Annotated in this window: 47 protein-coding genes and 4 pseudogenes (1 of these 51 only partly in view); 15 read left to right on the top strand and 36 right to left on the bottom strand. The window is 70.9% G+C overall.

The features are described 5' to 3' along the window. Positions 1–86 precede the first annotated feature (86 nt). Positions 87–769 (bottom strand): annotated as a pseudogene (locus ACIBG6_RS31360) (IS5 family transposase); the annotation flags it as partial. Positions 770–1,052: 283 nt separating this feature from the next. Next, the gene (locus tag ACIBG6_RS31365; protein ID WP_399226099.1) at positions 1,053–1,340 is read right to left on the bottom strand and encodes a hypothetical protein; all 288 of its coding nucleotides are present in this window, start codon (positions 1,338–1,340) and stop codon (positions 1,053–1,055) included. 566 nt (positions 1,341–1,906) lie between these two features. On the opposite strand from ACIBG6_RS31365, the pseudogene ACIBG6_RS31370 reads away from it, so the two are divergent. Next, a pseudogene (locus ACIBG6_RS31370) lies at positions 1,907–2,064 on the top strand (DNA-binding protein); the annotation flags it as partial. Here the strand turns inward: ACIBG6_RS31370 and ACIBG6_RS31375 are convergent. Beyond that, positions 2,054–2,197 (bottom strand): hypothetical protein, encoded by a 144-nt coding sequence (locus ACIBG6_RS31375; protein ID WP_399226369.1) that lies wholly within the window; start codon positions 2,195–2,197, stop codon positions 2,054–2,056. The pseudogene ACIBG6_RS31370 and the gene ACIBG6_RS31375 overlap by 11 nt on opposite strands. Before the next feature lie 71 nt (positions 2,198–2,268). Here ACIBG6_RS31375 and ACIBG6_RS31380 point away from each other — a divergent pair, with 71 nt between their 5' ends. The 5 genes from ACIBG6_RS31380 to ACIBG6_RS31400 all read left to right on the top strand — a co-directional run bounded on the left by ACIBG6_RS31380 (position 2,269) and on the right by ACIBG6_RS31400 (position 7,971). Then, positions 2,269–2,862 (top strand): PadR family transcriptional regulator, encoded by a 594-nt coding sequence (locus ACIBG6_RS31380; protein WP_399226100.1) that lies wholly within the window; start codon positions 2,269–2,271, stop codon positions 2,860–2,862. Further along, entirely contained in the window at positions 2,859–4,625 is a 1,767-nt protein-coding gene (locus tag ACIBG6_RS31385; RefSeq protein WP_399226101.1) for a sulfatase-like hydrolase/transferase, read from the top strand. Before ACIBG6_RS31380 ends, ACIBG6_RS31385 begins: the two co-directional genes overlap by 4 nt. 112 nt (positions 4,626–4,737) lie before the next feature. Continuing rightward, entirely contained in the window at positions 4,738–6,078 is a 1,341-nt protein-coding gene (locus ACIBG6_RS31390) for an MFS transporter (RefSeq protein ID WP_399226102.1), read from the top strand. 161 nt (positions 6,079–6,239) lie between these two features. Beyond that, positions 6,240–7,082, top strand: coding sequence for a formylglycine-generating enzyme family protein (locus ACIBG6_RS31395; protein ID WP_399226104.1), 843 nt, complete (start codon positions 6,240–6,242; stop codon positions 7,080–7,082). A gap of 58 nt (positions 7,083–7,140) precedes the next feature. Further along, positions 7,141–7,971, top strand: coding sequence for an SGNH/GDSL hydrolase family protein (locus ACIBG6_RS31400; RefSeq protein ID WP_399226105.1), 831 nt, complete (start codon positions 7,141–7,143; stop codon positions 7,969–7,971). A gap of 84 nt (positions 7,972–8,055) precedes the next feature. Here the strand turns inward: ACIBG6_RS31400 and ACIBG6_RS31405 are convergent, their stop codons facing one another. From ACIBG6_RS31405 to ACIBG6_RS31425, 5 genes are read right to left on the bottom strand one after another with little or no spacing between them, the layout of a single operon-like run. After that, positions 8,056–9,297, bottom strand: a complete 1,242-nt coding sequence (locus ACIBG6_RS31405; protein WP_399226106.1) for an amidohydrolase — start codon at positions 9,295–9,297, stop codon at positions 8,056–8,058. After that, complete coding sequence (locus tag ACIBG6_RS31410; protein ID WP_399226107.1) at positions 9,294–10,127, bottom strand: ATP-binding cassette domain-containing protein; 834 nt, start codon at positions 10,125–10,127, stop codon at positions 9,294–9,296. The genes ACIBG6_RS31405 and ACIBG6_RS31410 overlap by 4 nt, the downstream gene beginning before the upstream one ends. After that, complete coding sequence (locus tag ACIBG6_RS31415) at positions 10,124–11,998, bottom strand: dipeptide/oligopeptide/nickel ABC transporter permease/ATP-binding protein (RefSeq protein ID WP_399226108.1); 1,875 nt, start codon at positions 11,996–11,998, stop codon at positions 10,124–10,126. Before ACIBG6_RS31415 ends, ACIBG6_RS31410 begins: the two co-directional genes overlap by 4 nt. Then, positions 11,998–12,993: an ABC transporter permease gene (locus ACIBG6_RS31420; RefSeq protein ID WP_399226109.1), complete on the bottom strand. Its 996-nt coding sequence runs from the start codon at positions 12,991–12,993 to the stop codon at positions 11,998–12,000. Before ACIBG6_RS31420 ends, ACIBG6_RS31415 begins: the two co-directional genes overlap by 1 nt. Beyond that, positions 12,993–14,561, bottom strand: coding sequence for an ABC transporter substrate-binding protein (locus ACIBG6_RS31425; RefSeq protein WP_399226110.1), 1,569 nt, complete (start codon positions 14,559–14,561; stop codon positions 12,993–12,995). Before ACIBG6_RS31425 ends, ACIBG6_RS31420 begins: the two co-directional genes overlap by 1 nt. A 124-nt stretch (positions 14,562–14,685) precedes the next feature. Between ACIBG6_RS31425 and ACIBG6_RS31430 the strand changes: the two genes are divergently transcribed. The 4 genes from ACIBG6_RS31430 to ACIBG6_RS31445 all read left to right on the top strand — a co-directional run bounded on the left by ACIBG6_RS31430 (position 14,686) and on the right by ACIBG6_RS31445 (position 20,967). After that, positions 14,686–15,753 (top strand): Lrp/AsnC family transcriptional regulator, encoded by a 1,068-nt coding sequence (locus ACIBG6_RS31430; RefSeq protein ID WP_399226111.1) that lies wholly within the window; start codon positions 14,686–14,688, stop codon positions 15,751–15,753. A 158-nt stretch (positions 15,754–15,911) separates the two neighbouring features. Next, on the top strand, positions 15,912–17,363 hold the full coding sequence (locus ACIBG6_RS31435) for an amidase (RefSeq protein ID WP_399226112.1): 1,452 nt from the start codon (positions 15,912–15,914) through the stop codon (positions 17,361–17,363). Between the two features lie 59 nt (positions 17,364–17,422). Beyond that, positions 17,423–19,348, top strand: coding sequence for an acyl-CoA synthetase (locus tag ACIBG6_RS31440; protein ID WP_399226113.1), 1,926 nt, complete (start codon positions 17,423–17,425; stop codon positions 19,346–19,348). A 167-nt stretch (positions 19,349–19,515) separates the two neighbouring features. Then, positions 19,516–20,967 carry a cellulose binding domain-containing protein gene (locus ACIBG6_RS31445; RefSeq protein WP_399226114.1) on the top strand — a complete coding sequence of 484 codons (1,452 nt, stop codon included), beginning with the start codon at positions 19,516–19,518 and terminating at the stop codon, positions 20,965–20,967. Positions 20,968–21,298: 331 nt separating this feature from the next. Here ACIBG6_RS31445 and ACIBG6_RS31450 read toward each other — a convergent pair whose 3' ends face one another. Then, positions 21,299–22,198: an alpha/beta hydrolase fold domain-containing protein gene (locus ACIBG6_RS31450; protein WP_399226115.1), complete on the bottom strand. Its 900-nt coding sequence runs from the start codon at positions 22,196–22,198 to the stop codon at positions 21,299–21,301. Between the two features lie 148 nt (positions 22,199–22,346). Beyond that, entirely contained in the window at positions 22,347–23,789 is a 1,443-nt protein-coding gene (locus tag ACIBG6_RS31455) for an MFS transporter (protein ID WP_399226116.1), read from the bottom strand. Here ACIBG6_RS31455 and ACIBG6_RS31460 point away from each other — a divergent pair. Beyond that, entirely contained in the window at positions 23,788–23,961 is a 174-nt protein-coding gene (locus ACIBG6_RS31460) for a hypothetical protein (RefSeq protein WP_399226117.1), read from the top strand. The two genes, ACIBG6_RS31455 and ACIBG6_RS31460, sit on opposite strands and share 2 nt — an antisense overlap. Here ACIBG6_RS31460 and ACIBG6_RS31465 read toward each other — a convergent pair. Next, positions 23,953–24,591, bottom strand: a pseudogene (locus ACIBG6_RS31465) (M20 family metallopeptidase); the annotation flags it as partial. The gene ACIBG6_RS31460 and the pseudogene ACIBG6_RS31465 sit on opposite strands and share 9 nt — an antisense overlap. Here ACIBG6_RS31465 and ACIBG6_RS31470 point away from each other — a divergent pair. Then, on the top strand, positions 24,493–25,035 hold the full coding sequence (locus ACIBG6_RS31470) for an FMN-binding negative transcriptional regulator (RefSeq protein ID WP_399226352.1): 543 nt from the start codon (positions 24,493–24,495) through the stop codon (positions 25,033–25,035). The pseudogene ACIBG6_RS31465 and the gene ACIBG6_RS31470 overlap by 99 nt on opposite strands. A 40-nt stretch (positions 25,036–25,075) precedes the next feature. Beyond that, positions 25,076–25,783, top strand: coding sequence for a B3/4 domain-containing protein (locus ACIBG6_RS31475; protein ID WP_399226118.1), 708 nt, complete (start codon positions 25,076–25,078; stop codon positions 25,781–25,783). 123 nt (positions 25,784–25,906) lie between these two features. Here ACIBG6_RS31475 and ACIBG6_RS31480 read toward each other — a convergent pair whose 3' ends face one another. The 6 genes from ACIBG6_RS31480 to ACIBG6_RS31505 form a co-directional block, all read right to left on the bottom strand. Further along, positions 25,907–26,254: a hypothetical protein gene (locus ACIBG6_RS31480; protein ID WP_399226119.1), complete on the bottom strand. Its 348-nt coding sequence runs from the start codon at positions 26,252–26,254 to the stop codon at positions 25,907–25,909. Between the two features lie 229 nt (positions 26,255–26,483). After that, entirely contained in the window at positions 26,484–27,293 is an 810-nt protein-coding gene (locus ACIBG6_RS31485; RefSeq protein WP_399226120.1) for a strictosidine synthase, read from the bottom strand. Between the two features lie 56 nt (positions 27,294–27,349). Beyond that, the gene (locus ACIBG6_RS31490) at positions 27,350–28,216 is read right to left on the bottom strand and encodes an alpha/beta fold hydrolase (RefSeq protein WP_399226121.1); all 867 of its coding nucleotides are present in this window, start codon (positions 28,214–28,216) and stop codon (positions 27,350–27,352) included. Positions 28,217–28,387: 171 nt separating this feature from the next. Next, positions 28,388–29,392 (bottom strand): NADP-dependent oxidoreductase, encoded by a 1,005-nt coding sequence (locus ACIBG6_RS31495; protein ID WP_399226122.1) that lies wholly within the window; start codon positions 29,390–29,392, stop codon positions 28,388–28,390. Positions 29,393–29,526: 134 nt separating this feature from the next. After that, positions 29,527–30,582, bottom strand: a complete 1,056-nt coding sequence (locus ACIBG6_RS31500; RefSeq protein ID WP_399226123.1) for an aldo/keto reductase — start codon at positions 30,580–30,582, stop codon at positions 29,527–29,529. Between the two features lie 60 nt (positions 30,583–30,642). Continuing rightward, positions 30,643–31,335, bottom strand: a complete 693-nt coding sequence (locus ACIBG6_RS31505; protein ID WP_399226124.1) for an SDR family oxidoreductase — start codon at positions 31,333–31,335, stop codon at positions 30,643–30,645. A gap of 119 nt (positions 31,336–31,454) precedes the next feature. Here ACIBG6_RS31505 and ACIBG6_RS31510 point away from each other — a divergent pair, with 119 nt between their 5' ends. Then, positions 31,455–32,024 (top strand): TetR/AcrR family transcriptional regulator, encoded by a 570-nt coding sequence (locus tag ACIBG6_RS31510; RefSeq protein WP_399226126.1) that lies wholly within the window; start codon positions 31,455–31,457, stop codon positions 32,022–32,024. An 872-nt stretch (positions 32,025–32,896) separates the two neighbouring features. Beyond that, positions 32,897–33,082: pseudogene (locus ACIBG6_RS31515) on the top strand (CorA family divalent cation transporter); the annotation flags it as partial. 389 nt (positions 33,083–33,471) lie between these two features. Here ACIBG6_RS31515 and ACIBG6_RS31520 read toward each other — a convergent pair. The 19 genes from ACIBG6_RS31520 to ACIBG6_RS31610 form a co-directional block, all read right to left on the bottom strand. After that, on the bottom strand, positions 33,472–34,185 hold the full coding sequence (locus ACIBG6_RS31520) for an alpha/beta fold hydrolase (protein ID WP_399226127.1): 714 nt from the start codon (positions 34,183–34,185) through the stop codon (positions 33,472–33,474). 176 nt (positions 34,186–34,361) lie between these two features. Further along, positions 34,362–35,162: a helix-turn-helix domain-containing protein gene (locus ACIBG6_RS31525; RefSeq protein WP_399226128.1), complete on the bottom strand. Its 801-nt coding sequence runs from the start codon at positions 35,160–35,162 to the stop codon at positions 34,362–34,364. A gap of 149 nt (positions 35,163–35,311) precedes the next feature. After that, the gene (locus ACIBG6_RS31530; RefSeq protein ID WP_383047082.1) at positions 35,312–36,163 is read right to left on the bottom strand and encodes an alpha/beta fold hydrolase; all 852 of its coding nucleotides are present in this window, start codon (positions 36,161–36,163) and stop codon (positions 35,312–35,314) included. Between the two features lie 138 nt (positions 36,164–36,301). After that, the gene (locus ACIBG6_RS31535) at positions 36,302–37,549 is read right to left on the bottom strand and encodes a PucR family transcriptional regulator (RefSeq protein WP_399226130.1); all 1,248 of its coding nucleotides are present in this window, start codon (positions 37,547–37,549) and stop codon (positions 36,302–36,304) included. A gap of 137 nt (positions 37,550–37,686) precedes the next feature. Continuing rightward, complete coding sequence (locus ACIBG6_RS31540) at positions 37,687–40,551, bottom strand: AAA family ATPase (RefSeq protein ID WP_399226131.1); 2,865 nt, start codon at positions 40,549–40,551, stop codon at positions 37,687–37,689. Positions 40,552–40,611: 60 nt separating this feature from the next. After that, positions 40,612–41,226 (bottom strand): FMN reductase, encoded by a 615-nt coding sequence (locus ACIBG6_RS31545; RefSeq protein ID WP_399226132.1) that lies wholly within the window; start codon positions 41,224–41,226, stop codon positions 40,612–40,614. After that, the gene (locus ACIBG6_RS31550; protein ID WP_399226133.1) at positions 41,223–42,308 is read right to left on the bottom strand and encodes an LLM class flavin-dependent oxidoreductase; all 1,086 of its coding nucleotides are present in this window, start codon (positions 42,306–42,308) and stop codon (positions 41,223–41,225) included. Before ACIBG6_RS31550 ends, ACIBG6_RS31545 begins: the two co-directional genes overlap by 4 nt. 103 nt (positions 42,309–42,411) lie before the next feature. After that, positions 42,412–43,248, bottom strand: a complete 837-nt coding sequence (locus ACIBG6_RS31555; protein WP_399226134.1) for an alpha/beta fold hydrolase — start codon at positions 43,246–43,248, stop codon at positions 42,412–42,414. A 133-nt stretch (positions 43,249–43,381) separates the two neighbouring features. Then, positions 43,382–46,150 (bottom strand): AAA family ATPase, encoded by a 2,769-nt coding sequence (locus tag ACIBG6_RS31560; protein WP_399226135.1) that lies wholly within the window; start codon positions 46,148–46,150, stop codon positions 43,382–43,384. Beyond that, positions 46,147–47,034 carry a carbohydrate ABC transporter permease gene (locus ACIBG6_RS31565; protein WP_399226136.1) on the bottom strand — a complete coding sequence of 296 codons (888 nt, stop codon included), beginning with the start codon at positions 47,032–47,034 and terminating at the stop codon, positions 46,147–46,149. Before ACIBG6_RS31565 ends, ACIBG6_RS31560 begins: the two co-directional genes overlap by 4 nt. Next, positions 47,031–47,996, bottom strand: coding sequence for a carbohydrate ABC transporter permease (locus ACIBG6_RS31570; RefSeq protein ID WP_399226137.1), 966 nt, complete (start codon positions 47,994–47,996; stop codon positions 47,031–47,033). Before ACIBG6_RS31570 ends, ACIBG6_RS31565 begins: the two co-directional genes overlap by 4 nt. Beyond that, positions 47,996–49,327, bottom strand: a complete 1,332-nt coding sequence (locus ACIBG6_RS31575) for an extracellular solute-binding protein (protein WP_328941019.1) — start codon at positions 49,325–49,327, stop codon at positions 47,996–47,998. Before ACIBG6_RS31575 ends, ACIBG6_RS31570 begins: the two co-directional genes overlap by 1 nt. A 103-nt stretch (positions 49,328–49,430) precedes the next feature. Beyond that, positions 49,431–50,156, bottom strand: coding sequence for an alpha/beta fold hydrolase (locus ACIBG6_RS31580; protein ID WP_399226138.1), 726 nt, complete (start codon positions 50,154–50,156; stop codon positions 49,431–49,433). A 47-nt stretch (positions 50,157–50,203) separates the two neighbouring features. After that, a complete protein-coding gene (locus tag ACIBG6_RS31585; RefSeq protein ID WP_055640692.1) occupies positions 50,204–50,524 on the bottom strand; it encodes a GNAT family N-acetyltransferase in 321 nt (106 codons plus the stop codon). A 45-nt stretch (positions 50,525–50,569) separates the two neighbouring features. Beyond that, positions 50,570–51,310 (bottom strand): GPR1/FUN34/YaaH family transporter, encoded by a 741-nt coding sequence (locus ACIBG6_RS31590; protein WP_328941021.1) that lies wholly within the window; start codon positions 51,308–51,310, stop codon positions 50,570–50,572. Between the two features lie 14 nt (positions 51,311–51,324). After that, positions 51,325–53,211, bottom strand: a complete 1,887-nt coding sequence (locus tag ACIBG6_RS31595; RefSeq protein WP_399226139.1) for an amidohydrolase — start codon at positions 53,209–53,211, stop codon at positions 51,325–51,327. Beyond that, positions 53,208–54,161: an alpha/beta hydrolase gene (locus ACIBG6_RS31600; RefSeq protein WP_399226140.1), complete on the bottom strand. Its 954-nt coding sequence runs from the start codon at positions 54,159–54,161 to the stop codon at positions 53,208–53,210. Before ACIBG6_RS31600 ends, ACIBG6_RS31595 begins: the two co-directional genes overlap by 4 nt. A gap of 42 nt (positions 54,162–54,203) precedes the next feature. Next, entirely contained in the window at positions 54,204–55,034 is an 831-nt protein-coding gene (locus ACIBG6_RS31605) for an alpha/beta fold hydrolase (protein ID WP_141299877.1), read from the bottom strand. A gap of 132 nt (positions 55,035–55,166) precedes the next feature. Next, on the bottom strand, positions 55,167–56,532 hold the 3' portion of the coding sequence (locus ACIBG6_RS31610; RefSeq protein WP_399226142.1) for a dihydrolipoyl dehydrogenase family protein. It continues 59 nt past the right edge of the window; 1,366 of the gene's 1,425 nt are visible here — the last part of the coding sequence; its start codon lies beyond the right edge, outside the window — the gene reads right to left on this strand; its stop codon occupies positions 55,167–55,169.

Consider the following 56,532-nt stretch of genomic DNA (forward strand, 5'->3'; position numbering starts at 1 on the left):
CAGGTAAGTCATCCGGCCCAGGAACCTCCTTCCGAGTTCCTCCCGGCTGAGCCGGGGATACAAACAGAGCGCCTCGTGGCGCACTAGGTCCGCTCTACGACCCAGCGCGTCTTGCCCAGTCCGGAGCCGTGCGGGACGCCGCGTCGGGCGATCTTGGGTGTGATGCCGCGGGCCCGGAGGATGCGGCGGTACTTGTCGTAGTCGTAGCCGCGGTCGGCGAAGAGCCGGCCCGGCCGATGACGCGGCCGTCCGCGAAGTCCGCGGATGCGGGGGATCGCGTCCAGCAGCGGCGTCAGCTGGGTGACGTCGTGCCGGTTTCCGCCGGTCAGCGTCACGGCGAGGGGTGTGCCGTGACGGTCGACAATCAGGTGGTGCTTGCTGCCCGGCCGGGCGCGGTCGACCGGCGAAGGTCCGGTGTGAGCCCCCCCTTCAGGGCCCGGATGTGCGAGCCGTCGATCGCACAGTCGTCCATGTCCAGCAGGCCGGCCTTGCGCAGTTCGGCCAGGAGCACTTCGTGCAGTCGGGGCCAGACGCCGGCCTCGGTCCAGTCCCGCAGCCGCCGCCAGGCCGTCACTCCACTGCACCCGGTTCGCTCGGCGGGCACGTCTCTCCAGCTCACGTTCTTGCGCAGCACGTACACGATGCCTCGCAGGGCCGCACGGTCGTCCGCCGGCAGACGCCCCGGATACCGATGACGCCGCGGCGGCCGGGGCGGCAGCAGCGGGACGACACGTTCCCACAGGTCATCAGGCACAAGATCATCCGACACCCACACCACCCTGCCGCCACCAGAACCGATCGCCAACCCCCTACACCGAACTCATTCTGAAGTGAGGTGAGCTCTTTCAGCTTGGTTCCGTGGAGGACAGTTCCACGCCGCTGACTTGCCTGCAGCGCTTCATGGACCTGTCACCCGATCGGTGGCCGTTTTGAAAGAGCTCAGTAAATCGGCGACGAGCGGATCATCAGGCGTTCATGCGGCAGTGCCGGGTGGCGCACTCATCGGTCGCGCCGCCCGGCACCACGTTTGCAGGGACGCGGCACGTGTGGGCTCAGTCGATGACGAACTGTTCGAGATCCGTCTCCGACAGTGAATCTTCGGAGCCCAGACAGGCCGCCTCGGCAACCAGCCGGTCGTACTCCTCCCGCAGCAGCGGGATGCGGTGGTAATCCACGCTCCGCGCGAGGTGGTCCAGGGCGAGCTCCGCCTCGTCGTTGTCGACGAGTTCGAGAACCGACTGCAACGCCCCGGCCGGTCTCGGATCCTCCGCCGTCCGGCGGGCGATCGTCACGACGGTGGCACGCAGAAGGGCATCGGGGGACTCGATGGGCTGGCTCATTCCCCGAGTATGCCCCGAACTCATTCTGAAACGATCAGTAAGGGGCCCTGACCTGGGCTTTCGAGGTTCCACAAAACGCTGGGGAGAATCTGGGGAGATCCGAAGCCGCCAACCGCACCTCACACATGTGCCATCCAGCCCGTCCGTCGCCCAGTGGACCGACCTCGGCACAGCTCACCGACGCCTACCCCACATCACGGTGAGTAACCGTGGGCAGCATCTACCGCATGCCCTCCACCCGACGAAGACGTCGCCATATGGCATGCGAAATGCCGTACTCGTGCCATGCCTGACGACGACACCGACTTCCCTCCCGGCGACGGTCCCAGCAGCGGCATCTCCGCCCCCTCACCGCCGGCACCCTGCACTCGATCCGCGAGCGCGTCGGCAAGCAGGGAGTGTCCGCGTACCTCGGAGAGGGCCGCGCAACGACAGATCGAGCGTGACAACCCGGGCGAGCTGATCGCCGACTTCGACGAAGCCGACGGCCCTGCCGATCCCGAGGCCGTGGCGGCCAAGCCAAGCGCACCTGCAGCCTCCACCGGAGCCGAGACCGGGGCAGCCGCGTGAGTGGCGCGCTCATCCTGGACAGCGAGGGCCTGACCAAGGCCCGTACGACCGCGAGATCCACGAATGGCTCACCACTGCCCTCGACGCCGGCCTTCCCGTGACCACCTCGGCAGCGGTCCTCGTCGAGGTGATCCACCCCCGGATCAACGACGCCCCTCGATCAGTGCGGCGCTGGTGGACGCGTCAAGCATGGCCGTCGCCCCGTCAAAGATCAGTCGGCGCGGGCACGGCAGGCGGCCGATCATGAACGGCGTGATACGGCCTTGATAAGCGCGTGCCGGATCCATTGACGCCTCCTCCGCACAGCGCCTACAACACTGAACACATAGATGACAGTGCACATAGGGGTGGTGGGGCGGTGAAGTTCGAGTACGTGCTGCTCGCGTTGCTTGCCGGGCGTCCTCGGAGCGGCTTCGACCTCGGCCGGTGGGTGGAGACGGAGGGTCAGTTCCTGCGGTCGCGGGCCCACCACAGCCAGATCTACCGGCTGCTGGGACGGATGACGGCCGACGAGTGGGTGGCCTTCGAGGTCGACCCGCGGGAGGGGCGGCCGGATGCGAAGGTCTACCGGCTCACCCCGCGCGGGAAGGAGGTGTTGTGGGAGTGGGTGCGTTCGCCGTACGAGCCGACCAGCCGGTTCCAGGACCCTGACTTCCTGGCCCGGTTCGCCTTCACCGCACCGCTCGACCGGCAGGCCGCGATCACGCTGATCGACACCGAACTCGCCTACCGCCGCGCCCAGATCGCCCGCAACCGCGACCGAGACCGCACCCTGCGGTTCGAGGACCCGCTGCCCGAGCTGGACGCGGATCTGGCCCAGGAGATCTTCGACGACCTGCACGCGCACGGAGCGTCGGCGGTCGACAACTGGGTGGCCTGGTTGGAGGGCATGCGGCACCGCCTCGCACAGCACCGTACGCCGGACCCCGACCGAAGGGACTCTTCCGCATGAAGGCCATCATGGTCATGTTCGACAGCCTCAACCGGCGCATGCTGCCGCCGTACGGATCCGACTGGACCCATACGCCGAACTTCGCGCGCCTCGCCGAACGGGCGGTCACGTACGACAACGCATACGCGGGTTCGCTGCCCTGCATGCCGGCCCGCCGGGAGTTGCACACCGGCCGTCACAACTTCCTGCACCGCAGCTGGGGACCGCTGGAACCGTTCGACGACTCGATGCCCGAACTGCTCTCGCAGAACGGCGTCTACACCCATCTCGCGAGCGACCACCCGCACTACTGGGAGGACGGCGGAGCCACCTACCACGGCCGGTACAACACCTGGGAGTTCTTCCGCGGGCAGGAGGGCGACCCGTGGAAGGGCCACGTCGCCGACCCCGAGATGCCCGAGGGGCTGAAGCGGATGCGTACCCCCGCGCACCGCCAGGACTGGATCAACCGCTCCTACATGGCGACGGAGGACCGGCACCCGCAGACGCTGACCTTCGACGCCGGCCTGGAGTTCGTCCGCACCAACAAGGACGCCGACCGCTGGTTCGTACAGATCGAGACCTTCGACCCGCACGAGCCCTTCTTCTCCCACCAGCGGTACAAGGACCTCTACCCGCACGAGTACGACGGGCCGCACTTCGACTGGCCCGACTACAAGCGGGTGACCGAGACCGACGACCAGGTCGCCCACGCCCGCTACGAGTACGCGGCGCTGCTCTCCATGTGCGACCGCTCCCTCGGCCGCGTCCTGGACACCATGGACGAGCTGGAACTCTGGGACGACACCCTGCTGATCGTCAACACCGACCACGGGTTCCTGCTCGGCGAGAAGGGATGGTGGGCCAAGTGGGTGCAGCCCTGGTACAGCGAGCTCGTCCACCTGCCGCTGTTCGCCTGGGACCCGCGGCATCCAGGGGCGGCGGGCGAGCGGCGTTCGGCGCTCGTGCAGACGATCGACCTGGCGCCCACGATCCTGGAGTACTTCGGCGTCGACCGCCCCGCCGACATGCAGGGCGTACCGCTGCCGGTCGGTGAGGACACGCCCGTGCGCGAGGCGGGACTCTTCGGGGCGCACGGCGGTCACGTCAACGTCACCGACGGACGGTACGTGTACATGCGTGCCCCCGTCTCCCCGGACAACTCCCCGCTGTACGAGCACACCCTGATGCCCACCCACATGCGCGGGCGGTTCGCGCCGGCCGAACTCGTCGACGCCGAGCTCGTCGGCCCGTTCGGCTTCACCAAGGGAGTGCCGACCCTGCGCACCCCTGGACGCAGTCTCCTCAACCCCTTCCTCCACGGCACTCTCCTGTTCGACCTGGAGAGCGACCCCGAGCAGCTGGCCCCACTCGTCGACGACGAGGCCGAGCTGCGGATGGCGAGCCTGCTGGTGGCGCTGATGCGGGAGAGTGAGGCGCCCCCGAGCCAGTACGAGCGGCTCGGGCTGCCCGCCGACGGGCCGGTGACCGAGAAGCACCTGCTGGTGCGCGCCCAGCGGGAACAGGCCGAACGGTCCCTGGAACCGCTGCCGCGGCTCGACGAGTTCCCGGTCGGGCGGGTGTCGGTCCGGACACCGATGCGGACGCTGATGTCCGACCCTGTCACCTCCGTCGTACTGCGCCGGCATCTTCCCAGCCTGTTCGACTCCGAACTGCTCCAGCTCCTGGGGCCCATGCCGTTGATCGACGTCGCGGCGGTGGCGGCCGGGTCCATGCCCCGCGACGCGCTCATGGCGGTCGCCGAGGAACTTGCCGCGCTCTGAGGCATCACCGGAATGGCTGGTGACGGGGTGGCCGCCCCGTCACCAGCCGACACACCCCTTTCCCCGTGCATCTCCAGCGAAGAGACCACACACCTAGAGGAAGCGAGGCGCCATGCCCGAGCTTATCCACGACCTCGGCACGAAAAGACAGACCCCGGCCGCCCCCGTGCCCGGCCGGTGGCGACAGCTGTCGCTCCTGGGCGGCGCCATGGTCGTCGACAACACCGAGGCCGGCGTGATCGGCGGCCTGTTCCCGGTGATCCGGCAGGCCCTCGGGCTGTCGCTCGGCGCCCTGGGCATCCTGACCGCCGCGGGCAAGCTGATCGGCGTGATCACCGCACCCCTGTGGGTGTGGGCCGCCCACCGCTGGTCCCGCAAGACGGTGCTCGTCATCTGCGCGGGCATGTGGGGCGTCTGGGGCGTGGCCGCGGGCTTCGCCCAGACCTTCACCCAGCTCCTGCTGTTCTCCACTCTGCTCGCCGCCGGATACGCCGGGGCGCACCCGATCATCACCACGTTCGTCGGTGACCTGTTCGACAGCTCGTCCCGGGGCCGGGCCGTAGGGATGCTGTTCGGGGCGACGGCGCTCGCCTCCTCGGTCTTCGCCACGCTCAAGGGCCAGCTCGCGGGCTTCGAGGACGGCTGGCGCTGGGGCCTGTGGGCGATCGGCGGCTTCAGCATCCTCTTCGGCCTCGTGCTCTGGCGGTACCTGCGCGACCCCGGCCAGGGCGCCTCCGAGGCACAGCTCGCCGACCTCGACCGCGCCACCCGGGACGCCTCCGGCCTGGTGAACCGACGCCAGGTCGCCTCCCTCCTGAGGATCCCCACCCTGGTGGTCCTCCTGGTGTCCAGGCTCCTCTCCGGACACCTACTCGTCTTCTCCTTCGCCGTGGTCTTCCTCGTCGAGGTCTACGGCTTCACCACCCAGACCGCGTCGGTGATCCTGATGCCCATCGGCATCGGCTACTTCGCCGGAACGGTCCTCGGCGGCATCGCCGCCGACTGGGCCGCCCGCCTCAGCCCGCGCCACGGCCTGCCCGCCGTGCTCCAGACCGCCCAGATCCTCTTCGCCGCCCTCGCTTTCTTCGGCACCCAGTTCCACTACAGCGGCATCGGTCTGTACGCGCTGTTCTTCGGCCTCATGGGCGTGGCCCAGGGCATCAACCCCGGCATCAACCGGCCGATGATCATGGCCGTGGTCCCGCCCGAACTGCGTCCCGCGGCCTTCACCCTCTACATCTCCGTCTTCGAGGCGATCGCCTGGGCCCTGTTCGGACTCGGCGCCGGCTTCGTCGGCGACGCGATCGGGCTGCGCCCCGTCTTCCTGTGGGTCCTGGTCATCCTGATGCTGGTCAACGGGGCATTCCTGACGCTGCTGCACCGCACGTACGCACGTGACTCCGCCCGCATGCAGCACGAGCTCGACCGGCGACGCGAGCAGGCCCTGTCGTGAAGCCGGGGTCCCTCGCACACGAGCAGGGCGACGAGGTGACGGGACGCTCCCCCAGTGCACCCGCTGCCTGCTGTGCGCCCGTACGGTCGCCCGGCCCGTCCTTCGCCCCTTCGCACCTGCTCTCGCCACCACAGTCTCTCCACGACACTTCGGTCGTCGGCATGGTGCTTCTGCCCGGCGGCGAGTTCCTCATGGGCACCGACGACACGGAAGGCTTTCCCGACGACGGCGAGGGGCCGGTCAGGACGGTGCGACTCAAGCCGTTCCTGATCGACACCCGCGCCGTCACCAACGACGCCTTCGCGCGGTACGTCGCCGACACGGGGTACGTCACCGAGGCCGAACGCTTCGGCTGGTCCTACGTGTTCGCCGGATTCCTGCCCGCCGAACTGCGCCGCGCCGCCGCCCGCCCGCCGCGTACGCCGTGGTGGTGCGGGGTGACCGGCGCCGCCTGGAACCGGCCCGAGGGGCCCGGCAGCACACTGGAGGGGCGCGGGGACCATCCCGTCGTCCACGTGTCGTGGAACGACGCGGCCGCCTACGCGGCCTGGGCGGGCAAGCGCCTGCCCACCGAGGCCGAGTGGGAGTACGCCGCCCGCGGCGGACTGGAGCAGAAGCGCTACCCCTGGGGCGACGAGCTCGACCCGGACGACACCTACCGCTGCAACATCTGGCGCGGCACGTTCCCGGCCAAGAACACCGCAGCCGACGGCTTTCGCGGCACGGCCCCGGTCGCTGCCTTCGAGCCGAACGGATACGGCCTGTACAACACGTCGGGCAACGTATGGGAGTGGTGCGCCGACTGGTGGACCACCGACCACCCGGCCCGGCGCCCCCTCGTCGATCCGGCAGGCCCCGCCACCGGAACCGCGAAGGTCATCCGCGGTGGCTCCCACCTGTGCCACCGCTCGTACTGCAACCGCTATCGCGTCGCCGCCCGCACCGCGAACACCCCCGACAGCACCAGCGGCCACGCCGGATTCCGCTGCGCCCGCAGCGCCTGAACCCACGCGCACCCGCATCCGCACCCGCACCCGCACCCGCACCCGCCCGGAGACCAGCATGAGCAAGCGCCGTACACCCGGCATGCCCAGAACTCTCGCCCGCGCCCTCGCCGCCGTCCTCGCCGCGCTGACGACGACGGCCCTCGGCCCCACCGCCACCGGTTCCGCACACACCGCCCCCGCTCAGGGGGTCCACTACGTGGCCCTCGGTGACTCCTACTCCGCCGGCGGCGGCTCCTCCACCACCTACCTCAACGACTGCAACCAGAGCGTCAACTCCTACCCCTACCTCTACGCCCAGCTCACCACCCCCGACAGCTTCGACTTCCGTGCGTGCCGCGCCGCGAAGACCAACGACGTCCTCGACAAGCAGCTCGGCTCGCTGGACGTCACCACCACCCTGGTCAGCATGACCATCGGCGGCAACGACATCAGTCTCGGCACGGTCATGACGACCTGCCTGTTCGGCAGCGACAGCGCCTGCCTCGACGCCGTCGCCACCGCCGAGACCACCGCCCGCACCGAACTCCCCGGCAAACTGGACACCCTCTACGACGCCATCCGCGCCCGTGCCCCGCAGGCCCGCGTCGTGATCCTCGGCTATCCCAGGTTCTACGACCTCGCCGTCCCCGTCTGCGCCGGCATCAGCACCACCAAACGCATCGCGCTCAACAAGGGAGCCGACACCCTCAACACCGTGATCCGCGACGAGGTCGCCCAGCACAGCGGCTTCGTCCACCAGGACGTCGCCGACCGCTTCGCCGGCCATCAACTGTGCGACCCCGCCCCCTGGCTCCACGCCCTCAACTGGCCCATCGGACAGTCCTTCCACCCCAACGCGGCCGGGCAGTCGGGCGCCTACCTGCCCGCCCTCCGGACCGCCGTCTGACCCCGAGCCTCGCCGTGCCCTCATGCGGCTCGTCCGATCAACCCGGCGACGGGGCCGAAGTGCGTGCGGTGTTTCTCGATCCGGTCACGCCAGGCGGCTCAGCGCCGCCGACACCAGGGTCTGGACACCTGGCACGAGCACGGAGAGGTCGGGGGCGAACAGGGGGCTGTGGTTGCCCGGTACGTTGCCGAACTTCTCGGCCAGGTCCCTGCCGGGCGCCGCCTCCCACACGTCGGCCGGAGTCGAGGTGACGTACCAGTAGTCGTACGGGACGCCTTCGGGCACGAGGAGGGAGAAGTCCTCGCTGCCCATCGCCGGTCCGAAGTCGAACATCGTCTCGGCCCCGAAGAGTTCGCGGTGCACGGCCGTGATCTGCCCGTCGAGTACGGCGTCGTTGACTGTGTTCGGGTAGCCGGGCCGTACCGTGACCTCGGGCGGCTCCGGGCAGTCGGCGGTCCGGCACTCGCCCTCGACGATGCGGCGGACGGCGCCGAGGACCCGGTCGCGTACGTGCGAGTCCTGGGTGCGCAGGTTCAGGGAGAGCCGGGCGTCGGCGGGGATGATGTTGTGCTTCGTACCGGCGTGGAACTGGCCCACCGTCAGCACCACCGAGTGCGCCGCCGCGACCTCCCTCGACACCACCGTCTGCAGGCGGGTGACGATGTAGGCGGCTGTCACGACCGGGTCGACCGTCGACTCGGGACGTGAGCCGTGGCCGCCCACGCCGTGCACGACGACGTCGATGTCGTCGGAGGCCGACATGGTCAGGCCCGGGGTATGTGGGTAGAACCCGGCGAGACCGGGCGTGACGTGCTGGCCGAGCAGCACATCGGGGCGGGGGAAGCGGGTGTGCAGTCCACCGGCGACCATGGCCGCCGCGCCGCCGCCGGACTCCTCGGCGGGCTGCCCGATGACGACCAGCGTGCCGGACCAGGTGTCGCGGGCGGCGGCCAGCGCCTCGGCGGCGCCGGCGAGCCAGGTGACGTGCAGGTCGTGGCCGCAGGCGTGCATCACTCCGTCGACGGCGGAGGCGTACTCCAGGCCGGTGGCCTCGTGGACCGGCAGCGCGTCCATGTCGCCGCGCAGATGGACGACCGGGCCGTCGCCGTTGACGAGGACGCCGACCACACCGGTGCCACCGACCCCTTCCGTCACGTCGTAGCCCGCCGAGCGCAGGCACACGGCGAGCTTCGCCGCGGTGCGGTGCTCCTGGAAGGCGAGCTCGGGATGGCGGTGCAGGTCGCGGTAGAAGTCCTCCAGCGCGGCGGGCTTCAGGCCAGCGGTGATCTGCCGCGTGCGGTCGGCGACGGCGGTCGGCTCGTTCATGCTGCTGTCTCCTTCTTCTCGGGCGTCTTCTCGGGCGTCTTCTCGAGCGTCGGCTTCTCGTCGAACGCCGGCACGCTCGCCAGCAGGCGGCGTGTGTAGGGGTGTCGCGGCGCGCGGTACACGTCCCGCACCGGCCCCTGCTCCACCAGCTCCCCCTGGCACAGGACGGCGACCTCGTCGCTGACGTGGCGGACGACGGCCAGGTCGTGGGAGATGAAGACCATCGTCAGGGCCAGCGAACGCCGCAGCTCCTCCAGGAGGTTGAGCACCTCGGCCTGGACGGAGGCGTCGAGCGCCGAGGTGATCTCGTCGGCGATCACCACTTCGGGTTCCACGGCCAGGGCGCGGGCGACCGCGATGCGCTGGCGCTGGCCGCCGGAGAACTCGTGCGGGTACCTGGCCGCGGCCGAGCCGTCCAGCGCGACGGTCTCCAGCCACCGCCCGACCGTCGCCGCGTGCTTCCTGGCGTCGGCCCGCACCGGGTCGACGGCCTCGGCAATGGCCTCACCGACCGTCATGCGCGGGTTGAGCGAGGCGTACGGGTCCTGGGAGACGAGCTGTATCCGGCGGCGTACCGCGACGAGCTCTCTCCCCTGGAGACCCGTGAGGTCTTCTCCGTCGAGCGTGATGCGGCCGGTGCGGACGGGGTGGATGCCCACGATCGCCTTGGCGATCGTCGACTTGCCCGATCCGGACTCGCCGACCAGGCCGAGCGTCTGCCCGGCCCGTACCCCGGTGGACACGCCGTGCAGCACCGTCCTGGCGCGTCGGCCGTGCCCGAAGGTGACGGTCAGGTCCTCGACGGCCAGCTTGTAGGGGGACATGGTCATGCGGGCTGCACCTCCTGGCGTACGGCATGGCAGGCGACGGCGTCGACCATCGGCGGGCGTTCGGTCCCGCAGAGGCCGTCGAGCACCACCGGGCAGCGGTCGGCGAAGGCGCAGCCGGCCGGGCGGTCGGCGGGTGTCGGTGGACGGCCCGGGATCGTCGCGAGCGGTGCGCGCTCCACGACGGTGTCCGTATCCGCGTCCGTGTCGGTATCAGCGTCCGTGTCCTGGAGGCGCGGGCTCGCGGCCAGCAGTGCCTTGGTGTACGGATGCTTGGCGAGGCCCGCCCGCAGATCGGCCGCTGACAACTCCTCCACCACCCGGCCGGCGTACATCACCACGACCCGATGGCAGACCGTGCCGATCACGCCGATGTCGTGGGAGATGAAGAGCATGCTCGTGCCACGGGCGCTGTTGATGTCCTTCAGGAGGTCGAGCACCTCGGCCTGGACGGTCACGTCGAGGGCCGTGGTCGGTTCGTCGGCGACGATCAGCCGCGGACCGGGCAGGATCGCGGCGGCGATCATCACGCGCTGCCGCATGCCACCGGACAGCTCGTGCGGGTACTGCTTCACGACCCGGGCCGGATTCTCGATCCGCACCTGCTCCAGGGCCTCGACAGCACGCTCACGCGCTTCCCTTCCGCGCACTCCCTGGTGCACGCGGAGCGTCTCGGTCAGCTGACCGCCCACCTTCAGGGCCGGGTTGAAGGAGGCCGAGGGGTCCTGGAAGACGATGCCGATCTCGGTGGCCAGGCGCCGGGGGTCGGCTTCGGAGCCGGCCAGGTCGAGGTTGTCCAGGGTCAGTTCCGCCGCGTGCGCGGACAGCCCCTCCGGCAGGAGCCGGGCCACGCTCATCGCCGTCAGCGACTTTCCGGAGCCGGACTCTCCCACGAGGCCGAGGATCTCGCCGGGCAAGACGTGGAAGGAGACGTCGTCGACGAGACGGGTACCGTCCGGCAGGGCGACGACGAGGTTGTCCACCGTCACCAGGGCGTCCACGGGCGCCCGATGGGCGCTCGCGGCGACCTCGACGGCCGGCCGTCTCCTCCTGGCTTTCGTACCGCCGGCACGGGGGTCGAGTGCCGTGGCGAGGCCGTCGCCGACGAAGCCCGCGAGGACGCCGGTGACGGTGATGGCGACCGCCGGGCCGATCGCCTCCGCGGGGTTGGTGTAGAGCGCCTCCAGGCCGGAGTTGAGCAGGGCTCCCCAGTCGTAGTCCGGCGACTGCACGCCGACTCCCAGGAAGGACAGGCCGGACAGCGCGACGAGTACGTTCGCGAAGGCCACCGAGAGCAGCACGAGCAGCGGCCCGGAGATGTTGGGCAGCAGGTGGCGGGCGAGCAGACGGGAGGGCGGTACGCCCATCAGACGGGCCTGTGTCACGAAGTCGCGCTGGGCGACCGAGGCCGCCATGTTGGCGGTGAGGCGGGCGAACGCGGGTGCGCCGCCCAGGCCGATCGCGAGGACCGAGGCGGTGGGTCCGGTCCCGAGGACCGTGGCGATCACCAGTGCCAGGATGAGCGCCGGGTAGGAGATCATCACGTCGATCAGCCGCAGGCCCAGTTCGCGTACGCGTCGGCCGGAGACCCAGACGACGGTGCCGAGCAGGCTGCCCGCGACGGCGGCGAGCGCGGTCGCGGCGAGCGTCATCTCCAGGGTGAGGCGGGTGGCGACCAGGGTGCGGGCCAGTACGTCGCGGCCGAGGGCGTCGGTGCCGAGCCAGTGTGCGCCGGACGGGTACGCGCGGGCGACGCCGCCGAGCGCGGTCGCCCGTTCCTCCCACAGGAAGGGGGCGACGATGCCGAGGAGGACGATCAGGCCGAGGCCGGTGAGGGCCACGACGAGCGGGGCGTTCCACCGTACGCGTCGCATCAGTGGCCTCCCTTTCCGGCGAGGGTGCGCGGGTCGAGCAGCGCGAGGACGACGTCGACGAGCAGGTTGAGCAGGACGGCGAGCAGGCCGAGGACCAGGACACAGCCCTGGATCACGGGGTAGTCGCGGACGAGGAGTGCCTCGACGACGCGCTGGCCGATGCCCGGCCAGGCGAAGACGGACTCGACGACGACCGTGCCGCCGAGCAGGCCCGCGAGGATCAGCCCGCCGAGGGTGAGCGTGGCGGTCAGCAGATTGGGCAGGGCGTGACGGGCGTACAGACGCAGCGGTGGCAGCCGACGGCCCCGCGCGGTGCGCATGTAGTCCTGGGCGAGGACGTGTGCGGCCTCGCTGTGCACGATGCGGGCCATGACGCAGGTCCCGGGCAGGACCAGCGCGGCGATGGGAAGCACCATCGATGTCACCGTCTCGGCGCCCGCCGCCGGGAGCCAGCCCAGTCTGATGGCGAAGCCGAGGACGAGGAGCGTTCCGATGATGTACTCGGGTGTGGCGCCGACCAGGCCGGTGACGAAGGTGAACGCCCCGTCGGTGCGCGGGCTTCCGCGTGCGGCGACGGCGAGTCCGATCGGCACGGCGAGCAGCAGCACCGCCAGGACGGAGAGGAACGCGATCTCGGCGGTGAACGGCAGACGGCTGCCGATGATCTCGGCGACCGGTTCCTTCGTCTGGAAGGAGGTGCCCAGGTCGCCGCGGAGCAGACCGCTCGCATACGTACCGAACTGCGTCGACAGCGGCTGGTCCAGGCCCAGTTCGTGGCGGGTCCGCTCCACGTCGGCGGGCGTGGCGTCGGCGCCCGCGACCACGCGCGCCGGGTCGCCGGGGATGAGCTGCACCATCAGGAACGTGCCGACGACGAGCGTGATCGCGACGGCGGCGAGCCCGACGAGACGCCGGAAGAGGAAGCTGCCCCAGGGGCCGAGCGCCGTCGTGCGCCCTGCCCCCACAGCCGTCGTGCCCGTCAGGGTCGTCGCCATCAGCCGGTGACCCGGAGCGTGGAGACGGTCAGGGATCCGGCCGGCATCGCGAAGGAGATGCCCTTGCGGGCGACGTAGTGCACGTTGACCGTGGCGAGCGGAATCACGTCGTCGGCCTTGAGCAGGGCTTCCTGCGCCTTCTGCCAGGCGGCGCACTTGGCGTTCCGATCGGTGGTGGAGGTGGCCGCGACGTAGCTCTTCGCGTACGCCATGTTCTTCACCGCGCCGTAGTTCAGGCCGCCCTTGGCCGGTTCGGGGCCCAGGAGGTAGACGCCGCCGCGCGCGAGGATCCCGCTGATCAGCGGGAAGACGGTGACGTCCCAGTCGCCCTGGTTGGCGGTGACGTCGGTGGCCCAGGTGGCGTTGTCGGCGTTGGTGAGCTTCACCTCGGCGCCGGCGGTGCGCAGGGCCTCGGCGACGTAGGAATTGCCGGCGCCGCCCGCGACCGCGTTGGACCCCTCCAGCTTGATCGACACTCCTGCGAGGGCCTTCTTCGCCGCGGCCGGGTCGGTCGCGGTCAGCAGGGAGGTGTCGGTGGAGACGCAGGCGGCCTTCTCGTCCACGTATGACGTCATGGGCCGACCCGCGCCGCCGAAGACCTTGTTGAAGGCGGTGGCGCTGACCGCCTGCGCGACCGCGTTGCGGATCTTCGGGTCGGCGCCCGGGTGCCCGGGGCGCTGGTTGAAGGCGATGTAGTTCCGGATGAACGGCGCCGACCTAATCACGTACCCGGCATCGCCGGTGAACCGCGTGACGTCCGTGCCGGTGATGGGGGCCAGGTCCAGGGCGCCGGTCTGCAGCTGGTTGGCGAGGGTCGACTCGTTCCTCGCGATCTGGATCCGCAGCGTGTCGGCCGGTTTCCCCGCGGGCAGCGAGGCGAAACGCGGATACGCGTCGAAGCCCTTGCGCAGCTTCAGTTCGTACGAGGCGCCGCGCCGCGCCGTCGCCATCTCGTACGGGCCGGAAGCCGCGCCCTTGACGGCGCCCTGCGCGAGCGCGGCGGTGCCCGCGTCGAGGCCGGCCTTGCAGATGATCCCGGCACCGGTGCCGGAAAGGCCGCTCAGGACCTCGCCCCACGGGGTGGCGGTGGTGATGGAAACGGTGCCGGCCGCGTCGTCGCCCGTGATCGTGGTCTTCGCGCCGGCGTTCGCGGCGCCGAAGGTGAGGAGGGCTCCGGCCGAGGTCGCCCGGTAGCGCTGCAGGGAGGCGACGACCTGCGAGGCGGTCAGGGAGGAGCCGTCGGAGCAGGTCAGGCCCTTCTTCAGGGTGAGGGTCGTCTTCGTGGGCGTGGACGTCCAGGTCTCGGCCAGACCGGCGACGAACACGCCGCCGTCGTCCTGGCCGATCAACGGCTGGTACAGCAGCGACGTCATCACGTAGTCCGTGCCACCCGCGCCCTTCGCCGGGTCGAACGAGGTGACGTCGGAGGTGACACCGATCCTGACGGTGCCCCCGCTCTTGGCGCCGCTCGACGAAGGGCCGCCGGCGGAGCCGGTGGTGCAGGCGGAGGCCAGGAGGGATGTGGCGGCGACCGTGACGGCGCCGGAGAGGAATCGCGAACGGTGCATGGAGAACTCCCCGGGACGGAGGGCTGTGGGCTGAATGTGGGGGGGCGGTGTGATGCGGGATACAGAACAGGCCACTTCCCGCCCCCCATCGAAATTGCAAGAATCCGCAGCAGGGAGGCGTCACATGCATGAATCCGCAGCATCCGTCAGCCCGGCCACGGTCGACACCCCGCCCCGGGGAACACTCGATGAACTCGATCTCGCGCTCGTCAACGCCCTGCAGATGGCGCCCCGCGCCCCCTGGGCGCAGCTGGCCGGCCCGCTCGGTGTGGACGCGGCGACGCTCTCGCGGCGCTGGGCCCGGCTGCGCGCCTCCGGTGAGGCGTGGATCACCTGCCACGCGGCTCCCTCCCAGGTCGCTCACGGAGCCCTCGCCCTGATCGAGGTGTCGTGCGTGCCCCAGGCCCGGGAAGCCCTGGCCTACCGGCTCGCGCGACACCCGCAGGCGACGAGCGTGGAACTGGTGGCCGGATCGTGCGACGTGCTCCTGACGGTGGCCACGGCGACCAAGCCGTCGATGACCGCGTACGTCCTCGCTCTCGGCCGCGACGAGGCGGTGACCGCCACCCGCACCCACCTGGTGCAGCACCTGTACCAGGACGGAAGCGAGTGGCGCATGGACTCGCTCTCGCGCGATCAGCAGCGCGACCTGGCGGAGGCCGAGGACAGTGCCGCCCGCACCGCCGCCGCCGCGATCCTCGCACCCGAGGACCGCGCCCTGATGTTCGCCCTCGCGCAGGACGGCCGGCGCTCCATCGCCTCGATCGCCGCCGAGCTGGACCGCCCCGAGTCGACGGTGCGACGGCTGCTGCACTCCCTGCTGCACAGCGGCAGAGCGGTACTGCGCGTCGACACCGCCCACGTACACTCGGGCTGGCACAGCTCGGCGACGGTATGGATGTCCGTGCCGCCCGCGCAACTCGCCACGGCGGGTGATGAGTTGAGCCGGCTGCGGAGCACCCGTATGGCGGCGTCGGTGTCCTCCGAGGCGAACCTGCTGAGCGTCGTGTGGCTGCACGCCCTGGACGACCTCGCCCGCTACGAGGCCCAGGCCGCCGCCAGGATCACCTCCGTACGCGTGCTCAATCGCGCGGTGAACCTGCGCTGGATCAAGCGCATGGGGCGACTGCTCGCCGAAGACGGCCGCAGCACCGGCTTCGTTCCCATCGACCCATGGGCCCCGGTCGCCTGAATCACCCCCGCCCGAGCGTGCTGCGGTTTCCCGCACAGCGCCCCTGGTCGTGGCGGATCCGTGCAATCCGCGGGGCGGGCGGGACCGGTCCATGAGGCTGACACCGCCGGCATTCGGCCCATCGGCCGGCCCCAGCCCCATGACCGAGAGGGACGCCCATGTCCACCCCCACGTCCGCCGGCGACGGCCTCGTCCACCTCAGCGCCACCGAGGCCATCCGGCTCTTCACCCGCCGTGAGGTGTCCCCGGTCGAGCTGATGCGCGCGGTCGTCGAGCGCGCCGAGAAGGTCGAACCGCGGATCAACGCCTTCAGCGAGCGCCTCTTCGACGAGGCCCTGGAGCAGGCCCGGCACGCCGAGGACCGCTACCTCGGCAAGAACGGCCTGGTCCCCCGCCCGCTGGAGGGCATCCCGGTCGCGGCGAAGGAGAAGCACGCCATCCTGGGCCGCACCTTGACGGAGGGCTCCCTCGTCCACGAGGGCCGGATCGCCACCGAGAACGCCCCCGTGATCGACCGCGTCCTCGACGCCGGCGGCATCATCCACGCCCGCACCACCACCCCCGAGTTCTCGCTCTCCACCTACACCCACTCCCGCATGTGGGGCGTCACCCGCAACCCGTGGAACCTCGACTTCACCCCCGGCGGCTCCTCCGGCGGCGCCGGCGCGTCCCTCGCCGCGGGCACGACGCTGCTCGCCTCCGCCTCCGACATCGGCGGCTCCACCCGCGTCCCGGCCGCCTTCACGGGAACGGTCGGCTTCAAGGCGCCCTACGGCCGCAATCCCGGTCTCGGCGTCCTCACCGCCGACCACTACCGCGGTGACGGCCCGATGGCCCGCACGGTGGACGACACCCTCGCCTTCCAGAACGTCCTGGCCGGTCCCGACCCGCGCGACCACACCTCGATCCGCCCCAAGCTGACGCTGCCCACCGCGTACGAGGACGTCAGCGGCATGCGGATCGCCCTGTGCGTGCGGCTGGGCGAGTACGACGTCCACCCGGAGGTCGAGGCCAACACCCGCGCCGCCGCCCAGGCCCTCGCCGACGCCGGCGCGCACGTGGAGGAGATCACCCTCCCCTGGACCCATGCCGACCTGCTCACCTCGCTCGCCGGTCACTTCTCGACCATCTTCGGCGCCCTCGTCATCGAGGCCGCCGAAACCCGTCGCGACCTGCTGAGCCCGTACGCGGTCGCCTTCGCCGACGCGATGACGTACGCCCGCACCCAGGTGAGCTACCTCGACTCCCTGCGCGCCGAACACCGGCTGCAACGCGGGCTCGCCACCGCCATGGCCGGATTCGACGCCATGCTCTGCCCCACCACCGCCATCCCCGGCTGGCACGCGGGCGACGACCTCGCGGGCGAGAAGGTCGTGGTGCACGGCGAGGAGGTGGCCGACACACTGTGGTCCGCCATGACCAGCCCCTTCAACATCAACAACCGCTGCCCCGTCCTCAACGTTCCCTCCGGCATGTCGAGCTGGGGACTCCCCACCGGCCTCCAGATCGTCGGCCACCCCTACGACGACCCGGCCGTCTTCCGCGTCGGCAAGGCCCTGGAGATCCTGCGCCCCTGGTCGTACGCGCAGATCGCGGACCGGCTGGCGTAGGGCCTCTCGTTCGGATCACGCCCCCAACTCCACCAGCCCTTGCACGAAAGGCAGTTCCCGTGAGCACCACCCAAGCCGATCCGCTCTGGCCGACGTACGACCAGCCGGGCGACCTGAAGACCATCGAGTCCCTCGCGCTGGAGGACCGCGGCCTGCCAGGTTCCACTTACGACGTTCTGGCCCGCGCCGCCGCGCTGTGGCCCGACCGGTCGGCTCTCACCGTGCTGCCCAGCGCGGAGCAGTGGACGCACGGCAAGACCGTGGGCTTCGCCCAGCTGCGCGATGAGGTACACCGCATCGCGAACCTTTTCCACCAGCACGGTGTCCGCCGTACCACCGCCGTGGGCCTGCTGTCCCCCAATACCGGCCTGCTGCCCGCCACACTCCTGGCCGCCCAGCTCGCGGGCATCGCCGCACCGGTCAACCCCTCCCTCGCCGCCGAGCACGCCGAACGCCTGCTGGGGCTGGGCGGGGCAAGGATCCTGGTCGCGGCCGGACCCGAACTCGACCCCGGCGCATGGCGGACGGCCCGCACCGTGGCGGCATCGCTTCGCTGCTCGGCTCTCTTCGCGCTGCGCCCCGTCAGCGCGCCCGAAGTCGCGCCCGATCTGGAGCCGGTCGAGGGGGTCGAGGTCGCCTATCTGCACGTCGCGGCCGCCGCCCAGCCGGTCGAACTCCGTCCCGGGGTGGTGCCCCCGAAAGCCGGTGACCTGGCCGCGTACTTCCACACCGGCGGTACCACCGGCGCCCCCAAGCTGGCCGCGCACACCCACGCCAACGAGGTGACCGATGCCTGGATGATCGCGGCCAACAGCCAGTTGGACGCCGATTCCGTACTCTTCGCCGGGCTGCCGCTGTTCCACGTCAACGCCCTGGTCGTCACCCTGCTGGCACCGCTGCTGCGCGGTCAGCGCAGCGTCTGGGCCGGTCCCCTCGGTTACCGCGAGCCGGCGCTGTTCAAGGCCATCTGGAAGATCGTCGAGCAATTCCGGATCGCCACCATGTCCGCCGTTCCAACCGTCTACGCCGGACTCGCCCGGGTGCCGCTCGACGCGGACATCACCTCGCTGCGCTTCGCGATCGTCGGGGCGTCCCCTCTGCCGTCGGCGGTACGCGCGGCGTTCGAGGACCACACCGGCGTCCCCCTGTGCCAGGGATACGGACTGACCGAGGCCACCTGCGGCAGCGCCCGAAGCTTCCTGCGCGAGCACCAGCGCCCCGGGGCGGCGGGCCAGCGCATGCCCTACCAGCAGGTGAAGACGGTACGGATCGACGGCGACGGCCAGTGGCACGACCTCCCGCAGGGTGAACCGGGCATCCTCGCCATCAGCGGCCCCACCGTCTTCCCCGGCTACGTCGTCGGCCACGACGCCGAAGGACCGCGCATGGACACCCTCGGCACCGTGCGCGACGGCTGGCTCAACACAGGTGACCTCGCACGCGTGGACGCCGATGGCTTCATCCACCTGCTCGGCCGCGCGAAGGACCTGATCATCCGCGGCGGCCACAACATAGACCCCGCCGTCATCGAGGACGCACTCCTCGCCCACCCGGCCGTCACCGGCGCGAGCGCCGTCGGCCGTCCCGACCCGCACTCCGGCGAAGTCCCGGTCGCCTACGTCACCCTGGCCCCCGGCGAGACCGCCACCGGCGCCGCCGAACTGATCGCGTTCGCCTCACGACACGTACCCGAGCGAGCCGCGGCCCCCAAGGACGTCATCATCCTGGCGGCGCTGCCCCTGACCGACATCGGCAAGCCCTCCAAGGTACCCCTGCACCTCGATGCCACCCGGAGGGCGTTCTCCAGCGCTCTGGCCTCCATCGACATCGCCTACTCCGACCAGCAGATCCGATGCGACCTGGCCGACGGTCGCCCGGTGGTGTCCCTGCCTCCGGTCGCCGACCCCGACCTACGCCGCCGGATCACCACTCAGCTCGCCCCGTACGGCGTGGACTGGGCGTTCGCCGACGCCGGCAGTCACTGAGACCGGCCTGCCGTCTCATGTAGCGGCCCCGAGGGTTGACGACACCATTGGTCTATGCCAACTTCTCCTCGGCGCGTGATCAGCCTTTCCCCACAAGGGCGTTGAAGCATCAGGATTCGCCTGCGGCACCGCGCTGCCCTCCCCCACTACCTCCCCGAGAGGAACCCATGCGCAACGGAACAGGCCGCTGGAAGCCGGGCATACGCACCGTGCTCGCCGCCGCCACCGTGCTCGGTCTCGGCGCGACCGCGCTCTCCGCCTTCCCAGCCGCCGCCGCGGACGAGAGCGTCGCCGTCCGGTACCGGCAGGGCGGCGCGGGCAGCGACCAAGCCGCGCCCTGGCTCACCGTGGTCAACACCGGGACGACGACCATCCCGTTGAACCAGGTCAAGCTGCGTTACTACTTCAAGTCCGACCGCGGTGCCTCGTACAGCTACGCGTGCGACTGGGCCGTCAAGGGCTGTACGAACCTGACGGGCACGTTCGGCGCGTTGGCCGGTCCCACCGCCACGACGGACCGGTACCTGGAGGTCGGGTTCACGGAAGGGGCCGGCACCCTGGCACCGGGCGCCGACACTGGGGACGTACAACTGCGGTTCCACCGCACCGACTGGCAGCCGCTCGACCAGTCCGACGACTACTCCTTCGGACCCGCGCAGACCACGTACGGGAACTGGACCAAGGTCACCGCCACCATCGGCGGGGTCCAGGTCTGGGGCACCGCCCCGGGCGGCGCCGCACCCACCCCGACGCCACCCACCTCGACACCGACCACCCCCTCCCCCACAGCTCCGACCACTCCCCCGGCCGGACGGGGCGTCCTCTTCGACGACTTCGACTACACCGGCCACGTCGACCCGGCGATCACCGCGCACGGCTGGACCATCCGCTCCGGCGGAGGCGGCCCCGGCGTCGGCCAGGCGACCTGGGCGCCCGAGAACGTGACCTTCGCCAAGGACGGCGCGAACTCCGTCATGACGCTGCGCACGTCGACGTCGGGTACCGGCGCGTCGACGCGGCAGACCGAAGTGCACACCGCCGAGCGGAAGTTCAAGAACGGCACCTACGCCGCCCGCGTGCGCTTCGCGGACACCCCGACCAGCGGACCGGACGGCGACCACCTGGTCCAGAGCTTCTTCACCATCAACGACCTCACCGCGCCGATGGCGGACGACTACGCCGAGTACGACTTCGAGTACCTCCCCAACGGCGGCTGGGGCGAGACGGCGAACGTCCTCTACACCACCTCCTGGGAGACCTTTCGGCCCGACCCCTGGGAGGCCGTCAACCAGCACACCGAGTCCCGCACCAGCCGCGCCGGCTGGCACGACCTCGTCCTGACCATCGACGACACCGCGCTCGTCTACTACCTCGACGGCAAGGAGTTCGCCCGGCACGACGCCCGCTACCTGCCCGAGCGGCCCATGTCGATCCACTTCAACCAGTGGCTGATCGATTTCGCCGGCCAGAGCTCCACGGCCCCCCGCGCCTACGAGGAGCAGGTCGACTACCTGCTCCATGTGAAGGACGAGGTCCTCACCCCGGCCCAGGTGGCGGCGAAGGTCGCCGCGTACCGCTCGAACGGGACGGCCTTCGAGGACTCCGTTCCGAGCTCCTGACCGAACCGGCCGGCCGGGCCGCTGCGGCGCGGGCGCCCGCGGCCCGGCCCGCGGGCGGTGTCGCCCCGCAATGGGAAGTGAGGACTTCTCCCTCCTCGCGCCCTCCGGTATGCCGCACGACCGGCGTCCGTACCTGGCGCCGGCTTCGCAGGCGCCCGCCCCGTCGCGATGCCCATCTCCTCGGGTCCGACCGGCGTCACAGGGCCGGGAAATCAATTCGCGTCAGAGGCGGAGAACTCGCCGGCGCACAGCTTCCGGACAGCGTCTCCGTCCCATCCCGGACGTGCGGAAGCAGTCGTCCGGGCGGCCACAGCGCACGCGCGGTGCACCGTCAGCTCGTTCGCAGGGCGGCGCTGAGGGTGGCGCGGGCCGCTCTGCCTTCGGGGATCGGCAGGAGGGGGTAGACGTGCAGCATCTCCGGCGCCTCGTGGAAGTCCACGGTGACGCCGGTGGCTGTGGCTCGGGCGGCCAGTCGGCGGGCGTCGGGGTTGACGATGTCGCGGGTTCCGCTGAACAGCGTGATCGGGTTCAGCCCGGTGAGGTCGGCGAGAAGGGGGCTGACGTGCGGGTGGTCGGCGGGGAGGTCTCCGCGGTACAGCTCCCCGGCGTAGCGCGCGCCGGGGACGGCGAGCCAGGGGTCGCGGTCTTCGAGCGGGGCGATGGCCGGGTCGGTCAGGGTGATGTCCAGCCAGGGCGAGATGAGGATCGTACGGGCGGGCGGGGGCAGTCGGCGGTCGCGCAGGTGGAGGGCGACGGCGAGCGCCATGCCGCCGCCTGCGGAGTCTCCGATGAGGCTCGGACCCGTGTCGGCGCCGTCTTCGAGGAGTTCGGCGGCCAGGTCGGTCACGGCCGGTACCACTTCGGCCGCGGTGGCCAGGGGGGCGAGCGGGTAGATCGGCACCGTGACCCGGGTATCGGTTTCGACGGCGAGCCGGGCGATCAGCCTCCAGTGCTGAGGGGCTATCTCGTTGATGTACGCGCCACCGTGCAGGTAGATCGCGCGCCGTCGGGGGCTGCGGCCGCGCGGGGTGACCTCGTACACCGGCCATCCGGCCACCCGGCGTACGGCAAGGTCGACGGAGCGCTCCAGGCCGGCCGGCGGCGCGTACCCGACCGGGCGCACCGAACGGGCGAGGACCTGTTCGCGGATGGCCTCCGCCGAGCCGAAGAGTTTCTTGGCGCCGCGAAGCCTCAGCACCGTCGGCATGGCTCTGCTGGTCAGGCTGGGCACGGTAGGGCTCCGTTCCTGGGGTGCTCGGTGTCCTTCGGTGACAGGTCGGGTCGGGTCAGTGCGGTGTTCTTCGTCCGGGGGATGGCCCCCGGATGGAATCGAACTCCTGGGACGGCTCCACGGGCAAGCACCGTGATCGTGCTACGAGTTACTGGTCGGCGCTCCCCGGCGGCTGTCCCTCGTGACGGCGGGCCAGCCCGCTGAGTGCGGCGGCCGCCAGGGCGCAGAGCGCACCGACGAGCCAGACGGTGCGGTAGCCGTTCTCGCCGGGCTGGCCGGTCGTGGGAGAGACGAAGGCGCTGAGGAGGGAGGCGAAGAGACCGCCGGCGACCGCGCCGCCCAGGGTCTTGACGTTGTTGTAGAGGGCGGCGGCGATACCGGTGCGGGAGGCGTCCGACGCCTCGACGATCACGGTGGGCATGGCGCCGAGCGACAGGCCCATCCCGAGCCCGAGGAGGAAGGACTCCGCCGCCATCTTCCACACCGCGTCGTGGACCAGCGCGAACAGGAGGAACGCGGTGGCCACCAGCCCGAACGCCGTGACCAGGGTGGCTCGGTAGCCGATCCGCCGGGCGACCGCCGCGGTGGCGAAGGAGCCGAGGACGGCGGCGACGTAGCCCGGTAGTGAAACGAGTGAGATGGCCAGGGCGGACAGGGCGAAGCCGTATCCCGTCGTCGCCGGATCGGCGGCGAGGAACATCGTGTTGGGGGCCTGGCTCCCGAAGTAGAAGACGCCGAAGAGGAAGGCGGCGAGGTAGAAGGGGCCGGCCTCGCGGCCGGTGAGGGCGCGGAGGTCCACCAGCGGTTCGGCGGTGCGCCGCTCCACGAGGATCCAGATGGCCAGGAGAACGACACCGAGGATGAGCGGGCCGAGGACCGCAGGGCTGCCCCATACCCCGTTCTTCGCCGCGCCGACGCCGCTCAGCAGGGCGAGGACGGCCGCGCTGAGCAGTGCCACGCCGGGCCAGTCGACCCGGCCGGTCGCCCGATGGGCGGACTCGGGAACAGCGACGTACGAGACGGGCACGCAGACCAGTGCGAGCGCGGCCGGTATGAGCAGGGTCAGGCGCAGGTCCCCCGAGGCGGAGTGGACCAGTGCCAGGGCCAGGCCGCCCACGAGGGAGCCGAGCGCCAGCGAGCCGACGAGCAGGGCGATGGCCCGCCGTGCCTCGGCGACGGGCAGCCGGTCGCGTACGAGGGCGATCTCCAACGGCAGCAGTGCGGCGAGCGGTCCTTGGAGGAGCCGCCCGGCCAGCAGGACCGGGTAGCTGTCCGCCAGTGCCACGATCAGGGTTCCCGCCGCGGTCACGGCGAGGGCGATCCGGAGCATTCGCCGGTGCCCGTACAGGTCGCCGAGGCGCCCGAACAGGGGGACGCACACGGCGGCGGCAAGCAGCTGGACGGAGATGATCCAGTTGGTGTCGGCGGTGCCGATGCCCAGGTGCGCGGCGAGGTCGGGAAGGAGCGGTGTGATGCCCGCCTGGAGGATCCCGCTGGTGACCTCGAAGAACACGAGCAGGCCGACGACGGCGGTGACGGCACGCGCGGGGACCTGCGCGACCGGTCTGGCCGGGCTTTTGGTGTGGGTCATGGATCACTCCTGCGAGGAGAGCGAGACCGGGGATCCGGCGGAGGAATCGGACGTCACGCAGGACGGATCCGGAGGGGGCGGAGGCGGCGCGGGCGAGGCGCCGCAGGGCCAGTCCGGCGAGCAGCGCGGCGGCGTGGGGCAGCGCGGCATCGTCGTAGACGGCCTGGGGTGAGTGGTTCATCGGGGCCGTGGTGGGGTCCGTGCCGGCGGGGCAGGCGCCGAGCCCGAGGAACGCGCCCGGCACCTCGCGCAGCACGAAGGAGAAGTCCTCCGAGCCCACTAGCGGCGTCGGCGCCAGGAAGACCCGGTCCTCGCCGAGGACGCCCCGGGCGGTTTCGATGGCGAACGCGGTCTCGCCGTCGTGGTTGATCGTCGGCGGGTACTGGTAGACGTAGTCGATGTCCGCGCTCACGCGATGGGCAGCGGCGATGCCGTGCACGGTCCGCTCGAACGCCTCGCGGACGGCCGTCCGCGAGGCGTCGGAGAAGGTCCGGACGGTGGCGGAGAAGCGGCCGGATTCCGGGATGACGTTGGGCGCCGTACCGGCCTCCAGGCGGCCGATCGTGACGACGGCCGGGTCGAAGATGTCGATCTCGCGGGTCACCAGGGTCTGCAGCGCGGTGACCATCGTGCACAGCGCGGGTACGGGGTCGACGGCGGCGTGCGGGGCCGAACCGTGGCCGCCGACGCCCCGCACGGTGACGTGGACCGTGTCGGACGCCGCGAGCACGGGACCCGGCCGGGTGGCGGCGAACCCGGTCGGCGCCCCACGGGAGACGACGTGCAGGGCGTACGCGGCGACGACCCGCTCACCGGCCGCGTCGAGCACCCCCTCGTCGATCATGATCTTGGCGCCGCGCGCGCCAAGCCCGACACGCCTCCCACCGACGGCGTGCCCACCAGTTACTACGCGGCCGTCCAGTTCATCTGCCAGGCCCACATCGTCGACGAGCCGGAAGCCAAGGCCGAGCTACTGCGCCGACAGATGGCCCAATTTCAGCCCGACGGCGACCACGCCCCCATCGAGGTCGACCAGACGCCGTACGGGCGGATGCTGCCCGGCATCCGCGGTCTGACGCTGGAGGTGACGGAGGTCCGGGCCAAGTTCAAGTACGACGACCACAAGCCCGTAGAGCACCGCGCCACCGTCGCCGAGCGCCTCACCGACCGCAAGCAGGCCCTCGACGAGCCCACGGCCCGCCAGCAGCGGCGCCGCCTGGACCGCATCGGCCCCTGGAAACCCTGACCCCGCCCACCCCGCACCACCTCGGAACGGAGCTCTACCCATGACCGCCTTCCGCATCACCCCCGCCGTCGCCAACGCCTTCCCCGACACTCTCATCGCCGTGGTCACCGCCAGCGGACTGCGCGGCCACGAGCCCTGGCCCGACACCGCCGCTGCACTCGACGGCCTTGAGCAGCAGCTGGCCGCCGGCGCCTGGGCCCCGGCCGACGAGAGCGACCCTCGGATCGAGGCGTGGCACACCGCCTACCGCTCTTTCGGCACCAACCCCCGCCGTATCCGCCCCAGTGTCGATGCCCTGGGGCGCCGCATGGCCAAGAAGGGCAACCTGCCGCGCATCAATCCGGCCGTCGACTCGTACAACGCCGTCTCCGTCCACCACGGCCTGCCCGCAGGAGCCTTCGACCTCGACCACGTCTCCGGCGCCGTCGAGATCCGGTACGCGGACGGCGCCGAGGAGTTCACCCCGCTCGGTGAACCCGACATCACTGAGAACCCCAAGCCCGGCGAGATCATCTACACCGACGCCGCCGGCGTGCTGACCCGGCACTGGAACCACCGCGACGCCCACCGTACTCGCGTCACCGAGGACTCCACCCGCGTCGCCTTCGTCCTCGAAACCCTCCACGCCACCCGCGACGGCCACCTGCTCAAGATCGCCGCCGAGGAGCTACACGGCCTGCTGATGCTCCACGCCGAGCACACGCGCGTGCACTACCTCAGCCCGGAACATCCGGAAGTCACAGCGTGAGCCCGCTAGGACATAGAAGCCGAAAGGCTGGGTTCGCTGTCAACCGCCTCGATTGGATGACAAGGGACAACTAGAAAGGCAAGCTGGCCGTCTCGCGCACCGCAGGCCCGAGCAGCTCGCCGGTCAGGACGACGTGCCACGGGCTTGCGTGAGCCGCCAGGAGGCGCCAAGTGCCGAGAGTCGCCCTCGCATTGCCTCTCGCTGGTCCTCCAGCTCCAACGAGGCCGGGGAGAGGAGGTAAACGGTGCCTGTGTAGGAGCGGAACCCGATGCGTTCCCCTCCTCGGGCGATCTTGGCGTTCACCCGGTCCCACTCGGCTCGGTTCCTGAGGCGGTCGCTGCTGAGGTCGGTAACTCCGGGCGAACATGCGACGGCCCGGCAGCCGGCCATGAGCCGGTGGATCGCTTCCGTGGCGAGGATGGCGCCGAGGCCGTGCCCGCGCCACTGCTCGTCCAGGCTCACCCTGTCCATGACGAGCAGGGCAGAGTGTAGGGAGCGCGGCTTGGTGAGCACGGGATCCTGCGGGAACGTCGGATTCCGCGAGCGATGAGCACTGCTTGAGTCGGGTTGATCATGAGCAGGGCGCGCCACGGGGACCTTCTCGGTAGTCACCGTAAGTAGCTGGCGGGTGGCGACCAGCCCGGGGTGGATGGATCGATTGCTCAGTAGGTCCGTCGGACCTGCTCCACGCTCTGGCCGTTCACTCCTGGTAGCGCGGGAGGATGTCGCCGTTCTTGACGAAGGTCAAGGCGGCGGCGACGTCGTATGCATGGATCGCGGAGGCGAGCGGTGTTAGCCGGTTGGTCAGGCCCTCGATCGCGTTGCCGGTGAAGAATGCGTCCCGTGCTGCGCTGTCGCTGAACCCGAGGACGAGGGAGGCGTGGAATCGCTGGTCATGGGGGTTGTCGTGGGCGACGTTCGGGGTGTCCCAGAGCTTTTCGCTCCAGGGCAGGAACGTCTGCGTGCGCAGTTCCTTCAACGCTGCGGCGTCGGCGAGCGCGGGAACGAACTGCTGGTTGACGAACTTCCGGAACTCGCCTGCGCCGACCCCGTCTCTGCGGCGCAGGTAGATCAGGGTGCGGGCACCGACCGTCTCGCCGGGGCCGGCGACGTCATACCAGCGGGAGGAGTTCGGCGGGCCGGCGTACAGCAGGGTGCGACGGAACACGTTGATCTCGTCGGCGTGGGCCAGCTTCGCCTGCTTGCGCCCTTTCAGGGGCGCAAGCGCCGATCGGAAGGTGACCTCGGCGACGCCGTCGATCTTCCGGTCCCCGGGGATCGAGGTCTGCACCCCATCGGTCGCCGGCCACCGGCCCGGGTTGTGCTCGGCGAGGTGGATCTGCCGGTACTCCTCCAGGCCCGGGGTGGCGGAGATGATCCCTGAGTGCGGTCCCTTCCAGTGGTCCATGCCGGTCTGGCGGGGCTGGTCGGTACGCACCCACAGCAGGATCGAGGAAGTGAGGTGCTTCTTCTCCACGCCCAGCTGAGCGGCGGACGGTGAGGTGCTCATGGTGCTGCTCTTCTCTCCCTGGTCGCCGAACGTGCAGCTGCGGTGTTCGCCAGAGGTCAACGGGCGAGGAACTCGACCGCGAGGGGGGCGAACTGCTGGTGGTACTGGAAGATGCCGCCGTGACCGGAGTCGGGGTAGATGATCAGCTCGCTGTCCTTGATGCGTCGGTGCAGGTCCTCGGAGAGGACCGAAGGCACCATGCGGTCGTTGTCGCCATTGGCGATCAGGGTGGGCTGGGCGAGCTGCGACAGGTCGTCGGGGGTGGAGCGCCCCCACTTCTTGATCGCCTTCAGCTGCGTCTGGAATGCCTTGACCTTGATCTTCGCATCGCGGTCGGCAGTGCGCTCCTTGAGCCGGCTGACGAACGCGCGCGCGGCGGGCTTGCCGGTGGTGTTGCGGTTGAAGAACAGGAATTCCTTGGGATCCGACCGGGTCAGGGTGGCGCGCAGCATGTCCCAGTACGTGATGCCGGCGACCTTGTCGATGTCCTTGCCGCCCTTCGGCCCGGTGCCGGTGAGGGCGAGCTTGCGCACGAGCTCGGGGTGCTTCACCACCAGGGCCTGGGCGATCATGCCACCGAGGGAGAAGGAGAAGACGTCGATCTTGTCGAAGCCGAGCGCCGTGATGAAGGTGTAGGCGTCATCAGCCATCGCCTCGATGCTGTCCGGCACCTGGCCCGTGGAGGCCCCGACACCGCGCTGATCGAAGGCGATGACGTGACGGCCCTTCGCGATGGGGTCGATGATGCGGGGGTCCCAGTTGTCCAGGGTCGCGGCGAGGTGGACGAAGAACACGACGGGGACGCCGCCCTTGGGTCCCAGCTCGCGGTAGGCGTAGGTGACGCCGCCGGCGGTGACGGTGCGGGTCGGGGCGTGGGCGTACGAGGTGATGACGGGTTCGTTCGGGGTGCCGGTGTTGCTCATGATGGTTTCTCCCGGTGTGTTTCTGGTCGCGTGCCGCGGGGTGGTGGCGGGTCCGCTGGGGCCGATGACGGCCCTGCCGAAGCCGGGCGTCAGGCCCGTGACCAGGCGCATCACGCCTTACTCGGCGTGGACGGTGAACTGGTGGAGCTGGTCGATGTCGGTGGGTCTGCCCTACGTCATGGAGACGACGACCTTGCCGGCCTTCGCCCGGCCCTTTTCGACGTACTCCATGGCCTGGAGGGTTTCTTCGAACGGGAAGACGGTGTCGACGACGGGGCGGATCTTCCCGGTGTCGATGAGGGGGGTGAGTTCCCGCAGCTGATCGCCACTGGCCTTCATGAACAGGAAGGAGTACGTCACGCCCAGGCGCTTGGCCTGGCGGCGGGTCTTGGAACTGAGCGCGGTCATGGCCAGGCGGAGGACCGGGTTCGCGCCGAGTTCGCGGGCGAAGGCCCGGTCGGGCGGGCCCGCGACGCTGATGGCGGTGCCGCCGGGCTTGAGGACGCGCAGGGACCTGGCCAGGTTGTCGCCGCCGAGGCTGTCGAGGACGACGTCGTAGCCGTCGAGGATCTCGGTGAAGTCCTGGGTGCGGTAGTCGATGACTTCGTCCGCGCCGAGGCTCTTGACCAGGTCGACCTTGGCGGTGCTCACGGTGGTGGCCACGTGAGCGCCCAGTGCCTTGGCCAGCTGGACGGCGATGGAGCCGAGGCCGCCGGCTCCCGCGTGGACGAGGACCTTCTGGCCGGGCTGTACACGGGCGCGCTCGACCAGCGCCTGCCATGCGGTCAGGGCGACCAGGGGCAGGGAGGCGGCCTCGGTCATGGTGAGGGTGGTGGGTTTGGGGGCCAGGTCGTCCTGGTGGACGGCGAGGCGTTCGGCGAAGGTGCCGATGCGGTCCTTGTCGGGCCGGGCGTAGACCTCGTCGCCCACCGCGAAGCGGGTGACGGAGGACCCGACCTGCAGGACCTCTCCGGCGAGGTCGTTGCCCAGGACGAGGGGAAGACGGTAGGGCAGGAACGCCTTGAAGTCCCCGTTGCGGATCCTGAGGTCCAGCGGGTTCACGCCCGCCGCGTGGATCTTGACCAGAACGTCGTCGGCGCCCACCTGCGGGTCGGGCATTTCGGCGGCGCGCATCCCCGCCTGGCCGCCGTACTTCTCGACCATGAAGGCCCTCATCGTCGTCTCCGTTCCGTGTCCCGTCCGTGGAAGGGGGCGGGGTCTGTCCTCGCCCCGGGCTTCTCCCAGTACGAGATAGTTTGTGTTGTTTTTCTGGCTGCGGCTGGGCGCACCGCGTCCTCGGTCGCAGCCGGTCAGGCCACCGGCACGACAGGGGCGGTGACGCGGTCGGCTGCGCCTCCCTGAAGGCGGTCCAGGGAGGCGCCGATCCCTTCATGGGGCGCGCCGAGCGGCACCGCGCTGACCTCGGCCAGTCGGGTGTACTGCGCGTCGGTCAGCTGGACGTCGAGGGCGCCGAGGTAGTTGTCGAGCTGGACAAGGGTGCGCGGGCCGACAATCGGGACAAGCGTGGCCACGGAGCGGGCGGCGCGCTCGCGCACCCAGGCCACCGCCACCTGGGCGGGCGTCACGCCGGTCTCCTCGGCGACGGCCAGGACGGTGTCAACGACGGCGGTCTTCTGGCCGGTGCTCTCGGTGTGGATGACCATGCCCAGGTCGCTCAGGCGCCCCTCGGCGGAGCTGCGGTATTTGCCGGTGAGCAGTCCGCCGCCGAGCGGGGACCAGAGGGCGGCACCGAGTCCGAGGCTCTCGGCCATGGGCAGCAGTTCGCGGTCGGCCGTGCGCTCGACGAGGCTGTACTCGTGCTGGATGCCCACGATCGGCGCCCAGCTCTTCAGGTCCGCGAGGGTGACCGCGCGCGAGACGCGCCAGGCGGGGAAGTTGGACAGCGCGGCATGGTGGATCTTGCCGGCGCTCACCAGGTCGTCGAGCCCGCGCAGGAGTTCCTCCATCGGAGTGAGCTCGTCGGGAAAGTGCACCCACAGCAGGTCGATGTAGTCGGTGCCCAGGCGCTTCAGGCTGGCCTCCACCGAGGCGACCAGGTTCTTACGGCTGTTACCCGTCTTGGAGATGTCCGGCTGCGGAGCGGCGCCGAGGGCGAACTTCGTGGCCACGACAAAGTGGTCGCGGTCGGCGGAGATCAGCTTTCCGGTCAGTTCCTCCGACTCGCCGAACTGGTAGCCGTCCGCGCTGTCGAGGAAGGTGCCGCCGGCCTCGGCGAACCGGTCGAAGATCCGGCGTGCCTCGTCCGGCTCGGCGCCCGCGCCCCAGCCGGTGCCGAAGTTCGCGGTGCCCAGCGCGTACTCGGACACGCGCAGTCCGGTCCTGTGTCCGAAGGTCGTGTAACGCATGAGATGTCCTTACTTGAAGGCAGGAAGGCGGTCGCGTCGCGCCGGGTGACGGGGTGAGCGTCAGCCCGCGTTCGTCCGGGGTGCCGCGGACAGGCTCTGCTTGACGTACCGGCTGGTCTCGTCGGCGAGGATCTCGGGCAGGCCCGTCTCGATGCCGTACAGGGCCTGGGCCGCGACGTCGGCGGCGGCGACCTTCTGGTCTGCGGGGACGTCGGCGGCCATGTCGGTGTCCATGTAGCCGACGTGCAGCGCCGAGACGGTGATCCCGCGCGGTGCCAGCTCCTCGCGGGTCGCGTCGCTCAGCGCCCAGGCGGCAGCCTTGGAGGCGGCGTAGGAGCCGAGTCCTGCCGGGTGCAGCCAGGACAGGGCGGACAGGACGTTGAGTACGGCGCCGCCGCCGTTGCCCTCGATGACGGGGGCGAAGGCGCGGGTCGCGGCGAGCGGGCCGTAGAAGTTGGTCTCCATCTCCCGGCGCACCTCATCGGTGTCGCCTCCGATCAGCGTCGCGCCGGTGGAGATGCCCGCGTTGTTGACCAGCAGGGTCGCATCCGACGCGATGCGGGCGGCCTCCCGTATCGATGCCTCGTCCGTCACGTCGAGGCGCAGCGGGATGACGCCCGGCACGTCGACCGTCTCGGGGCGGCGGGCCGCCGCGTACACCTTCGCGCCGCGCTCCACGAGCTGTGCGGCGAGATGCCGTCCGAGGCCCCGGTTGGCGCCGGTGACGACCGCGACCGCGTTCTTCAGTTCCATGCCTGCTCCTGGTCTTCGGCGGGCGCCGTCGAGTCGCACGCCCCATGTTTAGATTACGAACCCAATCTAAACATGGGGATACGATAGATGCCAGTCGACATCCAAACGGGAGGGTGATCATGGGCCGCGTATCGCAGGCGCAGGCGCAGGAGAACCGCAGGCGGGTGGTGGACACCGCCTCGCGGCTGTTCCGGGAGCAGGGCACCCAGGTGAGCGTCGCCGACCTCATGAAGGCGGCCGGCCTGACCCACGGCGCTTTCTACAAGCAGTTCACCTCCAAGGAGGCGCTCGTCGACGAGGCCACCGCCCACGCCTTCGACGAGCTCGCTCGGACCCACACCGCAGGGCTCGCGCAGTACGAAGGGCAGCGCGACGCCGCCCAGCGGGCCCTGATCGACGCCTACCTCTCCGTCGGACACCGCGACGACCCGGCGAACGGCTGCCCGGTCGCCGCGCTCGCCACGGACCTCGCGCGCGAGGGCGGGGGGCGTGAGGCCCGTCGTGTCTACACCGAGGGGGTGGCCGACTTCGCCGACTTCCTCGCCACCGACGACCAGGACGGCATCGTCCGCCTCTGCACCCTGTTCGGCGCGCTGGTCCTGTCCCGGGCCACCAAGGGCTCCCCGCTCTCGGAGGAGATCCTTGCCGCCGCGCACGCAGCCTTGATCAGGGGCGCGGCGGTCGAGTAGGCGATGCGGGTGATCCAGCGAACACGGGGGCCGAGCTGACACTATCTGCGGCACCTGGCCCTGTGCTCACTGTGGATCGTGCCGGATTGGTTCGGCGTCGTCTGCGATGCGCAGGATCTGCTGTGCTTCTCGGAGGAAGTCGCGCCCGCGGGACGTTGGCGCGAGGGGGCGGGTGTCCCGGTCGATGATCCGGAGGCCGGCCCTGTGCCGCAGGAAGCACGGCCGAGGGCGAGGAACCCGACGACATCACGGGAGGCTCGGCATGACCCAGACGAGTCTGAGCACGGGGCGGCCGTCCGGCACCCCAACAGCTCCCGCACTCCCGTCCTCCCCTGCGGCCCAACCGCATGACCACCATCACTGCAGCCACCCTCACCCGAGAGCGTCAGCGCCGAAGAAACTCAATGCTTCATCTGCACTCGAGTGAGCCGATGAAGGACGAAAGTGGAGCCCCGCCGACTAACCAGCGAGGCTCCTCCGGGAGCATGCTCATGAACCCACGACGCGCGTTCGGACAACAACCGAGGACGAACCCGCCCTAGACGGCAAGGGTACGAACCGTTGGACACTTACCGAAGGCTCCCGCCGAGACGGACCGTTCAGAACACGCACGACCCGATCATGCTCTTCCCCTGACACTATGCGTAGCCGCTTCTCCGAGCCGAGAACTAGCCTTGACCAGGGGCTGCGCTCCTGCCGAAGCAGCGCCAGCTGGGGAGAACCTGGGGAGAATCAAGCCGCCGTGGGGAGCGGCTGGGGAGAATCGACCGCGTAAGGCGATGTCATCGTGAAAGCTCCGGAAAGGAGCAAAGCCGCAGGCCAGCATCCCTTAGACGTCTATCTGCGCAGGTCAGCGCCCCGAGGGCGAGGACTTCTTGAAGATCTTCTCGTGGGCGGCGATTCCCTTTGCTCCCACACTGGTGGGAACTATTTATGGCATGAGCTTCGACTCCATGCCGGAGCTGCGCTGGGGCCTCGGGTGACCCTTCACCACCGACTTGATAGGGGTAGCATGCAGCAGTTTGTACGTTATTTTCAAGCGGAGAGGCCGGCTGTAGCGGGCACCTGTCTCAAACACGCGCCGCGCACTGTTTGCGCATCCATCGCCGCGCGAACCGCCCATGCGGGGCGCTGGGGAGAAGTGATGCGGGTGATCTCCTCGCCCTAGCCCCAAAGGGGCCCCTGACCTGGACTTTCGAGGTTCCAAGGACGCTGGGGAGTATGTGGGGAGAAGCGGAGCCGCCAACCGCTCCTCACGCCTGCGCCATCAAGCCCGCCCGCCGGCCGGTCGACCGGCCTCGGCGCAGTTCACCGACGGCACCGCACATCACCGTGAGCAACCACGGACAGTGACCCAGACCCTCCACCCGGCTAGGACCTCAACGCGCCCGGACCGGTGGCACCCCGCCTGCCCGGTCCCGCTCCTGTCGTCGCGGAGGCCAGTCGGTCAGCTCGTCGCCCGTACCGCGTCCCTGATCAGGTCGGCGACCCGTGTGGGCTCGGAGAGGACGACGGCGTGGGAGGCGTCCGGAAGTTCGACGACGACGGCTCCGGCTCGGGCGGCGCCGAAGCGCTGGACCTCGGGGCTGATCGTGCGGTCCGCCCCGGCCACCAGGGCCCAGGACGGTTTGGTCCGCCACGCCGCCGCGGACGCGGTCTCGGTGAAGGCGGCCGTGGCGAGCGGGCGTTGGGCCGTTGCCAGGGCGCCGGCGACGTCCTCGGGCACGTCCGCCGCGAAGACGGAGGGAAAGGCCGTCTCCTCGATGGTGACCTCGACCGCCGAGTCGCCGTCGAGGAGCGGGTACGTCCACTCCTTCAGGTGGCCCGTCAGCGGGGACTCGGGGAAGCTCCCTTGGAGCTGGCCGAGGCTCTCGCCCTCGTGGGGCACGTAGGCGGCCACGTAGACGAGCGCGACGACGTTCTCCGCGGCGCCGGCCACGGTGATCAGCGCACCGCCATAGGAGTGGCCGACGAGCACGGCCGGGCCGTCGACCTGCGCGAGGACGGAGGTGAGGTAGGCGGCATCCGATGTCAGCCCCCGCAGCGGGTTCGACGGCGCGATCACCGGGATACCGCTGCTCCGCAGTTCCGAGATGACGCCTATCCAGCCTGTCGCGTCGGCGAAGGCACCGTGTACGAGGACGACGGTGGGGTTGGTCATGCGAGTTCTCTTCTCGGTGTCGGGCCACGTGTGGGGCGTCGTCACGACGGTCAGGGTGTGGGTGCGGCCCGGTGTTCGACTGGAGGCCCGTGCGACCGTTGCTGACGGTAGGGCCGTGGAAGCGGCGCCTCTGGTCCGTGCGCGCATCTCCGCTGGCACGACGGCGCACACGCGGCTCAGCGCCTTCGCTCGTCCTGGGCGTCGGCAGTCGTCGGCGCGAAGGCCGAGGTCGCCAGCGCCTGCCATTCGCTGGGGCTCATGCCGTAGGCACCGCGGAAGGTGCGACTGAAGTGCGAGGGGCTGCTGAAGCCCCAGCGGTGGGCCACCGCGGCCATGGTGATTCTCCGGTTGGAGCGGCCCAGTTCGAGCCGGCAGAACTCAAGCCTGCGTTCCCGCACCCATTGGCTCACCGTGCTGCCGTCGTTCTGGAAGAGCTTCTGCAGGTACCGGACGGAGATGTGGTGGGCGCGTGCGATCGTCTCCGGTGAGAGGTCCGGGTCCATCAGATGCTCTTCGATGTAGCCGTGGATACGGGACAGCATCTCGTTGACGGCCCCGGACGCGTCGTCGGCCTCGTCCGTCGTATCCGCTTCGAGGAGCTCCATGACCAGGACGGAGAGCAGGTGTACGGCCGTCCGGGCACGCCGGTCCCCGATCGTGGACCGCCGGAACTCCGTCTTGGCGGCGAGCGCGGTCAGGAAGTCGGACGCCAGCGCCCCGATCCCCTCCCCGCCGCGCACGGGTACGCCGAGCACCTGGTTCAGTTCCGACTCCGTGACGCCCAGATAGCACCGGGGCACCCGGAAGAAGATCATCTGGCAGTCCTCGCCAAACCGCAGCAGATGCCGTCGGGCCGGATCGCAGAAGATCAGGTCGTTCGGCTCCAACAGCGTCTTGGCACGCTCGTGGACAACAGTGACGGGCCCACGGACGTGGACGCCGAGGTAGACGTGGGTACGGTCGTTCGTCTCCGGCATCTCGGAAAGCATCTGGACCAGCCACCCCGAGCGGGAGGAGGGCGAGGTCGGACCGGGCGCTTGCCGAGGCACCCGTTCGGGCGCACGGGACATTAGTGTGGGGGTCATGGGGATTCCTAGCCGTAGGTGCGTGCGGGCGGAGGGCGGATTCACGCCCCGTTCGCCGGCTCCTCGGCCAGGAACTTGTCCACCACGGCGTTGAAGGCCGGCGGGTTCTCCAGGAAGGGGAAGTGCGAGCTCGCCACGTCGGAGGCGAAGACGTGCAGGCGCGCGCCGGGAATCCGCTCGGCGACGAAGCGCTGCGAATCGGGGTGCACGTGGCTTCCCTCACAGCCGATCACCAGGGTCGGCACATCGATCCGGGGAAGCACGTCGCGCCAGTCCTGCGCGCAGTGGTCGAACAGCAGCGGTACGCCCGCGTAGGCGGGTGTCGACCGGATCTCCTCGCCGACGAAGGCCAGCACCTCGGGATCGGGCTCGCCGGAGAACATGCCGCGCACGAAGTCGGCGCGGACCGTGTCGCCCTCCGGCCCCGCGAGGGCCGCACCCAGGTACAGCAGCCCCGACACATCGAAGATGGCACCGGAGTCCCGCTGTTCCCGCTCGGTCATCCAGGGCACGGCAGCGACCGCCGCGGGCTGGTCGACGGCGACGAAGCGCCGGATCCGTCCAGTCCCGTACTGGTCGATGAAGCTCCACCACACCGAGACACCCATGGACCAGCCCAGTGCGTCGAAACGGTCGAGACCGAGATGGTCGACGAGTTCGAGCACATCGCGGGAGAGCCGGGCGATGCGGTAGCCGTGACGCGGCTTGCCGGACTTCCCATGGCCGCGGAGGTCGACGGTGACGACGCGACGGCCGGGCGCCAACCCCTCGATCTGGTGGCGGAACATCGCCTGCGTCTGCCCCCAGCCGTGCAGCATCACCAGCGGGACGCCCTCGCCGCCGGTGTCCTGGTACGCGAGCCGTGCGCCGTCCGTCGTGATCAGTTCCTTCATGACCTCTCCCCTGGTCAAAGGCGGTACATCGGTCCCGCCCGTCCCGAACATCATCGAATGAGGCCCTCCGCCCGCACCACCGCGAGCTGTAGGAATCGGGCCGTGGATCCTCCTCGCTTTGTCGAAGCGAGTCCGTGGTCAGACGGCCCCGTCGCCGCCCGGGGCGAGGAGTTCCTCGGTCCTGAGGCCGAGGTGCAGAGTGAGCCGGTGGGCGCCGTCGTCGAGGTCGAGTCCGGTGATCTCCTGAATCTGGCGCAGGCGGTAGTAGAGCGAGGTGCGGTGGATGCCCAGCGTGTCCGCGGTCCGGGGAATCGATCCCGCGTGTTCGAGGAAGCAGCGCAGGGTGTCCCGCAGGCGGTCGCCGCCGTGAGTGTCGCTCAGGGCGCGGAGCGGCTTCGGGACCAACGACGCGTTCAGGGCGTGCTCGGGGAGCTGGAGCAGCACCGCGAGCTCCCCGAGCAGCTCCCAGTCGCCGGCGCTCTTCAGGGTGGGCAGCCGGCGTGCCGCGCGTGCCGCCACGAGCGCCTGCTCGTACGACGTCCGTGCGTGGCCCAGGCCGGGGTGCCGGCCACCGACGCCGATCACGGGGTCCGCCGACGGGCCCAGGAAGGTGTGGAGTTCGTCCAGGATGCGAGCGGACTGTGCGGTGACCTCGTCCTGGCCGGGTGGGCGATCGCGCAGCTGGAGCAGGGTCGCCCGCTCCTTGCCGATCGCGATGAGGCCCTGGGCCGAACGCGTCTGCCGGAACCCCTCCAGCGCCCCCCACAGGGCCGCCTCGGACTGCCGCACGAGCTCGGTCGCGCAGCTCAGCTGGACGACGGTGACCAGCACGTGCTCGGCTGCTCCGAGCAGTCCGAGTTCCCTGCCTCGCCGCCGTGCGGTGGTGTGGGCGGCGACGTCGGCGCCGACGAGTTCGAGGACGAGGTCCCGCTCGTCGGCCTTCCTGGTGTCGGTGGCGATGTGCTCTCCGTGCATCTGGGCGGCCATGGCGTCCGCGGCCCGGGCGATGGCACGTGTCTCGTGCTCCGCGAGGGTCTTCTCGGGCACGACCACCAGGAGCAGTCCGAGGAGATGCCCGCGCACGCGCAGGGGCACGACGTAACGGGGCAGCAGTCCGAGATCGTCACGGCCGTCGATGAATCCGGCTCGGGACCACTGGGTCACGCCCTGGGCGAGGACGTAGCGGATCGTCGCGTTGTCGGCGCGGCCCTGCAACAGGGTGCCGATGCGGACCGGGTCCTCGTCGCCGAAGTGGCGGCTCGTGCAGACCATGCGGACCAGCGGGTCGTCGATGGCGACGGACCGGCCGAGCCGCTCCGCGAGCTCGTCGACAAGCGCCTGGAGCTCGGGGCTGCCGGGGCGGGCTCGCTGGAGCCTTACGGTCATGCGCTGTTCCTCTCTCGACCAATGGTTCCCCGCGGACTTCTCCATTCCGCGGCTCTTGATCATTCTGAGGAAGCGAGGACGTCGGCACATCACACGAATCGTCCATTGCCATGACGCCCACAGGGGATACGAAGCAACTACTCTCCGCTGTCACGATGCTTCACCAGCCGGGTCAGCTTCACGCGTGAGGTGATGTCCAGCTTGGTGAAGGCCCGGCGCAGGTGCGAACTCACCGTGTGCGGCGAGAGGGAGAGGTGCTCGGCCACCTGCTGGTTGGTCAGCCCTTGTGCCACGAGCCGTACCACCCGTATCTCCGCGGCCGTCAGCTCGGGCCATGCCCCGGAGAGTCCGGCCGTCGAGGGCCGGCGGCGGACACCAGCGGCCCGCAGACGCCGGTGGACGCGTGCGACGTCCCTCTCGGCGCCCGCTCGCACATAGAGCGCGAGGGCCGTGTCGAAGTACGGGACCGCTTCCGGCTTGCGGGTGGCCGCCAGCTTGCGTCCGGCGTCCTCCAGCGCCGACGCCCGGGCCAGTACCCGAGGGCAGTCCTCGTACAGCCGGACGGCGCGTACGAGCGGGGCGAGGTCGTTGTCGAGGAGCCCCCGGGCGTGCGCGGCGGTGGCGGCGAGGAACGGGAGGTCGGGATTGAGCACGGCTCGCTTCTCGGCCATGGCGACCGCCTGCACGGCCCGTTCGTGCCTGCCCGCGCGCAGCGCCAGGCGGACGAGCACCGGGGCGTCGGCCGGGTCGATCAGGCCGGCGTAGGCGGGCCGGTCCGCGGCGGGCGACGTCATCACCGCGTCGAGTTCGGCCATGGCGCGGTCGGGCCGGCCTTCGTAGTCGGCCATCAGCGCCAGCATCCAGGTGCCGAAGTGCCGGACGACGGGTGCGTCGTCGCTCCGCATGCGCCTCGCCTGCGCCGCGTACGCCTCCGCGGTCTGCCGGTCGCCGGTGTGGAGGGCGACGCGCAGCATCACGTACCGGAGCGTGACATCGGCGAGGTTGCCCGGGCCGGGTTCGTCGGTCGCCGGGGACGCGGCTTCCGCGTCGGCCCGGGCGTCCGACAGCCGTCCGGTCTCCAGATAGATGCGGGTGCGGGTCATGAGCCACATGCGGGTGGCGGCCGTCCGGCCCTGCTCCCTGGTGATCCGGATGCCCTCCTCCGCGACGGCGAGCGCCTCCGCGGTGCGTCCGGTGGTGTTCGACAGGAGGGCGTGCCACAGGGCCTCCGGCACCCACAGCGAGGTGCTGACGCCCAGGGCGTCGGCCAGCGCGGCGGCCCTCTCGGCCTGCCGGAACGCCTCGGTCAGGTCCATGCGGTGGAAGCTCACGGCCGAGCGGACCGTCGTCAGCGTGGCCTCGGCGGTGCGGTCCCCCGCTGCCGCCGCGGTCTCCCACGCCTGCGCGGCGACCTGCTCGGCCGCCGCGTGTTCGCCCGACATCGACAGGCCGACGGCGAGCATGGCGAGCAGTCGCCCCCTCGCGGTCAGGGAGATCCCGGGCAGCGCCGCCCCGGCTCGGGCCTGCCGGACCGCCTCGGAGAAGTCGAACTGTACGGCGAGGCGTGCCAGGGCCAGGCGTATGAGCGCCTCGTCCTCGGGTCCGAGACCGCCGGCCGCCAGGGCGGTGGCTCCCAGTTCACACGCCTGGGCGGCCCGGCCCGTCTGCCAGAGCAGCGGGATCGTCTCGGCGATGACCCGCGGCCGCTCCGGAGCGTCCGCGGAGGTGAGTTCCAGAGCCATGAGGCTGCGTTCCGCAGCGGGTCCGGGCGCCTTGGCCGCGTACTCCGCCGCGGCGGTGCGCAGCCGGTCGGCCTCCGCCGCGCCTCCCGTCCCGGCCTCCGCCGCATCTGCCGGTGCTCTCCCGGCCGACGGCCCGGGATGCTCGACAGCGGAGGCCGCGCTCCCCGGCGGCAGCTCGGCGGCTTGATCACGCACGGCCAGACGCAGGGGCAGGGGGAGGCCGGCTTCCACCGCCTCGCGGATCAGGTCGTGGCGGAAGGCGAGGCGATCGCCGCTTTCGGTGAGCAGATCGGCGTCGAGGGATTCCCGGACCGCTGTGATGAGCGCCGCCGAGGACCTGCCGAGCAGTTCGGCCAGCACCGCGACGGTGACCGGGCCGTCCACGGCGGCCGCCGTCTGCACCAGCTCCCGTGCCTCGTCGGACAGCTGGTCGAGGCGGCGCGCGACAGAGGGGAGTTCCCGTGGGGCGGGGGGTCCGGCCGACAGCCTGGCCGTACCGTTATGGATCGTCACTGTCTCCCGCAGCGAGCCGAGCAGCTCGACCAGCAGCTGCGGGACTCCTTCGGCGCGGCGGACGACGCGGAGGATGTCCGGGTCGGGAGCGGCGCCGAGGACGTCCTCGGTGATCCGTGTGGTCGCCTGGCCGTCCAGCGCCCCCAGCGCCAGCTCGTGTGCGCCTGCCTGCCGGATCCGGTCCAGGGTCGTGCGCACCCCCGAGGGCACGCTGCCGCCGCGCACGGCGACCAACCACAGGATGGCGTGCGACGAGAGTCCGGCCGCGAGGGTGTTGAAGGTGAGAAGGGTCAGGTCGTCGCACCACTGGAGGTCGTCGAGGACGACGAGCAGGGGGCCGTTCCGAGCCGTCTCCCGCAGGCGGTCCCCCAGTTCCTGGAGCAGCCAGAAGCGCTGGCCGGGCGTCGTGGCGAGGTCCCTGAGACGGACGGCGCCCGCCAGCGGTTCCTCGCCGGAGAGCAGACCGTCGAGGAGCGGGCCGAGCGGCACGAACTGTTCGTCGGGGTCCGCCGCTCCCTCGAACACCTTCGTCCCGCGCCGCCTCGCGGCTGCCGCGGCCTCCGCGAGGATCCTGGACCTGCCGATGCCGACGGGGCCTTCCACGCGGATGATCCCGCCTTCACCCCGGTCGAGCGCGTCGAGCCGCGCCTCGATGACCGCCATTTCGGCGTCCCTGCCGCGGAAGGGCGTCCGTACACCCTCGGGTTCCTCGGGCACGGTCCTTGTCGTCACTCGGTTCACGCTCATACGGCGGAACAGTATGAACCATATGAACCGCCCCGCCGTCGCCCGGCCCAGGGGCCCGTCTCAGTCGAAGCGCAGGTCGGCGAGTTGCCGTTCGAGGACGGTGACGTCGTCCTCGGGCTCTTCACCGACCGGGCGCGCCGCCATGAGAGCGGCGAGCTCGACGCCCGCCCGGCGGACGCGGCCGGGAAGGCCGTCGGTGTACTCGTCTCCCGCCGAGCCCCAGTCCTCGGATGCCGCGAACACGGCGGTGGGGACGACGACGGCGCGGAGATAGGCGAAGAGCGGGCGCACGGCGTGCTCGAGGACCAGGGAGTGGCGGGCGGTACCGCCCGTCGCCGCGGCCAGGACCGGCTTCCCGGAAAGGGCGTCCGGATCGATCACGTCGAAGAAGGACTTGAAGAGACCGCTGTAGGAAGCCGCGAACACGGGAGTCACCACGATCAGGCCGTCGGCCGCCGTCACCGCGTCGATCGCGGCGCTCAGTCGCGGCGGCGGAAAGCCGGTCACGAGGTGGTTGGCGATGTCGCCGGCCAGCTCCCGCAGCTCCACGACCTCGGTCGACGGCGCCTGCCCCCTGGCGGCGAGTTCGTCGCGGGCCGCCTCGGCCAGCCGGTCCGCGAGCAGGCGGGTGGAGGAGGGGGTGCTCAGCCCCGCGGAGACGACGATCAGCTTCACGCGGCGGACACCTCCCGGACGGCTCGAAGGGAAGCGTGCGTGGGGGCCTCCGGTACGTCGGCCGGACGCCCCTTGGCGAATTCCCTCCGCAGCACGGGCACGACCTCTTCGCCGAGGATGTCCAGCTGTTCAAGGACGGTCTTCAGAGGCAGGCCCGCGTGGTCCATCAGGAACAGCTGGCGCTGGTAGTCGCCGACGCTCTCCCGGAACGACAGGGTCCGCTCGATGACCTGCTGGGGAGAGCCCACCGTCAGCGGGGTCTGCTCGGTGAAGTCCTCCAGCGACGGGCCGTGGCCGTACACGGGAGCGTTGTCGAAGTAGGGGCGGAACTCCCGTACGGCGTCCTGGGAGTTCTTGCGCATGAAGACCTGTCCTCCCAGGCCGACGATGGCGTCCTCCGGCCGGCCGTGGCCGTGGTGCGCGAACCGGCGCCGGTAGAGCTGCACCATGCGCCGGGTGTGGTCGGCCGGCCAGAAGATGTTGTTGTGGAAGAAGCCGTCGCCGTAGAAGGCGGCCTGCTCCGCGATCTCCGGAGACCTGATGGATCCGTGCCAGACGAACGGCGGGACGCCGTCCAGCGGCCGGGGTGTCGAGGTGAAGGCCTGGAGCGGCGTACGGAACGTGCCCTCCCAGTCCACGACGTCCTCGCGCCACAGCCTGCGCAGCAGCGCGTAGTTCTCCTTGGCGAGGTTGATGCCCTGCCGGATGTCCTGGCCGAACCACGGGTAGACCGGACCGGTGTTGCCGCGCCCCAGCATGAGGTCGACCCGGCCGTCGGCCAGGTGCTGGAGCATCGCGTAGTCCTCGGCGATCTTCACCGGGTCGTTGGTGGTGATCAGCGTCGTGGACGTGGACAGGATCAGCTTCTCGGTGCGGGCGGCGATGTAGCCGAGCATGGTCGTCGGCGACGACGGGACGAACGGCGGGTTGTGGTGCTCGCCTGTCGCGAAGACGTCCAGGCCGACTTCCTCGGCCTTGAGGGCGATGGCGACCATCGCCTTGATGCGCTCGTGTTCCGAGGGAGTACGGCCGTCGGTGGGGTCGGGGGTCACGTCCCCGACGGTGAATATGCCGAACTGCATGGGGTGTCTGCTCTCCTGAGCTCGGCCGGTTCCCGCGCCGGGAACCGGGGGCCGGGGTGACGCCGGGGGCTCCGGCGTCACCCGGCGGGGCGGCGGTGCGGCGTCACTTCGCCAGGAAGGCGAGGAGGGCGGTGTTGACCTCCTCGGCGTGGGTCCACAGCAGACCGTGCGGGGCGCCCTCGATCTCGACGTAGTCGGCCGACGGGAGCGCCTTGTGGAACGGGCGCGCCGTGCCTTCGGCCGGCAGGATGCGGTCGGCGGTGCCGTGCAGGATCAGGGCGGGCACGTCGACGGCGGGGATGTCGGCGCGGAAGTCGGTGTACCAGGTCGCCGGCGCGGCGGACGCGGCGAAGGAGCCGCCGCGGGCCGCGGTGTCCCAGCTGTTGCGGACGGCCTCCTCGCTGATGCGGGTGCCCAGGTTCTCGTCGAGGTTGTAGAAGTCGTTGAAGAAGGCCGTGTAGTAGGCGTAGCGGTCGGCCTTGACGGCGGCGACGACACCGTCGAAGAACTCCTTCGGGGCGACGCCGTCCGGATTGTCGTCGCTCTTGAGCAGGCAGGGCTCGAGCGAGGCCAGGAAGGCGACCTTGGCGACGCGGCCGGAGCCGTACGTGGACACGTAGCGGGCGACCTCGCCGGTGCCCATGGAGAAGCCGACGAGGACGGCGTCCTTCAGGTCGAGGGTTTCCATCACGGTGTTCAGGTCGGCCGCGAAGGTGTCGTAGTCGTAGCCGGTGGTCGGCTGCGAGGACTGCCCGAATCCGCGCCGGTCGTACGTGATCACGCGGTAGCCGGCGTCGAGCAGGGCGGCGCTCTGGCGCTCCCAGGAGTGACCGTCGAGCGGGAAGCCGTGGATGAGGACGACGGGCTGCCCGGCACCCTGGTCCTCGAAGTACAGCTCGACGGGGTTGGTGTTCTCCTGGCCCACGGTGATGTACGGCATGGGGATGCTTCCTCGATTCGGGTCGGCTGGTCCGCGCGTCAAAGCGGCGCGGTATGCCCGTCACGTTAGGACCGGTCCCGCGCCTCCTGTTGACGCGCCGCGCACCACACCTTGCACGCGGGCGCAGAGTCACTCAGCTGCCGGTGACCGTATCGGCGTCGCCCTCCGCGAGCACGATCCGGGCCAGGTGGACCCTTGAGCGCACCGAGAGCTTGCGGAAGATCGACGCCAGATGGGTGTTGACCGTGTGCGGGGAGACGACGAGGGCCTCCGCGGCCGACCGGTTGGTGTGGCCCACGGCGATCAGCCGGGCCACCTTGCGTTCGGAGGCCGTGAGCGCGTCCCAGCCCTGGCCGGGGCGCGGCCGGAGGCTTCCGGTGCGCCGGCCGGAGCGACTGGTGGCCCGTTCCAGGTCGGCCCGGACCCGGTCGGCCTCGGCATCGGCCCCCGCCTGGGCGTAGATGTCGTGGGCCCTGGTCAGAGCAGGTGTCGCGGCGGGGTCGCCTGCTGTGAGGAGCGCGCGCCCGAGGTCGGCGGATGCGGCGGCGAGGGGCAGCGGCCGGGGGCCGGTGAGGAGGATGCGGACCGACCGCTCCAGGAGTCCGTGGTCGGCGTTCGCCAAGGCGGATGCGTGGGCGGCCGCCCCCTGGGCGGTCGGCACGCCGGGGTTGCGGGTGGCGTGTTCGACAGCCTGGGCCGCGAGGTCCTCGGCCAGGTTCCGGTCCCCGCCGCGCAGGGCGATCCGCACGGCCTGGACGACATGGGGGCGCAGCAGCCGCCACCGGAGGAAGGGATGGTCCCGCTGCACGGATCGGACCAGTTCGGCCGCTGCCGCGTGGTCGCCGTCGGCATCGGCGACGACGGCCTCGACGTACTGGTGCGTGGCGTGGTTGCCCGTGTTCGGCCGCTCGTCCACGGACGCCCGCACGACGTCCAGGTGTTCCCGCGCGGCTTCGCGGTCGCCGCGCAGCATCGCGAGGAGGGCGCGGTTGACGCGGATGTTGACCAGGTTGCCGGGCACGTGAAGGTCCGCTTCGAGCCGCTCGGCGGTGACGAGGTCGGCGTCCGCGTCGTCGAGCCGGCCGAGCCCCATGTTCAGGGTTCCCTGTGCCCAGCTCAGCATGGCGGGGCGCAGGGGAGCGTCGCCCGCCGTCCGGAGCAGTCGCCGTACGGTGTCGAAGTCGTCCATGTGGATCCGGGCGACGGCCTCCTCGGGCAGGAAGGCCGTGTCGAACACGCCCAGCGCCGTGTGGTGTTCGACGGCAGCGGCGCAGTCGCCCGCGTTGAGGGCGATCTCGCCGAGGCCCCACAGCGCGAGGACACGGGCCTCCCGGTCACCGGACCGCTCCGCCTCGGCGAGCGCCCGTTCGCCGGTCTCGCGAGCGGCCCCGAGATCGCGCCCGCGGGACCGGGCGAGGGCCTGCCGGGCGGTGAGCCGGGCGCGGATCGTCGGGTCGGTGACGGCTGCCAGTGCTGCCGTCGAGCGGCGGGTCAGCTCGTGGACGTCGTCGAGGTGCCACAGCGTGTCGCCGAGTACGGACTGCAGACGGGCGAAGACGTCCAGGGGCGGCTGCCGGGCGAGCAGCGTGTCGCCGGTGTCCCGTGCCTGGGTGTACCGGCCCGCGCGGGTCAGCGCGACGATGGCCCGTTCTCCCACGTCGAACACCATGGGCGCATGGGGCGGTACGAGTTCCAGGGCGCGTACGGCCAGGTCGGCGGCGAGGTCGGGCATCACGGCGATCACGTCCGTGGCGGCCGTGCCGAGCAGCCCGATCGCCTCCTGGTCGCCGGGGTCGGCGCTCTTCAACAGATGCGGGACCGCGTCGGTGGAGCTCCGGCCCGCCGCCACGAGCCGACTCGCGGCCTCACGGTGGAGCGCCCGGCGTACGGAGGGGGAGAGATCGGCGTACACCGCCTGGCGGAGCAGGTCGTGGCGGAACAGGAGTCGTTCGCCGTCGTCGTGGAGGAGGGCGGCCGCGATCGCCTCGTCCACTTCGGCGCTGAGTCCGGAGGCGGGCCGGCCGCACAGGGCGGCGGCGTCCGCGAGCGAGAACGCGCGGCCGAGGACCGAGCCGATCCGCAGGAAGTGGAGGGTGTCCGGCCGTAGGTCGGCGAGCCGGTCGCGTACACCGAGAACCAGCCGCTCCGGCGGCTCCGGCGCGTCCGCGCCCGACGCCGCGATGCCCGCGAGCATCTCGGCCGCGAGGAAGGGGTTGCCTCCCGCCCCGTCGAGAAGTTCCGCGACCTGCGTCGGCACGTCCCCGCCGAGGACGTCCCGTGCCAGCTCGGCCAGGGCCGTGCCGGACAGCGGCCGGAGGGGGAGGGTCGTCGTCCGCGGCCCCTGCCCGTACAACTCCGGGTCGTTCCTGCCCGTGAGCAGCCAGAGGACCGGGGAGCTGAGCAGCCGTGCCGGCATGACACTCAGGGCGAACCGGCTCAGCGGGTCGGCCCATTGGACGTCGTCGACCGCGATCAGTACGGGCGTGCCCGCCGAGCGTTCCTCGATCAGCTGGGCCAGTCGTTCGACGAGCCAGATGCGCTGGCCGTGATGGCCCGCGAGGTCTGCGAAGTCCGTGCTGGACAGCAGCGGCGGGTCACCGTGCAGGAGGCCGGAGGCCAGTGAGGCGAGTGGTGCCAGCTCGTGCAGTTCCTCGGCGCGTCCATGGCTGACGACGAACCCGTGAGCCCGCGCGATCGAGACGGTCTCCTGCAGCAGTACGGTCTTCCCGATCCCGGGCTCGCCCAGGAGCAGCGCGATCGCTCCTCCCTCGCCGTCGCGCACCGCCTCGATCAGGGCCCGCAGCCGCTCCAGCTCGGCTTCACGGCCCCGCAGCCCGGGCCGGCTCAGCGCCGCGCTCCCGGGCACCGCCATGCCTTCTCCCTCGGGCCGGTCGGGGCTCATCCCTTGACCGATCCGGCGAGCAGTCCCCGTGCGAAGTGCCGCCGGAGGCAGATGAAGACGAGCAGCGGGACGAACGCCGTCACGAAGGCTCCTGCGGTGAGCCGCTGCCACTCGTTGCCGTACGTCCCGGCCAGGCTCGCCAGTCTGACCGTCATCGGCGCGGTCTCGGCCGTTCCGCCCGACAGCGTCAGTGCCACGAGGAGGTCGTTCCACACCCAGATGAACTGGATGATGGCGAAGGAGACCAGGGCCGGGCGGGCCAGGGGCAGCACGATCCGGAGCAGCAGCGCCCCGTGCGAGGCGCCGTCGACGCGGGCGGCCTCGATCAGGTCCCGGGGCAGCCCTGCCAGGAAGTTGTGCAAGAGGAACACCGCGAACGGCAGCGCGAAGACCGTGTGGGCGAACCAGACCTGGCCGAAACGCGCGGGACCGGTGAGGTTCCACGCGGGCAGGAACAGCCAGCCCTGGGAGAACAGTTTCAGGAGGGGGACGAGCGCCATCTGGAGCGGCACGACCTGGAGCGCGAAGATGCCGACGACGAGCGCGTCCCGCCCTCTGAAGTCGATCCACGCCAGGGCGTACGCCGCGAAGAACGCCAGCACGAGCGGGAAAAGCACCGAGGGAAGCGTGATGACGACGGAGTTGACGAAGTATCCCGCGAGCCGCCCCGACCCGTTCCCGCCGCCGGACAGCACCTCGCCGTAGTTGTCGAGCGTGAGGTGCGGCGTGCCGAACACGGTCCACCAGCCTGTCGTCTTGATCTCCTCCTCGGGGCGGAACGAGGAGAGCAGCAGGCCGAGGGTCGGTGTCGTCCAGAGGACCGCGATCACCACGGCGATCGACGTGAAGGCGCGGGAGGCCAGACGCTCCCGGACGCCGTTCACGCTGCCCTCCGCTGTGCCCGGACCTGGTGGGCGACGAAGGGGGTGACGAGGACGAAGAGGAGCACGGCGAGTGCCGCACCGCGGCCCGTCTCGCCGTAGCGGAAGGCCTGGTCGTACATCTCGTGGGCGATGACGCCCGTGCCGAACTGTCCGCCGGTCATGGTCTTGACGATGTCGAAGGCCTTGAAGGTGCCGATCGCCTGTGCGAGGACCACGACGAGCAGAGTGGGCCTGATCGACGGCATGGTGATCCGCCAGAAGATCTGCCGGGGGGACGCGCCGTCGAGTCGGGCCGCCTCGGTCAGCTCTCGGGGAACGGCCGTGATCGCGCCGGCCAGCAGGACGGCCGCGAAGCCCGCCTGTGTCCACACCATCACCACGATGAGGAACAGGACGTTCCAGGGAGAGTCCACGAGCCATTGCCTCGGTTCGCCGCCGAACGCGACGACGAGCTGGTTCAGCAGCCCGATCTGCCCGGCCTCCGCGGGACGGTAGGCGTAGACGAACTTCCAGACGACACCCGCGCCGACGAAGGAGATCGCCATCGGCATCAGGACGAGGGACAGCGCGAACGCTCTGAACCTCGACCGTACGACGGCCGCCGCGTAGAGCAGACCGACCGAGGTCGCCAGCAACGGCACGAGCACCACCCACGCCAGGGTGTTGCGAAGCACCACCAGCGCCCGGGGGTCGGTGATCATCCACACGTAGTTGTCGAAGCCGGCCCACGCGTCTCCCCCGCTGTCGGTGAACGACAGCACCAGGGTGCGCAGACCGGGCAGGAGGAGACCCACCGTGAGCAGCAGCAGCGCGGGGGCGAGCAGGAGAAGGGCCGCGGCCCTTCTCCGAACCGGACCCCGGTGCAGTGCAAGCAGGATCAGGGAGACCACCGCCGCGAAGGCGGCGACGCCCTGGAGCAGGTACAGCAGCTTGGGCTGCTGGGCGACGGCGTCGAACGACATCAGTGGCTCGGCCAGGACCGTTCGATGGAGTCGGCGACCTGCCGGGTGTTCGCGCCGCCGATCCAGTCGACGGCTCCCTTCCAGAACGTCCCGGCGCCGACCGACGCGGGCATCAGGTCCGAACCGTCGAACCTGAACTGTGTCCCGGGGTCCTGGAGCAACTGGATCGAGAGTCTGTCGACCGAGGTCGCGGCGTTCGCCGGATCCACTCCCCTGTTCGCCGAGACGAACGGGCCCTTCTTCATACGCGCGTTCGCGAAGTCCGCGGAGGCCAGATACTCCTGGAACGCCCGCACCTCGGGACGGTCGGCGAACATCGCGGTGAACACCCCACCGCCCAGTACAGGGCGGCCGGCCTGGTCGGCCCCCGGCAGGAGGAAGGCGTAGACGTCCTTGTCCGGTCCGATTTCGGTGCCTTTCGGCCACATGTCGGCATAGAACGAGGCCTGGCGGTGCATCGCACAGTCGCCGGAGAGAATTGGTGTGCCGGCCTCCTGAAAGGAGATCGACGCCATCGAACGGGCCGGACCGAAACCGCCGTTGGCGTACCGGTCGTTCTTGAGGACGGACCCCACGGTGTCCATGGCCTTGATCACCCGCGGGTCGTTGAACGGGATCTTGTGGGCGACCCACTGGTCGTAGACGTCCGTGCCCTGCTGACGCAGCAGAACGTCCTCGATCCAGTCCGTCACGGGCCAGCCGGTCGCCTCGGCGGACTCGATGCCCGCGCACCACGGCTTGACACCCGACGCCGCGACCTTCTCCGTCACGGCCATCAGCTCGGACCAGGTGCGAGGAACGCTCAGTCCCCTGTCGCGGAAGAACTTCGGCGAGTACCAGACGAACGACTTCACGTTCGCGACAAGCGGTGTGCCGTAGAGGGTGCCGTCCACTGTCGCGTAGCTGTTCCAGTCAGCCGACCAGCCCTCCTTCGCGAGGGCCACGACCCCGGCGCTCGCGGGCTTGAGCTTCCCCGCCCGCGCGAAGCGTTCCAGGAGCCCGGGCTGAGGGAAGAACGCCACATCCGGCGCACTCCCGCCGTCGACCCGGAGCTGGATCTGAGCCTCGAACTCGCCGTCCCCCTCGTACTGGACGTCGATTCCCGTGCAGTCCACGAAGTCCGCCCAGGTCTCTTCGAACAGGTCGGCCTCCCGGTCCCGGTTCTCCGCGTAGACGGTGACCTTGGCGCCGGGGTGCTCGCCGTACCTGGCGTACGGCCCGCAGTCCACGGCGGTGTGCGACTGCGTGCCGGTGTCCTGCGGGACACCGCAGGCGGTGACAAGGGCGGCGAGGGCGATGACGGCGAGCGCGAGCCTCGCGCCGAACCTCATGGGTGTAGCTCCTCCGATCGCCCGCCGAAGGGTCCTCAGGGGCGATCAGAAGCTACCAGCGCTCGAACATTATCGACTAATCGTTCCAACCAGAACGATCGGGTCAGTGGGCGGTGGACCGGGCCGCGTCCTGTATCAGCTCCGCCACGGCCTTGGGCTGGGCGAGCATGACCAGATGGGAGGCGTCGACCTCGACGGTGGTCATGCCGGCGCGCTCGTACCCGTAGCGCTCCACATCGGGGTTGATCGTGCGGTCGGAGGAGGCGACCAGGCCCCACGAGGGCTTGGTCTTCCACGCCGCGACAGGCGCCGCCTCCGAGAAGGCACGTGCGGCCAGGGGGCGCTGGGAGACGGCGAGCACCGCGGCGAGGTCGGGGTCGACGTCCGCCGCGAAGAGGGCGGGGAACTTCTCGATCTCCACCGAGACGTCGGTGCCCGTCTCGGTGGAGCCGGCCACCGGGAACGGGGTGTAAACGAGCGCGTCGGCGAGACCGGAGTCGGGGAAGCGGCCCTGCAGCTCGCCCAGGCTCTCGCCCTCCTCCAGTGCGTATCCCGCGAGGTACACCAGTGCGCGGACGTTGTCCTCCGCGCCGGCGAGGGTGATGACGGCACCACCGTAGGAGTGCCCGACCAGGATCACGGGGCCTTCGATGGCGCGGATCACCGAGGCTATGTACGCGGCGTCGTCGACGAGGCTGCGGTTGGGCACGGCCGGGGCCACCACTTCCATGCCGGCGGCGGTCAGCTCGGGGATGACGCGGGCGAAGCTGGAGGCGTCGGCGAAAGCGCCGTGGACGAGGACGACGGTGGGGCGGGCGTGTCGGGGCATGGGGGAACTCCTCGGAGAGTGGACGGGGAAGGCTGTGGCGGGGTGCTTCACAGGCCGAAGCGGGCGCGCCTCGCCTCGGGCACAAGGTCGGCGTATTCGAGGTGCTTGCCGATCCAGCCCCGGATGAAGGGGCAGTACGGCAGGACGCGCAGCCCTCGGGCCCGGGCGTCGTCGAGGACCCCGCGGGCGAGCAGCCCGCCCAGGCCCCGGCCGGCGAACCGGCTGTCGATCTCGGTGTGGATGAAGGCGATCTCGCCCTCCGAGAGGTGGTACTCGGCGAAGCCCGCGGTCTCGGTGCCGTCGGCGTCGCCGTCGGCGAGGATCTCGTACCGGGACTTCTCGGGCCGGTCGGTCACTCGGGGTTCCATGGGTGCTCCTGTGCGGTCGTGGTGTGACGGGGGCGGTGGCTGCGTTCAGAGGGTGCGGCGCACGCCCGCCTGGCGTTCCAGGTTGCGGAGCTGGACGGAGAGGTCGCCTTCGACGGCGAGGTGGGCGGGGCCGCTGCGGCCGATGGGCAGGACCTGCTCGCTGCGCATGTCCTCGAGCATCAGGGCGAACGCCGTGTACATCGCGACGACCGCCACCAGCAGGCCGAGCACCCCGGACGTGCGCGTCAGCCATTCGGCGCCGGTGACGCCCGCGAGGCCGGTGGCCGCCCAGCGGGGCAAAGAGACCGCGAGGACGAGCCACAGCGCCCGCTTGGGCCCGGTCACGGCGGTCATCAGCGCGCCGAAGCAGAGGAGTGCCAGGTTGAAGACGCCGAGGACCTTCAGGCCGTCGGCCGCGCCGCTGAGCATGATCAGCGAGTAGGGCAGCCAGCTGCCGGCGAACACCGCCATCAGGGTCGCCGCGATCACGTCACGGGCACCGAAGGCCAGGAAACTGACCAGGAGTTGGAGGACGAAAGCCGGCAGCACGGTGAGGGCGACGGCGGTACGCGCCTCCTCGCCGAGGATCCCGAGCTGGAGGCAGCCCGTCATCACGGACGCGATGGCGATCGTGAAGAAGCCGAGCGGCATGGGTGAGGCTATCGGGCGCAGGTTGATCCGGGTCATCGACCGGAGGTCCGGCTCGAAACGGCGTCCCGGGGGGACGTCCGGCGGGGTGGCCCGGGCGTCGTCGCCGCTGTCGGCGGTGGGTGAGGCGGTACTCATCGTGTGGATCTCTCTCAGTGCTCGAAGCAGGGGTCGACGAACGACGGCTGTGTGTCGGGGACGGAGCCGCGCGCGACGCGCCACCGGCGGTGCTGCTCGGACTCGGCGACGGCCTCGGCCACGAGCGAGGCCTGACGGGCGCCGCTCTGGTAGCCGCCGAAGTGGGCGACGGGGCTCCACTCGGGGCTCACCGGCGGGACGGCCTCGTCGAGACCCTCGTACTCCGCGGTCGCGTAGACGATGCGGCCACCGACGACGGTGAGGACGGACTCGATGTCGGGGATGACGTCCTCGGGCACGGTGAGGTAGTCGTCGGACAGGATCGCGAGGTCGCCGTACGACCCTTCTCGCAGGGTTCCCTTGACGTCCTGCTCGCCGGTGAGCTGCGCTCCGCCCCGGGTGTAGAGGCCGAGGGCGGTCTCCCGGTCGAGCAGGTTCCCCGCCGGACAGAGCGCGGTGCCGCCGACGGTGCGCCCGGTGACCAGCCAGTGCAGCGCGACCCACGGGTTGTACGAGGAGACGCGGGTGGCGTCGGTTCCGGCGGCGACCGTCAGGCCGCGGTCGAGCATGGCCCGGACCGGCGGGGTGTGGGCGGCGGCCTCGGCGCCGTAACGGTCGAGGAACGCGGCGCCCTGGAAGGACATGCGGTTCTGCACGGACACGGCGCCGCCGAGGGCCGCGATCCGATCCAGGCTGTCGGCCGAGACGGTCTCCGCGTGGTCGAAGAGCCAGCGGTTGCCGCCGGGGAAGAGTCCCTCCGCGGCCAGCTTCTCGAAGACGGCCAGGTCGCGGCGGATGGTCTCGTCGTAGGTCGCGTGGAGCCGGAAGCCCCAGCCGTTCTCGAGCAGGAGCCGTACGGCGCTCTCGAACTCGGTCTCGTAGCCCGCGGCGAGCTCGGGCCGGGGCTCGGAGAAGTTCTCGAAGTCGGCGGCGGCCCAGGTCAGATTCTCTCCCGCGCCGTTGAGGCGGAGCCACTCGTCCCCGTCCCCGGGCTTGACCATCTCGGTCCAGCGCTTCAGGTCGGCGAGTTCCTGCCCGGCCGTCTGCGGGAAGAGGTGGTAGGCGATCCGGAGGGTCAGCTCCCCCGACCTGGCAAGGTCGGTAACCGTCGCGTAGTTGTCGGGGAAGTTCTGGAAGCCGCCGGCGGCGTCGACCGCGGACGTCAGTCCGAAGCGGTTCAGCTCGCGCAGGAAGTGGCGCGTCGACGTCCGCTTGTCGGCCTCGTCGAGAGCAGGTGCCTTGGCCAGCGTCGAGTACAGGACGAGAGCGCTCGGCGCCGCGAGGAGGACGCCGTTGGGTTCGCCGTCCCGGCCCCGGACGATCTGCCCGCCCCGGGGGTCGGGGGTCTCCCGGGTGAACCCGGCCGCCTTGACCGCGGCCCGGTTCATCAGCGCCGACTGGTACAGGTGCAGGACGAAGACCGGGGTGTCGGGGGCGGCGGCGTTCAGCTCCGCGACGGTCGGCATCCTGCGCTCGGCGAACTGCTCGGCGGTCCAGCCGCCCACCACCCGGATCCACTGCCCCTTCGGGGTGCGGCCGGCCTGCTCGCGCAGCATCGCGAGGGCGTGTCGAAGGCTTCGTACGCCGTCCCAGCGCAGCTCCAGGACGTAGTTCAGGCCGCCCCGGATGACATGCAGGTGCGAGTCGTTGAGGCCGGGGATCACCCGGCGGCCGAGGGCGTCGACGACCTTCGTGCCCGGCCCGACGAGGTGGGCGAGGTCGTGGTCGTCGCCGAGGGCCGCGACCCTGCCGTCGCGGATCGCGACGGCACGGGCCTCGGGTCGGTCGGAGTCACCGGTGAAGACCTTGGCGTTGCGGACGAGGAGGTCGGCGTGCTCGTGCTCCCGACGCGGGGCGGGGACGAGGCCCACCACCGGCATGCTCGTCGACGGCCCGGTCATGCGAGGGCCTTGCGCAGGATGTCGGTGGCGATTCCGATGGCGAGCTCCGCGCCCCGCGTCTCGCGCAGCGCGTTCAGCATGACGAAGTCGTGGATGGCGCCCTGGACGCGCAGGGCGGTGACAGGGACGCCCGCGGCACGCAGCTTCGCCGCGTACGCCTCGCCCTCGTCGCGCAGGACATCGGCCTCGGCGGTGATGACCAGGGCGGGCGGCAGGCCGGTCAGCTGCTCGGTGGTGGCACGCAGGGGGGATGCGGTGATCTGCGCACGCTCGGCCTCCTCGGTCGTGTACTGGTCCCAGAACCACTTCATCGCGTCGCGGCGCAGGAAGTAGCCCTCGGCGAAGGCGTGGTACGAGTCGGTGTCGAAGCTCGCGTCGGTCACCGGGTGGAAGAGGACCTGCTGGACGAGCGTGACGTCGCCGCGCTGCTTGGCCATGAGGGTGAGGGCGGCGGTCATGTTGCCACCGACCGAGTCGCCCGCGACGGCGATCCGGGTGCCGTCGAGGTCCTTGTGGTGTCCCTCGCGGGCGACCCACTGGGCGACGCTGTAGTTCTGCTCGATAGCGACGGGGTAGCGCGCCTCAGGCGACAGGTCGTACTCGGGGAAGACCACGGCCGCCCCGGTGCCGACGGCGAGTTCGCGGACGAGCCGGTCGTGGGTGTGGGCATTGCCGAAGACCCAGCCCGCTCCGTGGATGTAGAGGATGACGGGAAGCGGGCCGGTGGCGCCGCGGGGGCGGACGATCCGGGCGCGGACGTCGCCGGTCGGGCCGCCGTGGACGGTGATCCACTCCTCGTCGACCTCGGGCAGGGGGACGCCCTCACCGCTCTGGACACCGTCCACCGCCTTACGGCCTTCAGCGACGGGGATCTGGTAGAGGTACGGCGGCTGGGCGGTGGCATCGGCGAAGGACTGGGCTGCGGGTTCGAGGACCGGACGGTTCTTCATGAGGGGCTCTCCTTCAGGGGATGTACGGGGCGGGTCGGAGCGTCAGCGGGTCGCCCGCACGGCGGCGAGGATGACGTGGGTGACCACGGCCGGGCGGGAGACCGCCACTGCATGGGACGCGTCCACTTCGGTGATGTGCGAACCGGCACGCCGGGCCATCCACCGTTCGGCGGCGGCCGGGATGTTCTTGTCGGCGGTGGCGATCAGCGCCCAGGACGGGATCGTCTTCCAGGCCGCCTCCCCGGCCTTCTCCTCCAGCGCGGCGGTGGCGACCGGGCGCTGGGTCGCGGCCATGACCGCCGCTTCGGCGGCGGGTACGTCGGCGGCGAACTGCCCGTGGAACTTGGCTCGTTCGATGACGAGTTCGGTGCCGGTGCCACCTCCGGGCAGCGGGTACGACCGCGGGTTCACGGTGTCGCCGAGGGTGGAGCCCGGGAACTTGGCGGCGAGCTCGGCCGCGCTCTCCCCCTTGTCCGGGGTGAACGCGGCGATGTAGACGAGGGCCTTCACACGGCTGTTGCCCACTGCGGCGCCACTGATGACGGCGCCTCCGTAGGAGTGGCCGACCAGGACGACGGGCCCGTCTACGGCGGCCAGCACGCTGCGCAGGTAGGCGGTGTCCGCGGCGAGACCGCGCAGCGGGTTGGCGGGCGCCAGGACGGGGTAGCCGGCGTGCTGCAGCCGCCGGATCGTGCCGCTCCAGCTGGAGGCGTCCGCGAACGCTCCGTGGACCAGGACGATCGTCGGCTTGGGGTCGTGCCGGTCGGTGTCGGCCGCGGCCGGGCGGCTCGCGGGTGCGGCGGGTACGGCGCCGATCAGGGCGGCCAGCGTCGCGGGCATGGCGAGGGCGAGGGTGCGCCTCGTGAGCTGCATGGGTGGGTGTTTCCTTGTCGGGTGGGGAAGCGTGGGGGTGTGCTCGGTCGAGCGGGAGGGGTGCGCCGCTCGGGCGGAGGGAGTGCGCCGGCCGGGCGGACGGGACCGGGCTCGGGAGAAGGGGGCCAGGCCTCAGAGGCCGTACGCCTCCAGGAGCCGGAGCCAGACCTCGCTCACCGTCGGGAAGGCGGGCACGGCGTGCCACAGGTGCTCCAGGGGGACCTCGCCCACGATGGCCACGGTGGCGGTGTGGATGAGTTCGGTCGCCAGGGGGCCGGTGAGCGTGCAGCCGACGACGACTCCCCGGGTCTCGTCGACGACGAGCTTGGCGAGGCCGCGGTAGTCGTCCGCGTGGAGCGCGGCGCCGGCGACGTCGTCGATGCGGTACTCCACCGTGCGTACCGCGAGACCCGCTTCGCGTGCCGCGCGTTCCGTGAGGCCGACGCTCGCGACCTCGGGACAGGTGAAGACGGCCTGGGGGACGGCAATGTGGTCGGCCTCCGCGCTCCACGGCTGTCGGCCGCCGGTGACGGCCGGGCGCCCTGCTGCCCGCTCGGCGATCGCCGCCGCGCAGGCGCGGGCCTGGTACTTGGCCATGTGGGTCAGCGGCGCACGGTGATTCACGTCGCCGACGCCGTAGAGCCATGCGCCCTCGATCGCGGTGACCCGACAGGTGTCGTCGACCGGGAGCCAGTCGCCTGCCGGCAGTCCGACGGAGTCCAGGCCGAGGTCCGCGGTGCGCGGGCGCCGGCCGACGGCGGCGAGGACCTCGTCGCAGACGAGGGCGGTGCCGTCGTCCGTGTTCACGGTCACCGTGCGGGTGTCGGCGTCACGGGCGACCCGGACGGCCGACGCCCCGAAGCGGATCGTGACGCCCAGATCGCTCAGCCCCCGGGTGACCTCTTCACCGGCACAAGGCTCCCAGCCGGTCAGCAGGGCCTGGTCGCGGACGAGCAGAGTGACGGAGGAGCCGAGAGAGCGCCACGCCGTGGCCATCTCGCAGGCCACCACTCCCCCGCCGATGACGACGAGCCGCTCGGGCACCGCGTCGGCCGTCGTGGCCTGCCGGTTGGTCCACACACCGATCCGGTCGAGCCCTTCGACCGGCGGAAGGGCGGGCTCCGTGCCGGTGCAGACCACGACCGCGTGTCGGGCCCGGAGGGTACGGACCGTGCCGTCGGCCCCGGTCACCTCCACCCGGCGCTCACCGGCGAGCCGTCCGTGCCCCCGTACGAGCGCGATGCCCACACCGTCGAGCCAGTCGGCCTGGCCGGCGTCGTCCCCGCGCCCGGTGAAACGGTCACGCCGGGCCAGGACGCGCGCCGGGTCGAGCGCCGCCGTGACCGCCTGCCGGGCTCCGTCGACCGACCGTGCCGCCGCTCGGGCGGCGCCGGGTCGCAGCAGGGCCTTGCTCGGCACGCAGGCACGGTAGGAGCACTCGCCGCCGACCGCCTCGGCCTCGACGACGACGGCGGTCAGCCCCGACCGGACGACCCGG

Source organism: Streptomyces sp. NPDC050842 (genome assembly GCF_044456565.1).
Taxonomy (GTDB): Bacteria; Actinomycetota; Actinomycetes; order Streptomycetales; family Streptomycetaceae; genus Streptomyces.

Excerpts from the sequence above, each read along its gene's own strand:
- ACIBG6_RS31410 (WP_399226107.1), bottom strand. The coding sequence starts at position 10,127 with ATGACCATGTCCCCCTACAAGCTGGCCGTCGAGGACCTGACCGTCACC.
- ACIBG6_RS31590 (WP_328941021.1), bottom strand. The coding sequence starts at position 51,310 with ATGAGTACCGCCTCACCCACCGCCGACAGCGGCGACGACGCCCGGGCC.
- ACIBG6_RS31495 (WP_399226122.1), bottom strand. The coding sequence starts at position 29,392 with ATGAGGGCCTTCATGGTCGAGAAGTACGGCGGCCAGGCGGGGATGCGC.
- ACIBG6_RS31550 (WP_399226133.1), bottom strand. The coding sequence starts at position 42,308 with ATGCAGTTCGGCATATTCACCGTCGGGGACGTGACCCCCGACCCCACC.
- ACIBG6_RS31490 (WP_399226121.1), bottom strand. The coding sequence starts at position 28,216 with ATGAGCAACACCGGCACCCCGAACGAACCCGTCATCACCTCGTACGCC.
- ACIBG6_RS31605 (WP_141299877.1), bottom strand. The coding sequence starts at position 55,034 with ATGCAGCTCACGAGGCGCACCCTCGCCCTCGCCATGCCCGCGACGCTG.
- ACIBG6_RS31535 (WP_399226130.1), bottom strand. The coding sequence starts at position 37,549 with ATGACCGTAAGGCTCCAGCGAGCCCGCCCCGGCAGCCCCGAGCTCCAG.
- ACIBG6_RS31375 (WP_399226369.1), bottom strand. The coding sequence starts at position 2,197 with ATGGATCCGGCACGCGCTTATCAAGGCCGTATCACGCCGTTCATGATC.
- ACIBG6_RS31365 (WP_399226099.1), bottom strand. The coding sequence starts at position 1,340 with ATGAGCCAGCCCATCGAGTCCCCCGATGCCCTTCTGCGTGCCACCGTC.
- ACIBG6_RS31390 (WP_399226102.1), top strand. The coding sequence starts at position 4,738 with ATGCCCGAGCTTATCCACGACCTCGGCACGAAAAGACAGACCCCGGCC.
- ACIBG6_RS31560 (WP_399226135.1), bottom strand. The coding sequence starts at position 46,150 with ATGAGCCCCGACCGGCCCGAGGGAGAAGGCATGGCGGTGCCCGGGAGC.
- ACIBG6_RS31480 (WP_399226119.1), bottom strand. The coding sequence starts at position 26,254 with ATGGACAGGGTGAGCCTGGACGAGCAGTGGCGCGGGCACGGCCTCGGC.
- ACIBG6_RS31580 (WP_399226138.1), bottom strand. The coding sequence starts at position 50,156 with ATGCCCCGACACGCCCGCCCCACCGTCGTCCTCGTCCACGGCGCTTTC.
- ACIBG6_RS31485 (WP_399226120.1), bottom strand. The coding sequence starts at position 27,293 with ATGAGCACCTCACCGTCCGCCGCTCAGCTGGGCGTGGAGAAGAAGCAC.
- ACIBG6_RS31400 (WP_399226105.1), top strand. The coding sequence starts at position 7,141 with ATGAGCAAGCGCCGTACACCCGGCATGCCCAGAACTCTCGCCCGCGCC.
- ACIBG6_RS31445 (WP_399226114.1), top strand. The coding sequence starts at position 19,516 with ATGCGCAACGGAACAGGCCGCTGGAAGCCGGGCATACGCACCGTGCTC.
- ACIBG6_RS31585 (WP_055640692.1), bottom strand. The coding sequence starts at position 50,524 with ATGGAACCCCGAGTGACCGACCGGCCCGAGAAGTCCCGGTACGAGATC.
- ACIBG6_RS31385 (WP_399226101.1), top strand. The coding sequence starts at position 2,859 with ATGAAGGCCATCATGGTCATGTTCGACAGCCTCAACCGGCGCATGCTG.
- ACIBG6_RS31525 (WP_399226128.1), bottom strand. The coding sequence starts at position 35,162 with ATGCCGGAGACGAACGACCGTACCCACGTCTACCTCGGCGTCCACGTC.
- ACIBG6_RS31520 (WP_399226127.1), bottom strand. The coding sequence starts at position 34,185 with ATGACCAACCCCACCGTCGTCCTCGTACACGGTGCCTTCGCCGACGCG.
- ACIBG6_RS31540 (WP_399226131.1), bottom strand. The coding sequence starts at position 40,551 with ATGAGCGTGAACCGAGTGACGACAAGGACCGTGCCCGAGGAACCCGAG.
- ACIBG6_RS31425 (WP_399226110.1), bottom strand. The coding sequence starts at position 14,561 with ATGCACCGTTCGCGATTCCTCTCCGGCGCCGTCACGGTCGCCGCCACA.
- ACIBG6_RS31475 (WP_399226118.1), top strand. The coding sequence starts at position 25,076 with ATGACCGCCTTCCGCATCACCCCCGCCGTCGCCAACGCCTTCCCCGAC.
- ACIBG6_RS31595 (WP_399226139.1), bottom strand. The coding sequence starts at position 53,211 with ATGACCGGGCCGTCGACGAGCATGCCGGTGGTGGGCCTCGTCCCCGCC.
- ACIBG6_RS31575 (WP_328941019.1), bottom strand. The coding sequence starts at position 49,327 with ATGAGGTTCGGCGCGAGGCTCGCGCTCGCCGTCATCGCCCTCGCCGCC.
- ACIBG6_RS31460 (WP_399226117.1), top strand. The coding sequence starts at position 23,788 with ATGGATCACTCCTGCGAGGAGAGCGAGACCGGGGATCCGGCGGAGGAA.
- ACIBG6_RS31435 (WP_399226112.1), top strand. The coding sequence starts at position 15,912 with ATGTCCACCCCCACGTCCGCCGGCGACGGCCTCGTCCACCTCAGCGCC.
- ACIBG6_RS31395 (WP_399226104.1), top strand. The coding sequence starts at position 6,240 with ATGGTGCTTCTGCCCGGCGGCGAGTTCCTCATGGGCACCGACGACACG.
- ACIBG6_RS31510 (WP_399226126.1), top strand. The coding sequence starts at position 31,455 with ATGGGCCGCGTATCGCAGGCGCAGGCGCAGGAGAACCGCAGGCGGGTG.
- ACIBG6_RS31500 (WP_399226123.1), bottom strand. The coding sequence starts at position 30,582 with ATGCGTTACACGACCTTCGGACACAGGACCGGACTGCGCGTGTCCGAG.
- ACIBG6_RS31600 (WP_399226140.1), bottom strand. The coding sequence starts at position 54,161 with ATGAAGAACCGTCCGGTCCTCGAACCCGCAGCCCAGTCCTTCGCCGAT.
- ACIBG6_RS31415 (WP_399226108.1), bottom strand. The coding sequence starts at position 11,998 with ATGCGACGCGTACGGTGGAACGCCCCGCTCGTCGTGGCCCTCACCGGC.
- ACIBG6_RS31455 (WP_399226116.1), bottom strand. The coding sequence starts at position 23,789 with ATGACCCACACCAAAAGCCCGGCCAGACCGGTCGCGCAGGTCCCCGCG.
- ACIBG6_RS31505 (WP_399226124.1), bottom strand. The coding sequence starts at position 31,335 with ATGGAACTGAAGAACGCGGTCGCGGTCGTCACCGGCGCCAACCGGGGC.
- ACIBG6_RS31405 (WP_399226106.1), bottom strand. The coding sequence starts at position 9,297 with ATGAACGAGCCGACCGCCGTCGCCGACCGCACGCGGCAGATCACCGCT.
- ACIBG6_RS31420 (WP_399226109.1), bottom strand. The coding sequence starts at position 12,993 with ATGGCGACGACCCTGACGGGCACGACGGCTGTGGGGGCAGGGCGCACG.
- ACIBG6_RS31430 (WP_399226111.1), top strand. The coding sequence starts at position 14,686 with ATGCATGAATCCGCAGCATCCGTCAGCCCGGCCACGGTCGACACCCCG.
- ACIBG6_RS31555 (WP_399226134.1), bottom strand. The coding sequence starts at position 43,248 with ATGCCGTACATCACCGTGGGCCAGGAGAACACCAACCCCGTCGAGCTG.
- ACIBG6_RS31530 (WP_383047082.1), bottom strand. The coding sequence starts at position 36,163 with ATGAAGGAACTGATCACGACGGACGGCGCACGGCTCGCGTACCAGGAC.
- ACIBG6_RS31570 (WP_399226137.1), bottom strand. The coding sequence starts at position 47,996 with ATGTCGTTCGACGCCGTCGCCCAGCAGCCCAAGCTGCTGTACCTGCTC.